Raw genomic sequence first — 57671 nt, 5'->3', positions numbered from 1 at the left:
TTAGGGGTTAACAATAAGATAATAACTGTTCCGGCCTCTAAGATTTCATTAGATATATTAGGCAAAAATATTCCAAACACTGTAATGCTCGGAGCGCTTGTTAAAGCTTTAGATTTAGAATTTAAAGAACTTCAAAAAGGATTAAAGACAAGGCTTTTGATAAAATTTAGAAAAAAGTCCGAATATATTAAAAAAAATTTAAAAGCAATTGAGCAAGCATATAAATTAAGTTAAAAATATGACAATCAAAAAACAAAAAAATAATATTCCAGGCTGGAAAGAATTAAAAATAGGCGGGGTTTCAGAAGGCGGTTCTGCAAAAGATTTTTTAACCGGCGACTGGAGACAAGAAAGGCCAGTAATTAATTCTAAAAAATGTAAACAGTGTTTTACTTGTTGGGGCTATTGTCCGGAAGCGGCCTTTATCACAAAAAATAACAAAATCATCGGGATTAATTATCTGCATTGCAAAGGCTGTGGCATTTGTGCTAAAGAATGTCCCAATAAAGCCATTGATATGGTTAAAGAAATAAAATAATGAGTATTATAAAAGATAAAAATTTAAAAGCATTAACAGCCAATGAAGCTCAGGCTTTAGCAATGAAACAAATCGAGCCTGATGTTGTTGCGGCCTATCCTATTACTCCGGCAACCCAAGTTGTTGAGATTTTTTCTCAATATGTTGCAGACGGAGAGGTTAAAACAGAATTTATTCCAGTAGAGAGTGAGCATTCAGCAATGAGTGCCTGCATTGGCGCATCGGCAGCAGGTGCTAGGGTTATGACTGCAACATCTTCACAAGGTTTAGTTTTGATGCAAGAGATTTTGAATATTGCTTCGGGGTTAAGATTCCCCATTGTGATGGCAGAAGTAAATCGTGCTTTATCTGCTCCGTTAAATATACATGGCGACCAGTCAGATACAATGGGCGCAAGAGACACAGGCTGGATTCAAATTTTTACATCAACTGTTCAGGAAGCTTATGATTCTATGTTTATAGCCCTTAAGCTAGCAGAAAAAGTAAACTTACCTGCAATGGTAACTACGGATGGTTTTATTCTAAGTCACTGTATGGAGGCATTTTATTCTATTTCAGATGATAGAATAAAAAAATTTATTGGCCAGCGCAAACCGGAATATTCTCTTTTCGATTTTGAAAATCCTAAAACTATTGGCTCTCTTGATTTGCCAGATTTCTTTTATGAGCATAAAAGACAGCAAATAGAGGCTATGAGAGAAGCTAATTTTGAGCTTAAAAAAGTTCAAAAGGAATTTTTTAATTTATCCGGTAGGAAATATGATCTTGTTGAGGAATATAAATTAAAAGATGCAGATTATGGAATTGTAGTTTTAGGCTCCACAGCAGAAACTGCTAAAACAGCCATAGATAACTTAAGAAAAAAAGGCTATAAAATTGGTCTTTTAAGAATTAGGCTTTTTAGACCATTTCCAGACAAAGAAATAATGAATGCCATAAAGCATCTTAAAGTCGTCGCTGTTTTTGATAAAGCTGATGCGGTTTCCGGCATAGGCGGACCAGTGTATTCTGAAGTTAAGGCCGCATTATACGGAAATTGTCGAGGAAAGGTTTTAAATTATATTTACGGATTGGGTGGCAGGGATACAAGAATTGAACAATTAGAGCAAGCGTTCAGTCAATTAAAAAATAATGAAAATGAAATAAATTATTTAGGAGTTAGGGAATAAATATTATTTATAATGAAAACAATTGAAAAGAAAAAACTAAAAAAATTCAGTTTTAAAGAATACGCAAAAAGAGATTCGTTATTTATAGGTGGACATAGGCTTTGTGCTGGATGCGGGGCAGCTATTGTTGCACGGCAAGTCATGATGGCTGCTTCAAAATATAAGGTAATAATTGCTAACGCTACGGGATGTTTAGAAGTTGCTACTTCTATATTTCCTTATTCTTCTTGGAAGACTCCATGGATTCATAATGCCTTTGAAAATGCAGCAGCTACGATTTCCGGCGTTGAAGCAGCTTATAAGACAATGCTTAAAAATGGGAAGATCAGCAAAAAAGATAAAATAAAATTTATTGTATTTGCAGGAGATGGCGGGACTTATGATATCGGTCTTCAGTCTCTTTCCGGTGCAGCAGAACGAGGACATGACTTTCTATATGTTTGTTATAATAATGAAGCTTATATGAATACCGGCATTCAAAGATCCAGCGCCACACCTTATGGCGGTGCTACTACAACTAGTCCGGCCGGTAAAAAAATATTAGGCAAGAAGCAATTTCCAAAAGATTTGACTGAGATAATGGTAGCGCATAACATACCATATGTTGCTCAATCATCTGTTGGATTTCCGGAGGATTTAATCTCTAAAGTTGAAAAAGCTTCAGAGATTTCCGGTCCGAAATTTTTGAATGTTTTAATGCCATGCCAACTTGGTTGGGGTTTTCCTGCGGATTTAGCACCAGAAATGGGTAGGTTAGCAGTAGAGACAAATTTTTGGCCTTTATACGAAGTTGAGAACGGTAAATATAAAGTAAATTATAAACCGCAAAATAGAAAACCAATAAGCGATTGGCTTAAACTTCAAAAAAGGTTTTCCCATCTTTCAAATAAAGATGCTCAAAGCACTATAGATAATATTCAGAAGGATATAGATATAAGATGGAAAAATCTTCTCAATAAAGGTAAAAAATAATCTAGCTAACTATGGATCCTAAGCAAAAATTTCAAGAATTATTTAAAAAATTGCTGATTATAATGAGTATCGGTTTTTTTATTTTTGGCATTATAGCTATTAGTTTTTTTGCTATATTACTAGGTAGTAATATGAATTTTTATGGTAAAGTTTTTGAGTATGGAATATTTGTGATGTATTATTTGGTTGGATTTGGAAGTGTTGCTATGTTTGGTTTTATTATCTATTTTATTAGAATGAGAAGGAAAAATAATTTATTGAAAGAAAATAATAATATATCAAAAAAGTAATAAGACAAAGAAGTAAAAAATGAAAAAATATATCATTGCAATCGATATGGGCGGCACACATATAAGAACTGCGATTTTTGATAAAGATAGCAGGATATTATCTTTGGAGAGTTTTCATAATTCCCATAGTATTGTCGATATAAAAAAGATAAAAGATAGTATTAGAGCTCAATCAAACAATCTAGCTATTGATATAAATAGAGATGTTGATGGTATCGGTATAGCTATTGCATCTCCAGGCGTAAATCCAGCTACGGGTAAAGTTAACTGGAATAAGTTAACTTTTACTTTTCCAAAAAACTTCAATATTTTGAATGAATTTAGAAAAGAATTTAAAAAGCCTGTATTTATCGAGAATGATTTGAATTCCGCTGCTCTAGCCGAGCTTTACGTAGGTAATTTGCAAGGAAAGAAAAATGGACTTGTTATAACAGTTAGTACCGGTATAGGCGCCGGTATTATATCAAACGGCTTTTTATTGAGGGGTAGTAATTATACAGCAGGAGAAATCGGTCATATGTTTATCAATGACAATGATAAAGAGTTGGTTTGCAATAGGGGTGACTTTGGGTGTTGGGAGGCTTTTGCTTCTGCAAAATCGACCGAACAAAGATATTACAAAAAATATAAAAAACAGATTAGTGCTAAAGAAATTATTAAATTAGCCCAAAAAGGCAATAAAAAAGCTCTATCTGTTTTAAAAGATATATCATTTTGGTTTGGTTTAGGTTTATCTAATATTATAAATATTTTAGATCCAGAAGTTATAGTAATGTATGGCAACTTTTTTCTAAATAGCTGGCCTTTATTTAAAAAAGATGTACTTAAAATAATTCAAAAAAGATCATTTAATCCTAGTATAAAATTTAAAAGGACCAAATTTGGCGATAACGGAAGTTTAATAGGTGCAGCCAATTTGGTTATTCATAAACCTTATGAGACTATCGTCTAATCTTTGGCTAGAAAAAGAGTTTTATATAGATGTAGATCACATGGGTCAAATTAGAGTGGTTGGCCCCGGTGATCATTTATATTTTGGGATGATCAATGGGGAAAGCCGTGATTATGAAATAACAAAAGTTTATTACAGAAATAATGAACTTTTTATCAAAGGCTATTTTTATGATTCTAAGGTTCAGTTTTTTTATCCTGTTATGGGAGATATAAGGACTTTAAGAACATATGTTTATAAAAAAGATGAAAAAGCCAAGACCTTTTTTGAGATTAGAGAAGCATTTCCCGATGTTCTTATTCCAAATAAATTTCATGAAAGTGTTATTGATGGTACAAAACGTTTAAACTTTGAAAGACATTTCGGAAAAGAGTTTTATGGAAGCGAGCTTCGTTTAAGTGCAACAGTAAAAGTAGAAAGAAAAGATAATTATTTCATACTATCTAGCAGCGAACCTGTGATACCTTTTGAAATAAAAGTTTATGACAGCAGATTTTTTAAACAGGAATTTTTCGCTGATCCGTTTTTAAGGAAGCAAATATTTTTTGAAAAATTTGGAATAGAGGGAGACATAGCAAGAACAATTTTGCATAGAGCAGAAGCAGAAGTTGATCATTTATTAAAATATAAAAAAACTTCCGGCTATGATTATGGTACGGTTTTTCCAAGGGATTGGACTGAGGCTGCTTTCTTAGGATTAAATGATTTTAGCAAAGAAGCGCTATTTTATATTGCTAAACAATCATTAAAATATGTTTCTGTTGAAGGGGAAGGTTGGCATGAAAGATGCGTTGGTGAGTTTGCTTATAAATGTAATTTAAGTCACGTGCCTAATATCGATAGAGATATGGTAGATATTGAACCTCGGTATATGCTTCTCTTTGGACAAAATCCGGATATTTTTTTGAATAATGAAACCTTGTTTAAGAAAATAAAGAGAGTAGCTTCTTTTATAATTACCCAAGCCAGAGAAAATTATTTAATACAATTTGAAGAAAACCCTCATTTTAGAAATTTTAAAGCAGGCAATTGGCGAGATTCATCAGCTGCTTATCTAGGGGTTTCTAGCCATATTATTCCTTATGACACTAATGCTGTTTTTTATCCGGCTGCTTTGCGTATTATTGAGCAATTTGCTGACAATTTGCATATCAAAGATAAAGATTTGAAAAAGATTGTTTCTGATTGGCAAAATAAAAAAGAATTATTCAAGTTTAAAAATAAAGACGGAAAGCCGGCTTATGCCTTAGCTATCTATGATTTTAAAAATAAAAATAATTATAAAAAACTGGAGATTAATCACACTGATGAAGCATATGATTTAATTTTCAACAATTCTAATGAGGAGGATATTAAAAGTTTAGCAGAAAGAATATTAAGCAATGATTATTTTTATACCAAAATCGGGCCTTTAATCGTCGGTAAAAATGAGGGATACAATCATAATCAGTATCATGGAGAGGTAATATGGTTAAAGCAAATGGGTTTATGCAGTATGGGGTTTAAAAATCAATATAGAAAAGAAGGCTTTTCAGAAGAAACAAATGAATTAATCAAAAAGACTATTAAATATCTTTTTGATAGTTTAGTGTATTCATTTGGGTATTTGAATCTTTTCCCTGAACTTTTTGTGGATTATAAAGAATCTCCTGTTTTATATAGTGAGAGACGATTTGTTGTTGAGGGACATATGAATAAAATTCAGCTTTGGTCAGCAGAAGCTGCGAGAAGAATTGTCTTTGATTATTATGATGTTTTCTTTAAGTCTTGAAAATTAATTTTATTCTGCTAAAATAAATAGGTATATTTTGGGGCTATCGTCTAGTGGTTAGGACACCAGGTTTTCATCCTGGCAACCGGGGTTCGACTCCCCGTAGCCCTACCAATTTGTGAGATTGTGAAATGTCTGTACAAAGGCATTTTTTATATTTTGAACAAGAACTGCTAGTAGGAGTCGAATTATAAATATTGGTTATATCTGATTATTTTCCAAGCCTAAGGAATCGGGCATTAATGGCCACAATAATAGTACTTGCTGACATAAAAACCGCGCCTAAAGCCGGGCTTAAGAGAATTCCATAACCATATAAAACACCGGCAGCTAAGGGAATTGCAAAAGTATTGTAGCCGGTAGCCCAAATTAGGTTTTGAACCATCTTAGAATAAGTAGACCTTGCAAGCTTAATGATATTCACCACATCTTGAGGATTACTTCTGACCAAAATAATATCGGCTGTTTCAACAGCCACATCCGTGCCTGAGCCAATAGCTATGCCAACATCAGCTTGGGCTAGAGCCGGAGCATCATTTACACCATCGCCGGTCATGGCAACGGTTATATCGCGTGATTGGACTTCTTTTACCTTGTCTGCTTTTTCCCCGGGTAAAACTTCCGCGAAATAATCATCTAACCCCAATTCTTTGGAAACCCACTCAGCAACTTGTTTGTTGTCACCAGTTAGCATAATGCTTTTAATGCCCATGCTTTTTAGTTCTTTGATGGCTTTTTTAGATTCAGGCCTTACAATATCAGCCAGAGCAATAGCGCCAACTACTTTATTTTCGATTATTAAAGCAACCACAGTTTTTCCTTGGCTAGCAAGTTCTTCAATTTCATCAGCTGAAAAAGAAAAATTTTGTTTTTTGGCATAAGCCGGGCTTACAATTTTAACTTCTTTGTTTTCCACTACACTCTCGGCACCTTCACCCGGGATGTTTTTAAAGTTTTTTACTTTCCAAACTTCTTTTGCGGATAATGTTATTCCTTTAGCGATTGGATGTTCAGAATGGGTTTCAACTGAGGCAGCATATTTTAATATCTCATCTTTACTAAAGTTTTCATTAAAGGCCAAAATATCGGTAATGCCAAACTTACCTTGAGTAAGCGTACCTGTTTTGTCAAAAATAATCGCGTTGATATTGCGGGCATTCTCAAAAGCCACTCTATCTCTGATTAAAAGTCCGTTTCTTGCCGCAATAGTAGTTGAAATAGCTACTACTAAAGGTACAGCTAAGCCCAAAGCATGAGGGCAGGCGATAACCATGACAGTAACAGCTCTCTCTAAGGAAAAGGCAATATTTTGTCCTAAAATTAAACTCCAAATTATGAAAGTTAAAGCACCAACTGAAAGAGCAATGATTGTTAGCCAAAAAGCCACTTTATTAGAAATATCTTGGGTTTTGGATTTACTTTCTTGAGCTTGACGTACTAAATTTATTACTTGGGATAAAAATGAGTCTTTGCCCATTTTTTTGACCTCAACCTTTAAAGAGCCTTCGTTGTTAATGGAACCGCCAATAACTTTGTTTCCTGAAATTTTAAAGACTGGTTTTGACTCTCCTGTAAGCATGGCTTCGTTTATTGAAGACTTACCTTCAATGATAATGCCGTCAGTCGGGATCTTTTCTCCTGGTTTGATCAAAACCATATTTCCGACAATTAATTGGTCTAAAGGGATATCTGTAATATTTCCGTTAGGTTGGATTCTATGAGCTTCGGAAGGCATAAGCCTTGCTAATTCTTCTAAAGCTTTCGAGGCACCAAGAATGGATTTCATTTCTAGCCAATGGCCAAGTAGCATAATATCAATTAAGGTAGCCAGTTCCTAAAAGAAAGGCATGCCTGAAAGGCCAAAAACGGTAGCAGTGCTATAAATATAGGCGGTGGTAATGGCTACACCAATAAGGGTCATCATTCCAGGAAGTTTTTCTTTTAGTTCTCGATAAAGACCATGGAGGAATGGATAACCGCCGTAAAAGTAGATGATCGATGAAAAAACAAAAGCTATAAGATTTTGACTCGGGAAAATAATAAAATCTTTAACGCCTAAAAAATTCTGAATTTCTGGCGTTAAGATAAGAACAGGTAAAGTGATAATTAACGAAATCACAAAGCGTTTTTTGAAAGCTTCTACGGTATGTCCGGTATGTCTACCGTGCGAAGGAGCAGAAGAGTTGTTAATGTGTTGACCATGGTTTAAGTGTGCATGGGAGTTTGCTTCTTCTGCTGTTTTAGATTTATGGTCGAGTTTATGTTCTTGCTGGGCTGTTGTTTCATGTGTTTGATGATGTTGATGTTCTTCTTCTGACATTTTATTATTATCCATCATTTTTCCATTTGGCATCATGTGCTGGTTAGACTTTTGCGAGTGGTTATGGTTTTTACCATGTTCTTTGTGATTCATTTCGCTTTCCATTTTATAATTCAATTATAAAACAGGCCTAAAAAAGTTAAAGACAAATAAAATATAGACTTGTTTTATTCCCTAGGGTTATTTTAAAAGCTCTTTTTTGCGTTCCTCATATTCTTTTCGATCAATTTCGCCTTTTGCAAATCTTTCATTAAGAATTTGTATTGCTCTATCCTTGCTTTTTTCTTCTGGCCGTTGAAGCCAACCAGCGCGTCTTATTAACCAGTAAACAAAATAAATGAGGGCAATCCAAAAAAGAATACTAAGGATAGTTCCAATCCAGAAGGTTGTTGAACCAAATCCAAAACCAAAATTGTGAGGACAAAAAGGGCACATATTCTTATTATAGGGGATTCATTTACAAAGATAAGTTCAATACTTACAAATATTTAAGTATTAAGTGTTAATTTTTCCAGGTTTCGAATAAATCCTGAATTTCAGTCCTTCATTATTTGCTTATTATTTTTTAACTGCTCAAGCATTTTGACGACATTGTTTAAAGAGTGGCGCATTGTGGCTACCAGAAATTATTTTAAAAGAAATCTATAAAGAATTTTTTCATTATTGCTGATTTTTATTTTATGCTATAATTTAATAACTAAGTAATTAATGAGGCGAAATGAGAAAAACACTATTTTTTGCTATTAGTGTTTTTTTTTGTGTTCTTTTTCCTTCAAATATAACCAGTGTACGCGAAGGAGGTTAATAATCAGGCACCTCAAAGCGCTAATGAATTAAAAGCTAAACTTAATCCGGCAACAAATCCATATGGCGCAACAGGCTGGAATTATTGGTGGGATCAAGAAGTGCCTAATAATCCAACTTATCAAGCCTGGTTCTGGGAAAATATTGTTACCAGCGATAATGCTGTTTATTCAATGCTTTGGGATAAGGCAGTACCGGAATTATGGTCAAATCAGTACTATTATAATTATTTCTTTACAACGGCAGTACCAACAGGGATGGCAATCAGTTATTCTTTTTCCTTTAGTGCCAGCAGCAGCTTCAGATAAAAACGTAAAAATTTTTACAGATATAAGTACAGCTCAGTTACCCGATTGGACGCAACATTATAAAAATTATTTATGGAATAAAGCTATCCCGGAATTATGGGCAAATCAGCATTATTATCAATATTTTTTCAATACAGCTGTTCCTGAGCAGACGGCTCAAAGTTATTATTATAATAAGTTTTGGAATAACTTAGTCCCAGAATTTACAGCTAATAGTTTTTATTATAAAAAACTTTGGGATAAGGCAATTCAGGAGAACTGGATGGCTAATTCATCGAATCCTTATAGGACTGTTTTTTGGGAAACTATGGTACCGGCCGGATTTGGGCCGCAGTCAGCTTCTCCTAAAGATATATTTACTGAAAGCAAAGACAAGGTGAACAAACAATATACTTGGGCAAATCATTACGAGTATTATTTGTGGAATAAGGCAGTGCCTGAAGACTGGTCTGGAGAAGCTGGTCCTCCTATAGGTAATTCATACTTATATAAATGGACGTTTTGGACTTATATGATTCCATTAGGTGTTGCCGATAATTTTTACACAGACAGATTCTGGAGTAAGGCTGTAACTGAGGGCTGGGCAAATAATTATTACTATAATACTCTTATTACGGCAGGAAACGAGAGTTGGGCAGGTGGATATTATATTCCGAATTAGTCAATTATAAGATTAACAAATAAAGGCTCCTTAAGGAGCCTTTATTTGTTTTATTTTCTAATTAAGACATTGTTTAAGGTATTAATAACCTATACAATAAATTTATATTTATTGTAAAAAATATGAATGTAATTTTACCGACAGTAATAACCGCTGGACTGTTTGATAGTCTTAATCCATGTGCTATTTCAGTCGCATTATTATTTATTGCTTTATTATTTATTCTTAAAAAAGACCGCCCCTTTATATTAAAAATTGGTTTTTTTTATATTATTTCTGTTTATCTCATCTACTATCTTATTGGATTGGGGTTACTTAAGGCATTTAGCCTTTTTGGCGCCACACATTTTATAACCAAAATTGCCGCTATAGTTACAATTATTTTCGGATTATTGAATATTAAAGAATATTATTTTCCCCATGCTCCCATAAAACTTAGAATGACTCATGATGCCAGGTTTAAAATATCTGAATGGGCGTATAAAGCATCTATTCCAGCAACGGTTGTGATGGGTATTCTGGTTGGTATATTTGAATTCCCGTGTTCGGGGTCTGTGTATTTTGCAATAGTTAGTCTTCTTGCCTCAAAAGTTACTTATCTTACAGGGGCATTATATCTTCTTTTATATAATATTATGTTTGTACTGCCTTTGGTTCTAATCTTTGTGTTTGCAACAAATCGAGTTGTAACTGAAAAAATGATTAATTGGCAGGAAAGACAGGGTAGAAAAATGCATCTTATCCTTGCAGGTTTAATGATTAGCCTAGGTACAATCATGCTGTTATTATATTTTTAATTTTAAGTACTCATTTTTTATTTTAGGTTCTTTTATGGATCTTTTTTATAGTTAGCATCAATTTTTCTGTAAAATAATTGATACTTTGATACTTACTGCTAATTACATAAAAGCGTTACTAGTTTATAATTATTTATACATTTTAAAAAGGTTAAAATGCGATCTCAGCAGGATATTACAATAAGTGACGGAAGATCATTCTTAATTTCTTCTTATGGGGGCAATATCAGCGCCGGTACTCATCAAGGTTATTATGATTTTGATACGCGCTTTATTAGCAGCCTTCAGCTTAGAGTCGGCGGTAAAAAGATAATTGCATTAACTTCAAAACAAATTGATAATTATTCAGCCATTCATTTTCTTACTAACTCATCTATTAATAATATAAAGGAAGCATCTCTTGGTATATATCGTGCCAGATTCGTTGGTAATGGTTTTCATGAAGATATAAAGATAACTAATTTTACAAATCAAGATGTATCATTTCCAGTTACAATTAAGTTTGAGACTGATTTTGCCGATATTTTTTCCGTAAGAAGTATGGATCCTAAAAAAAGAGGGAAAACAGTTTGTGCTGTAGATAAAAAAAATAACTTCATCCTCTATGACTATTCTTACTTAGAAAACAGAACAGGTATTAAAATAAGTACTAATAAGAAACCTGAGATTTTAGATAAAGATAAATTTACTTTCAGGGTTAATCTTAAGCCTCACGAAGAATGGTCTGCCTGCCTTACTTGCAGGCTTGTTCATAACAATCATGAGCTGGCTCTTAAGTATGATTGCGGCTCTTTTGGTCTAAGAACAGAGAAATCATCAAAAGCTTTTAAGGAATGGCACCAAAGTCTCGCTGAAATAAAGACTGATAATGGGTTTATCAATAAGTTAATAAATCAATCAATAAGTGATCTTTCAGCTCTCCATCTTGATGTATGGGATGGTATTATTCCAGGCGCTGGAATCCCTTGGTACTTGGCAATATTCGGAAGAGATAGTATCATAGCTTCTTTGCAAACCTTGATATTAAGTCCTTTATATGCTAAATCGGTTTTAAAATACTTATCCTTGTTTCAAGGAAGGGAGGTTGAAGAAATAAAGGACGAAGAGCCTGGTAAAATAATCCATGAGGTTAGATCAGAAGAAACAGCCGCTTTTTTAAAAGAGCCATTTGCCAGTTATTACGGAACTATTGATGCAACGCTTCTTTATTTAATATTAGCCTCTCAATATTTCCATTTCACTAACGACCGCAACTTTTTATTGGAAATTAAAGAAAATATTTATAAAGTCATCGCTTGGTTGTATGAGTACGGGGATATTGATAGCGATACGTTTATTGAGTACAAAAGCAACCAGCATGGTTTGCGAAATAAGGGATGGAAAGATTCCTATAATGCAATTAATTTTAAAAATGGTAAATTGGCAAAAGCACCTGTTGCTTTAGTTGAAGTACAGGGTTATTTATATAGGGCATTAAAGGAGATTGCGCCAATAGTAAAAGAAATATATAAGGATTTGAAATTAAGTTTAGAATTAGAAAAAAAGGCTCAGGATCTAAAAATTAAATTTAATGAAGTATTTTGGCTCAAAAATCTTCAATATTATGCAATGGCTTTAGATAAAGATAAAAATCTTGTTGATTCTTTAACTTCTAATGTTGGTCATACTCTTTGGTCTGGTATAGCCTACGATAATTATGCGGACATCATAGTAAAAAAACTTATGGATAATTCCATGTATAGCGGTTGGGGCATTAGAACTCTTTCAAGTGATTCTAGTCTTTATAATCCCATAAGTTATCACAATGGCAGTATTTGGCCATTTGATAACTCTTTAATTATAAATGGTTTTGTAAAATACGGATTTTACAATGAAGCTATGAAAGTCTCCGAGGACTTAATAGAGGCATCAAAATATTTTCTTTTGAACCGCTTGCCTGAACTATTTGTTGGTTTAAGTAAAAAAGATTACCCTTTCCCGATTGAATATCCTGTTAGCAATACTCCTCAAGCTTGGTCGTCTGGCGCCCTATTTTTAATTATTCAGAGCCTGATAGACCTTGAAGTAAATGCCATAGAAAAGAAAGTATATTTATTCAAGAGGCTACCAACGTGGATTAATAATTTAGAAATTGAAAATCTGCACATTGGTAATGGCATTTTGAATTTTACTCTTTTAAGAGTCGGAGAGGGTTATGATTTTAAAGTTAATAAAAATACTAGCGGTTATAAGGTGAAAGTTTTAGAAAATACATAATATTTTTTAAATAAACTACAAAGACTTACAAAATTTTTTAATTTAATATTTATTTAAGGGGGAATTTATGTCACGTGGAGGTTTTACTTTAGGTAAGATTTTAGGTATTGAGATTACGGTTGATTATTCTTGGTTTATAATCTTTTTTATCGTTACATGGTCTTTGTCTTTTGGCTATTTTCCGTCTGTGTACAGTGAATTTAGCAATAATACAAATATTATTCTAGGTATTTTTACATCTGTTTTATTTTTTGCCTCCGCATTAATCCATGAATTAAGCCATTCCGTTATTGCAAAAAGAAACGGTTTAGATGTTAAGAAAATTTCTTTTTTTATTTTTGGAGGTGTCGCACATATTTCCGAAGAACCAAAGACAGCAGGTATTGAGTTTAAGATGGCTATCGCTGGTCCCCTCTCTAGTCTAATTTTAGCAGTTACATTCTATTTGCTTTATTATTTTTTTATAACATATACTGCTATTCTAGAACTTATGCCTATATTTCAAACATTGGCTTTTCTGAATTTTACTTTAGCAATTTTTAATCTATTGCCTGGCTTTCCTTTAGACGGAGGAAGAGTTTTAAGATCCGTTATTTGGGCTATTAATCATTCATTGAAAAAGGCAACTTATTATGCTTCTATCGGAGGTAAATTTATAGCTTCTTTACTTATTGTGGGCGGAATATTGGAAACGTTTATAATCCGTAGCCTCGGTGGTATTTGGCTTGTGTTAGTTGGATTTTTTTCTATCAGGCTGCCGGCATAAGCTATAGGCAAATGATTTTTAGAGAGTTGCTTTCAAAAATAAAAGTAAGGGACTTAATGAATCATGAAGAAGATTTTATACCTTTGCATTTAAAGATATCTGATTTGTTTTTAAGGTTTTTGCAGCATCACAAAAGTAATTTCTTGGTTATTGATAACGGTAATAATATTATAGGCAGTATAAACTCAAATCAGCTAAGCGGAATAAATGAGGAGCGCATTAAGGATTTAGAAGTGAAAGATGTTATGACCAAGATAGATCTTATAAAATCCTCAGTAGATCCGCAAGACTCGATGACTAAAGTATTTGATATCATGAATGAAAATAGCCTGTCAAAGTTGCCAGTATTAAAAGAACGGAGATTTATGGGAACAATAAGTATTAATGATATTGATGAATATCTCAAAATGAAATTAAAAATACCTAATAATACTTAAGATAAATATTCAAAAAGAAAAAATTAAGTCTTATAAATCGATGTCGCTGGATAATCCCGGCGATTTTTAATTTCAGCTCGGTTTTTTATTTGTAAATCATCAAGTAGATAATATTTACTCTATAGAGCTAATCTTAAGAATACTTGACAACGTTTTGGAGGTCTGTATAATGCTTTTCTATAATTTCAAATAAAACAAAAAACATAAATTTTAAAAACAAAAACAAAACCAAAGGGCGAAAACAAAAGTCTTGATAATCAAAAATTCTACATCGATTTAACCCGGAGGTTTTTATAGAAACGCACCAGTTAGGGCCAAAAGTTAATTCTTTTGGCAAAAAAGTAAGAAATTTAAAAAACAGAATATCTTCAAAAATAAAGGCAGTTATATTAGTTTTTAGCATTTTGTCTTTTGCATCAAATGCATATATTCTACCGAATATTACTGCATTTGCATCTGGTTCTTTAGAGCCAGTCAAAGTCATAAGTTTAACTACAGAAAACGATCAAGCCAAATTTACTACCACCAAAAATACTTTAAAAGAGGCATTGGAATCTCAGGGTATTTCTTTTGAAAAGAATGATTTAGTAGATCCTGGCCTAGATACTAATCTTAATGAAGGTACAACCGAGGTTTTTATCTATAAAGCAAGACCAGTGACTATTATTGATGGCGATAAAATAATAATTGGCAGAAGTGCTTACTTATCGGTTTTTGAAATTTTAAAAGATCTATCTATTAATTTATACGCTAATGATGAGGTTTCAATCGCTGATCCTTTGGATGATGTTGTGCCTGGGTTAAAAATATATATAAATAGAGCTAATACGATAAATATTCAAGTAGACGGTAAATTAAGAGAGATTCATACAAGACTTAAAAAAGTTTCGGATTTAATTTATTCGGAAAATATTGCCTTAGGAGAGTTTGATAGAGTTGAGCCGGCTCTTAATACGCCGCTTACAGAAGGTTTAGAGATAAATATTATAAGAATTTCAAAAGATGAATCTTCGGAAACTTACGAAATTCCTTTTGCTATACAGTATAAAGATGACGCTAATTTTTTAGAGGGCGAATCAAAGATAGAGAGAAGAGGCGAGGTTGGTAAAAAGAAAATCACTTTTAAGAAAGTAATTGAAAACGGAACTGAAAAAAGCAAAGAAATACTTTCAACAGAAATTATAAAGGAACCTGTATCACAAATTGTCATTAAGGGCAGAAAACCGAAATTCACTTATGCCGATGGCGCATTTGGTGAATGGATAAATGATGCCGCATTAAAATACGGAGTTGATGCGGGTAAAATGCAAAGAATGATGACTTGTGAAAGTGGAGGCAATCCAAATTCTGTTGGAGGCGGTGGAAGATTCTATGGTTTATTTCAATACCTTCCCTCTACTTGGGCAGGCGCATCTGCCGGCGCAGGTTATGCCGGTGCAAGTATTTATGATGCAAAAGCTCAGATTTATACAACAGCTTGGAAAATTTCTATACAAGGATATGGCGCTTGGCCGGTTTGCGGTAGAAAATAGAAGCAGGTAACAGTTAACAAAACATGACAGCTCTTTCTAGTTTTCCTGTTTACTGCTTACTGCTAACTGTTTACTATGGAGTTGTGGATCTTACTAATATTCCAACAATAAAAAATCTGCTTTCGAATAATAAGCTTTGGTTAAGCAAGAAGCTTGGTCAGCATTTTTTAGTATCAAGGCATGTACTTAATGAAATCATCAATGCTTCAAATATAAGTAAGGACGATAAGGTTTTAGAAATCGGGTCTGGTATAGGCATTTTGACTATAGAGCTTTTGAAGAAAGCCGATAAGGTTATTGCTGTTGAAAAAGATGCTGCTCTATTAAACATTCTTAAAAAGACAACAAAGGATTTTGATAATCTGATTATCCAAAATAAAGATATTCTAAGTTTTGATATAGACAAAGAGATACAGGGTCATTATCAAGTTGTTTCTAATATTCCTTACTATATTACTTCCCCTGTAATTAGAAAATTCTTAGAAGTCAAGAACCGTCCTTCTAGCTTAATTATAATGGTGCAAAAGGAAGTGGCAGAAAGAATTATTGCCAAACCCCCGAATATGAACATTTTAGCTGTTTCTGTTCAATTTTTTGCAAAACCAGAAATTATATCTTTTGTGCCAAAAGATTCATTTTGGCCAAAACCAAAAGTAGATTCAGCCATTATCAAGATAACAGTAAACCCTTCGACTTTACTTAGGGTAGGCAGTAAACAGACCCCAGAAAAAAGAATAGCTGAAAAATTATTTTTCAGACTTATAAAAATAGGATTTTCCAGCCCGAGAAAAAAATTGGTTAATAACTTAGCTGCTGGCTTTTTGCTGAATAAAGAAGAAACAGCAAAATTAATCATTAAATCAGGGGTTGATTCGAATAAAAGACCACAGGATCTCTTCTTAGAAGATTGGAAAAGAATGTATAATGTTTTTAGGGATAATAAATTATTAAAATAGGAGAAAATTATGGTTAGCAAAAATAAAAAAGAAGAATTTATACTAGATGGTTCCGAGGTATTAAAGAAAGTTAAGCAGCTTGTTAAAGAAGGAAATGTCAGAAGAATAATTATAAAGAATGAAAAGGATCAAACATTAATGGAAGTTCCTTTAACGTGGGCTGCAGTGGGAGCGGTTTTAGCTCCGCCGTTAGCAGCTATTGGCGCAGCAACAGCCTTGCTTACGAAATGTAAGATAGTTGTTGAAAAGAGAAAATAATTAAGTAATAAATAAGTTTTATATTATGGGTAATGTATACATAGTTGCAACGCCAATTGGCAATTTGGAAGATATAACCTTAAGAGCAATCAGAATTCTTAAGGAAGTTGATTTAATTGCTTGTGAAGATACTAGGAAGACTAGAATATTAACTGATTATTATAAGATTAAAACACCCTTAACCTCTTACCATCAGCATACAAAAAGAGAAAAGATTGAAGCGTTAATTAGAGAAATTGAGAACGGCAAGAATGTAGCTATTGTAACTGATGCAGGCACCCCAGGAGTTGCAGATCCCGGCGGGGTGTTTATTGAAGAAGCAGTAAAAAATAATATAAATATAATACCTATTCCTGGACCGTCTTCTTTAACTGCTGCGATATCTATATCAGGCTTTAAAACGGATGAATCTGCCTTTTACGGATTTTTACCAACCAAGAAGGGCAGACAAACAAAGCTTAAGCAAATGAGTCAAGAAAATAGAGCTATTATTTTATTTGAATCCCCTTTTCGAATTAAAAAGCTCCTTAGAGAAATATTAGAATTTTTAGGGGATAGAGAAGTTGTAGTGACTCGAGAATTAACTAAGAAATTTGAAGACATATATAGAGGCAAGGTATCAGAGATAATAGATGCAATTAAAGAAAAGGGCGAATTTACGGTTATCATCAAGAGTAATTATTAGATTTTCATGTATAATAATTCTATGAAAAGGTTTTATATTACGAATGCTATTCCTTATGTTAATGCCAGACCGCATATTGGTTTTGCGTTAGAAATTTGCCAAAGTGACGCTATTGCAAGATATCATCGTCTTAGTGGTGATGATACTTATTTTTTAATGGGTGCTGATGAGAATAGTTTAAAAAATGTTTTAGGTGCTAAGAAAGCAGGCATGGATATTCAGGATTTCGTCGCTTTCAATACCGATGCTTTTATTGATTTAAATAAAGATTTGAATATATCAAATGATGATTTTATAAAAACTTCAAGCCCCGAACATTTTAAAGGAGCAGAAAAATTATGGAAAGCTTGCGAAAAGGATATCTACAAGAAATCATATAAAGGTCTTTATTGTGTAGGGTGCGAAGAATTTAAAAAAGAAAGTGATTTGGTGGATGGTTGTTGTTCAGAGCATTCTAATTCTAAACTTGAAACTATTGAAGAAGAAAATTATTTTTTCAAACTATCAAATCACCAGAAACAGTTAGAAGAAATGGTTGCAAACGATGTCATAGAAATAATTCCAAAATCACGAAAGAACGAAGCTTTAAGTTTTATAAAATCCGGATTGCAGGATTTTAGCATTTCAAGAACTAAAGAAAGAGCAAAAGGATGGGGCGTGCCAGTTCCAGGAGATTCAAGCCAGGTTATGTATGTTTGGTTTGATGCTTTAGCTAATTACATAACAGCCTTAGGTTATGGAGAGAACGGAGAACTCTTTAAAAAATATTGGCTAGATAATAAAAATATTCTGCATGTTATTGGTAAAGGCATTCTTAAATTCCATGCGGTTTATTGGCCAGCCATGCTTTTATCTGCAAAACTACCTCTTCCAAAACAAATTTTTGTTCACGGTTATGTCACTGTTGCCGGCCAGAAAATTTCCAAATCTTTAGGCAATGTTATTGATCCTTTTGAGATTATTAAAAGATATGGTCAAGATGCAACTCGTTACTATCTTTTAAAAGAAATACCTTCTACGGGGGACGGCGATTTTACTTTCGAACATTTTAAAGAAGTATACAATGCAGATCTAGCTGGCGGATTAGGTAATTTGGTCTCACGAGTTTTAGCAATGGTAGAAAAATATTTTGATGGAATTATACCGGAGCTGAAAAAAGATCCGGAAACCCATCCTTTAAGAATAGATAAAAATATATATACATGGAAAGATGCTTATCAAGATATAAATAGCTCCTTCAAAAAATTTAAATTAAACGAAGCTTTGCTGGCTGTTAATAAATTTGTAAAGACAGCAGATAAATATATAGACGATACCAAGCCATGGGTTGTTGCTAAGGAAGGGAAGACTGAAGAATTAGCATGGATATTGTATGGCTTGCTTGATAGTATCCACCAATTAGCTTGGCAGATTTATCCGTTTATGCCAGAAACTTCTTTAAAGATTGCTAAAGCTTTAAGTATTGAGAGGTTGTTAAAAAGTCATCCTTTAGACAAAGATTCTTTTACTAATATTAAATATGGTAATAAAATTAAAAACAAGGAATCGCTTTTCCCAAGAATTGAAGAAAAATAAGAGATAGTATATGAAAGTTAGTTTAGACTTTTTGCACAAGCATCAATTTTTTAGAATGAAGCACACTGAGCTTAATGAAATATTTTGGTCAATGTGTCTTAGGTCTTTTTTTCTTTCTCTAACAGTCATTTTTATACCGATATATCTTTACAAGCTAGGCTACTCAGCTAATAATATAATGTTTTTTTACCTCATTCTTTATATTTCTGAGTCTTTATTTGAATATATCGCGCTTAATCTGTTAGTTAAGTTTGGTCCCAAACATAATATACTTTTCAGTTTGCCAGTCTTGGTTTTATATTTTATATTGCTTCTATCACTACCATTATATCAATGGTCGTTATGGATTATTGCGGTCGTTGGGGCTTCTTCAATGTCATTATTTTGGCAAGGCTACCACTTTGATTTTTCTAAAGCAAAGCACTCCCACGAGGTTGCTGAGGAAATTAGCAAGTTATACATTTTTGCTTCTTTACTTGGAGCGGCAGCGCCGTTTATCGGTGGTTTAGTAGCTTCATATTTAGGTATGAATATCTTATATATTATAACCGTGATGGGACTTATAGTATCCGCTATGCCGCTTTTTGAAACAGGTGAGCCTTACGTAAGAGGCAACATCGATTTTAGCCGTATTAATTTTAAAAAACTTACAAGGCAATTGATTTCTTACGGAGGTTATGGTGTAGAAAATGTAGCAAGTATTGTTATATGGCCTTTTTTTATCTTTCTTATTTTAGAAAGTTATAAAAATGTTGGGTTTGTAACTTCTCTTTCTTTAATTGTCGCAGTAGTTGCCTTATATTATGTTGGTAAAAAAGCGGATCATGAGGAAAAAATAAGATACATAAAAAGCGGTAGTATAATGGCTGGAATTACTCACACAGCAAAAGCTTTAGCAAGTTCCGGTTTTCACATAGTGTTTTTGAATATTATTACAAGTGTTGCTCATTCTATGTTTGTATCGACCTGGATTGCTGAATATTATCTGCATGCCGACGAGGATGGCCTGACCGAGTACATTTTTATTATGGAACTAAGCACTGATATAGCTCGAGTTTTATTTTTTGCTATTTTATATTTCTTAAGTTTCTTTTTAGAGCTTAAACAATTGTTAGCAGTTGGGTTGGTTATTTGCGGTTTGTCTATATTTTTTATTGCCTTAATGCCTCCTGCGTCGATAGAAATTATCGGTAAAAGCAAAAGTGCTTGACAGCAGTAGAAAATGAAAATTACTGTGGATAAAGTGGATAACAAAAATCTGTCTTTTTTTACTAAATAATTTATATTAAGAATATGAACGATGAAGATCTAAAAAAAAATAGAAAAAAACTGGATAGGCAAGCTGAAGATATTCATAGAAGCACTAAAACATCAATAAAGAGATTAGAGCCCCTTCACTTTAAATATCGAGAAAAATATAAATGGTATTATTATTGGCATATGTTGCCAGTTGCTTCTATCATGCATTGGATAATTTTGATAGGTTTATTGTTTTTTCTATCCTATTCTTCATTTTTGATTTACAAAGCTTCAAAAGATATTGATAGAATCCTAAAAAATGAATTAACAATAATAGGTAATGATGTAGAAGGTAACACAAAATCTAATCTAGACAGTATATCTAATATAAAAATTTCTAATAAAGGTAGTTTGGAAATAGAAGATAAAGAAAGGCCGATTGGATTGATTGGTAAAAAGGCGTTCTTAGGAGGTTTGGTATCCTGGAAAAATGTTGAATGGCGGGCTAAAGTTCCAAAGGGAGCATCGATTGTATATAGAATTAAAGTTTCTAATGATGATAATCCAAAATCATGGGAGGAAATACCTTGGTCTGAATATTATCCCATAAGATGCGATCAGGTAGATAATTCAGGGATTCCCAAAATAAAAAGTAAATATATGATGGTAGAAATTATTTTTCAAAGTAATGACAAAAACGAAAGCCCTGTATTAAGCGATATGCGCTTTGGCTACACTCCTTTTAATGAAAATGAAATTCTCGCCTTTATAAGAGACAAGTCGCTGTCTATTTTATATAGAATATTCGAATATCTAGAGAAACGGAATCAATCCGAGTATAGTTATTAAATATGAAATTTATCGACACACATGCGCATCTTAATTTTGAGGCATTCAAGAAAGATTATTCGGATGTAATAGAAAAGAGCTTTCAAAACGAGATCGAAGCAATAATTAATATTGGTTCTAGATTTGATAATTCTAAAGAAGCTTTAAATATTGCAGAAAAATTTAAGGGGGTTTATGCGGCAATTGGTTTTCATCCGGATCATTTAACTGAGATAGAAAACATTCAAGAAGAAGTCAAAAAATTTGAAACCTTAGCCGATAATCCAAAGGTAGCAGCTATTGGAGAAATAGGCTTGGACAATTATTATTTTAGAACCGGAATAAATCCTGATACTAAAGAAAACAGAAATAAGGCTCAAGAAATTTTTAAGTCATTTTTGAGTTTTGCTTGTAGCGTTGATTTACCTGTAATAATTCATTCTCGTGAAGCAGACAAAGAGACTGCTGCAATATTAACGGAATACAGTAAAAAATTATCTAAAAAAGGGGTAGTTCACTGTTTTACCGGAAGCTTAAAATTTGCCCAAAAAGTAATTGAGTTAGGATTTTATATAGGGTTTACAGGCATTATTACTTATTCTAAAACTGATGATCTACAAAAAGTAGTAAAAAAAATTCCGTTGGATAAAATTCTGATTGAAACAGATGCACCGTTTTTAGCGCCTCAGGCATGTCGGGGGCAAAGAAATGAGCCGATTTATGTAAAAGAGATAGCAAAAGAAATAGCCAGTATCAAAAATATTTCTTTTGAGGAAGTAGCTAACATAACCACCAAAAACGCTAAAAAACTTTTCAATATATAATTCCACCCCAGGGGTGGTGAACGTGTTCACCCCTGGGGTGTACACGGTATAACGTTTATTCTATTGCTAAGTGTTTTATTTCTTCTAGTTCTCTTTGGTAATCAGCTTGGTCAAAGACAAATTTTCTGTATTTACTCTGCGTCTTGAAGTATCCTAGAATTGTTGCAGAGGCTACGAACTCATATTTTTTATCATTTAAATAATTGCCGAAAGAAGACCATTTGTAATTTTCTAAGTTTTCAATATCTATTATGTAAGAGGATACAGGGTTTAAGTGTATATATCTTGAGACATGGATAAGTTGTTCGTCTGTTTCTATATCTATTGATTTAAAAGCAGATTGGAAAAGAGGTCCTGTTCTTTTATTTTTTATATTAAAATACTTGGCATAGCTATTTTGAAGGTTTCCTAAAAAAATCTGTATACCTTTGTCTTGGAGTTGTTTTAATAAGAGATGAAAGTGATTAGGCATTAGGCTAAAAGCTAAAATATCTATAATAGGTTCGTGTTTCTTTTTTAAATTATCCAAAAATTCGTTTTTTTCTTGTTTATGTAGACGATTATATAGTGAAAATTTTATTTGGGGATTATATCTACATAGATTGACTATATCTAAGAATCTTTGATGGTCATTATTATTCAAAAATATAGGTGCGCTATTTACGCCTTTATTTAGAACATGATAAATCCCGTTATTTATAAAGATGGTTTTTCTACGCGGCATATTCTTAGAATAGTGCAAGTAGCGTGTTTCGTCAATCCCACCCCAGGGGTGGTAAACGTGTCCACCCCTGGGGTGGGATTGAGTGGGGGTGGGTTTATTGGATTATTATTATTGCTTGTAAAGCAATAATCGTGGTATAATAATAAAGATAAAATAGGGCGGCAGGTGGTAACTAAAAATAATCAAAATCAGGGTTTAAATAACCAAGACAAGGCTTTTTCTATTAACAAAAAAGTGCTGATAATTTATACGGTTGCCATTGTTTTCTTGGGCATTACTTCCGGATTATTAGCCGGTTATAGTTTCGGTTTGCAAAAAGGCCAAGGTGACGTAAAAAAAATATTTGATATCTCGGATACTCTTTTAACGGCCAATGAAGCTTATAAAGTAGCCATGGTAAAGGCAAAGGCTTGGCAGGATGATGCCGGCTTAGCTTCAATTAGGCTTATTGCCCCAAGTGTTGATAATGACGGTAAATCCTCAAGCTGGGAAATGGCTTTTTATTCAGTAAAATCAAAAAGCGGATATAAGGTTTTGATTAAAGACGGCAATATTGCAAGTTCGCAAGGTATCGCTCTAGCGGTTACTGACACTTTAAAGGGAGCATGGCTAGATTCTCCCATAGTTTTAGAAAGAGTTTTAAATTCTTCAGGGGATGAATCACCTGATATAAAAGATCTGAATCTTAGTTATTTCAAAAACGAACATAAATGGATTTGGTCTGTAAATTATAAAAAAGGAAATATAACCGTAATAGCGGAGAAATAAGATGGAAGATATTAAAATTAGAAGAAGTAAAAAAATAGACTTAGTACAAAAAGATTCTGGTATGGTAAAAACGGACTATATACAGATTATTACTTCAAAATTTAATATATTTTCAATTTTTGCATTAATTATTGTTTTGATTATTTCTTGTACTATTGGTTTTTATTCGGGTTTTAGATCAGGGAAAAACTCGGTTGAAAACCGTCTCACAAAAATAACCCCAGACTCAACAGCCAAGGAAGCATATGATTTATCCTTTACAAAGGCACGTGTCTGGTCTGCCGATGCAGAACTCCAAAGAATTACATCTAAGGTAAGTGAAGTGAATAAGGAAGGGAAAGCAACCGGCTGGGGCTTAACGTTTTATTCTAAGAATAAAGACAAATCATATGAAATTTATGTAAAAGACGGCGAAATAAGATCAGCTGAAGAAGATAAGCCAATAATAAAAGATATGTTAAAAGGTGAGTGGAAAAACAGTGCGGAAGTATACAAAAGCGTGGAGTCTGTAGTTGGCGAGAAAAAAGATTTTAAAATTGAATCAATGGATTTAAGTTTTGATTCCAACGCAAAAAAATGGCTCTGGACAATTTCCTATAATAAAGGCGGTATGACCGTCAATGCAGAAAAATGATTAATAACAAGTCACGAGTTATTCAACGAAAATATGACAATAATCAATAGTTGGTAACTAAATTATGGTTTTGTTTATAAAGAAAAATAAAAAGCATTTTTTAAGATATTTTACCAAAATATCGATTTTATTAATTATTTTTGGATTTTTAGGTTCTTTTTTTGTACCATTTTTGTTTAGACAATCAGTAACACCTGTTCGTGCAGCAGTTCAAAATTATACGGTTAACTTTGCTACTAGCATCGAAGGTTTTACTTATGTTGATGAATCATGTACGGGTACTTGTACACAAGGCTATTTAGGAACAGACGGTAATCCTTCTGGTTCTCTTTTTGCTAAAGTTACTGCTAGGAATAAAAAGAATTTAGGTTATTTTAAAAAGACTCTTACATGGGAAGATATGGGAGTACCCGCAGGTGCTACTGTAAATAATGTTAATGGAAGCTTTGATGTTAAGCTTTTTCAAGAAACACATGCATCAACTCAATCAGTAGGCCTGAAAATTTATGATGGTGTCGATACAACAGGTGTGTTTGATGGCTTAGTTGACTTAGAAACAGAATTTGATCCGACTTCAAGTTCTTGGGTTACTAGAGATGTTGATGGAGCAAAAACAGTAAGTTCTGCTTATCAGGCTTCTAATATAAACGTAACTATAAGGATGCGCTCTGATGTTAATTCTGGGAATAACAATTCTGCATCAACCGAAGTAAGAATGGATACCCTTGTTTTTGCTATTGATTATACTTTGGCAGTTGCTAATCCAGATGCAACATCTTTTACAAATAATACTGATGGGACAATAACCGACGGAGGTCGTTCCTTACAGCAAATAACAATTACAGGAACTGGTTTTGGTGCTGATCCTGGGGCAGGAAATCGATCAACGGTTACTGATAATATAAAAATCGGAGGTTCTGGTGGGTATCAAATACCGGATGCAGATATAAGTTCTTGGAGTGATACACAAATTGTTTTTACTATACCGGCTGCTTGTATGTCTTATGGTGGTGTAACTAATAATGGTCTTTTAGTAACGGCTGGAGGTGTAGCAGATACCTCGCTTCTGACTTTTTATGTTTATCCAAATATAACAGGGGTTGGTGCTGGTAAAACAGTGGGGGATGTTACAGCCACAATCACAGGAGATCATTTAGGCACAACAAGGACTATGACAATTAATGGAGTATCAGCAACAATTGGAGGAGGCAGCACTGAAACTTCAGTTACCTTTACAGTGCCGGATACAATTTCTGGAACAGTTATCGTCTCAATAACAGCTCCCATAACCAAAACTTCCAATAATAACCAAAACTTCCAAATTTTGCCAAAAGTTACGGCAATTTCAACTACAAGCGGAGATTCAGGGTCAACATATTCAGGTATTTCATTAACCGGATCAGGTTTCCAATCTGTTTCTTCTGTAACCTTAACTTTAGGCACTCAAACAGTTACGGGATCTAGTTTTTCTTTATCTAATAAAAATAGCATTACTGGCGGTTCATTTAATTTAAATAATGCAACGCCTGGTCCAACAGCTGCTTACGGGGGAGTCTGGAATGTTAATTTAACAATTACAGACGCTATATTTGGAGCAACAGCAATTACTTATGCAAGTTCATTTACTGTGCGGCCTAAAATCATTGCGCCAACACCAACAGAGGCTCTTCAGGGAGCAACTATAACAATTTCCGGATATGGTTTTGGAACAGCAGGAACCCTTTACATTAATAATAACGGAACTGCAATTACTGAATCTACCCCTGGTGTTACTTGGACAAACACTTCAATCTCTGGAGTATCGGTTCCTTCTGATGCCACTATAAATACCGGCGGGATGTCTATTACGGTTGGGGCAGTTCAAAATTCGCCGGTTTATGGTTTTACTGTTTTGCCGCAGATCACTTCTCTGTCAGTAACAGAAGCAAGAGTGGGTGATACTATTACAATTAACGGTAATCATTTAGGTGTATCTGCCGGAACAATCTCCATAAACGGCGCGTCAGCCACTGGAACATGGGGCGATACTTCAATAACAGGAGTTGCAATACCTCTTACTGGAACAATAGATGGGTCAGTAACTATAACCACTAATGCGACTTATGGCACTAAAACATCAAACGGTATCACGTTTAAGATATTGCCAAGGATTACTTCAACTAATCCGGTAACAGGCACAGGTGCTAGAATTGGAGATGTTGTTGTTATAAACGGCGATCACTTTGGTCCTGCCGGGGCAATAACACTAGATGGACAGAATTCATCTACGGGGGTTACTTATGCTGATACTTCGATCTCAAACTTTACTATTCCGGCTACCATAAGTTCTGGACAGTCTTTAAATTTTGTTGTAACAAGGTCTTCTGATTCCAAAACTTCAAACAGTTATGCTTTTAAGATTTTGCCAAGAGTTACCACTTCACTATCGCCTACAGAAGGCAGGGTGGGTGATTTGCTTACTATTCAGGGAGATCATTTTGGGGGAGTCCAAGGAACAGGAAGCGTTATGCTCGGCTCAACTTCAGCACCAGTAACCTTATGGGGAGATACTTCAATAACAGTTACAGTACCGAATGATGCTGCTACAACAGTTGCTGTTCAAGTAACTAGAAATGGTGGTGATACCTCAAATAACAATATAACATTTACTATTTTGCCCCAAATCACTTCTATTACTCAGACTGAAGGAAGGGTGGGTGATACTATTACAGTTAACGGAAATCACTTTGGCGCAGTGCGGGGCGCAGGTACGGTTACTTTTGGTTCTATAATTGCTCCATCCGGCGATTATGTATCTTGGAATGCCGGAACTATTCAAGTTAAAATTCAAAATGATTCTTCTTACAATCTAGCTATTAAAGTAACCAGGGATGATACAAAGATATCTAATACAGATAAAACGATACTTATACTTCCCCAGATAACGTCTATTGTTCCAACTGATGTTCTAGTTGGTGATACTGTAACTATTGCAGGTAATCACTTTGGCGCAGCTAAAGGAACTAATGGAAAAGTAACTATGGGGACAACTGATGTTGCAGGAGGCGATTATGTATCTTGGGGAGATAATTCTCTTCAGGTAAAAGTTCCCAATGATTCAGGCGGAACAATAGCTGTTGTAACAACAAGAGATGGAGACTTAAAAACTTCTAATAATGATAAAACCGTAAGTATTATGCCTCAAGTTACCGGCATATCCGTAACAGAAGCTAGAGTTGGTGATACTATAACTATTTCTGGAAATCATTTTGGCGCAGTTCGTGGTGCAGGTTATGTAACTTTTGGTTCAACTAATGCGCCTGCAGGAGATCATGTTTCTTGGGGCGATTCTTCTATACAAGTAAAAGTTCAAAATGACTCTGGTTATACGGTAGCAGTGAAAGTAACCAGAGATGATACTAAATCATCCAACACTGACAAGAGTATTCTCCTTTTGCCTCGAATTGCCAGTGTTACTGCTGAGGCTCGCGTAGGAGGTACTATTACTTTAACCGGAGACCACTTTGGCACTCAGGGTGCTTCAAGCCAGGTAACGGTAGGCTCTACTGTTGCAGGTATAGGTACTTGGAATGAAGGGTCTATAACTGCTACTGTTCCTAATGATCCTAGTTATACCGTAGCTGTTGTTGCAAGACGGCATAGTGATTTAAAAGATTCTAATAATGATAAGACAATGTTAATTTTACCAAGAGTCACTTCTGTTACTTCTGAATCTCGTGTAGGCGGTTCTGTAACAGTATCCGGAGATCATTTTGGCAATCAGGGTGCTAGTAGTAAAATAACTTTCGGTTCTACAGACGGCACTATTGGTACATGGTCAGAAACTTCTATTACTGCCACTGTTCCCAATGATTCAGGAACAACTGTAGCAGTTGTTGCAACAAGACATAGTGATTTAAAAACAAGTAATAATGATGTGACGTTACTTATTCTTCCTCAACTTTCCAGTATAAGTGTAACAGAAGGAAGGGTAGGTGATACGATCACATTAACAGGTAATCACTTTGGTGCCGTTCGTGGTACAGGTAAAGTTACCTTTGGCACAACTGATGTTCCTTCTGGTGATTATGTATCGTGGGGAGCTAATTCTATCCAAGTTAAAATCCAAAATGATGCAGGTTATACGGTTGCTGTTAAAGTAACCAGGGATGATACTAAAACATCAAATACCGATAAAACAATTTTGATTTTACCACAGATTACTTCTGTAAATTCAGAAGCGCGCGTAGGAGATTCTATAACAATTTCAGGAAATCACTTTGGCGCCACCCAGGGGGCAGGTAAAGTTACAATAGGCACAACTGATGTAAGCTCTGGTCTAACGTGGTCTACTACTTCTGTTTCTTTAAATTTACCTAATGATTCGGGTATTACTGTGGCAGTTGTTGTTACTAGAGATGATGCAAAAACAAGTAATAATAATTACACTTTGATAATTCTTCCTAAGGTTACATCCGTAACTTCAGAAGCACGTGTAGGGGATTCTATAACAATTTCCGGTGATCATTTCGGCGCTGTTCAAGGTGGAGGAAAAGTTACTGTAGGCACCACTGATGTTACAGCCGGTTTGACATGGGGAGCCACTTCAATATCATTTGCTTTACCAAATGATTCAGGCATTACAGTCGCGATTGTTGTGACTAGGAATGATACTAAAACATCTAATAATGATAAAACCCTATTAATACTTCCAAGAATAACAAGCTTGAATAATGCCGTAACTCAAAATTCTTCGTATCAAGGCGATATTATTACTATAATAGGAGATCATTTTGGCAGTAATGGAAGTGTAGTAATAAATGGAGAATCGGCAACTATAAACGGATCTTATGGAGCATCCGGCGGAACTCAAATTACAAACGTTGCAGTTCCTGTTATACCTGACGGTAATGAGGCTGGCAACATTGTTGTTACAAGAACAAATCCTGCACCAGATAAAAATACTAATAATTGGTCTTTTACTTGTTTACCTAAAATAACTTCAGTTGATGTTACAGCATCCGGTTATGGTATTACTGTTGAGAATGGAGTAACTGGCGCTAGATATGAGGATACTTTAAGGATTAACGGTAATCATTTTGGTACACAAGGAGCAAACAGCAGAATTATGTTTGGATCAACTGTTGCATCAATAGGAAGTTGGTTAACAACTACCATTGAAACAACAGCGCCAAATGATCCAGGTTATTCAGTTTCTTTGATCGCAAGAAGGCATAGTGATTCAGTCAACAGTAATAATTATTCTTTTGATTATTTACCTAGAGTAACAGGATTTACATGCAGTGGTAGTGGATGTACAACAGGGGTTGCCGGCGGATTCGCTGGAGGCGGAACCTTAGTAGCTATTGATGGTGATCATTTTAGGCCTGATCCAGGAGCTGGGAATAGATCGTCTGCTTCTTATAATATTAAGTTTAATGATTTTAATGGCAATCCATTATTAACCCCAAATGGCGATTTTAATGGTTGGGCAGAAAATCAGATAGGGGTATATATACCAAGCGGTGCTTCTAGTGGTCCTGTGAATTATGCTGCCAGAATTCAGGTAACAGCCAACAGTAAAACAAGCAACTTAGATGCGTCACATACTCGTTTTGATATTAAACCAAAAATAACAGGCATTAATCCTAATACTGCTGAAAATAGCAATCCTGTTACGGTGACTATAACAGGTAAAGGTTTCCAGCCAAAAACAGCTAGTACAGATTCAAGGTTAGTGAAAACCGGTCAGTCAGATATTGTAGCTGCAAATGGCGATATAACTGTTTCATCGGCAACATCAATGTCAGCTGCTTATAATATTGTGTATAAAACAATAGGCTATTGGAAATTAACTGTTACTAATCCAGAAGGTTATGTTGCAGAATGGGGTGACGGTAGCACATCTGGTTTCTTTATAACAGCATCTGTCCCAACCGTAACTGGAGTAGATCCAGCAGAAGGAACACAAAATGACACAGCTTTGCAACTAACTATTACAGGAGATAATTTTGTAAATTTATCTAGTCCAAAGTGTTATTTATCAGGTCCCACCCAGATCAATGCTGATACAGTATATGAGGATAGCGCAATACAGATAAGATGTGTGGTTAATCTTTCTGGTAAGCCAACAGGTCAGTATAGTGTAAATGTTAAGAACCAAGCGGGTGTTGGTACTTTATCAAATGGGTTTACTATTTTAAGCAATGTTCCGGCTGATCCATCTGATCTTATTCAATCTAAAACTCAAGGTGGCGCAGCTTTATCACCTGAATCTGGAATTAACCAGACCAATATTTGGTTTCACACAGATATGTATTCTGCGGTAGCAGGAAATTTAACGCCAGAAGTTGAGCTTAAGCCTAACGGAGTTCCTTTTGATGGTAATGGTCTTATTCTAGGTTCGTCAGTGAGTTATCCTACACCAAAAACTACAGTTGATGGCTGGGTGCAGGCTACGGTAGTCAATGGTAATGAATATCATTGGCGGATTAGAGTTAAAAACGCAAACGGCGATAGCGCATGGGTTAATTTTGGCGGTGATCCTGTAAATTCCAAAGACTTTTATTGTGATACAGTAGCTCCTACTATAACCGGTATTTCTACATCCGGTGTTTCTGATGTTTCCGCAACTATTAATTGGAGTGTTAATGAAGACGCTACAAAACAAGTAGAATACAATACAACAGGTAGTTGGCCTGGAACCTTGCAGCCTAACCCAACTAGTGGTTATAGCGTTGGGGCGCAAGCTGTTACTATAACAGGTTTGTCACCCTCAACAACATATTATTTCAGAGTAAAAGCAATCGATAAGGCAGGAAATGAAGCAATTTGTGGTAACAGCGTTGATAGTCCAACACATTGTGCTGAAAATGGTTCTTTTGTAACTTTGGCAACTAGGCCGTTAAAAACAGTAGAGTTATTTATTGGACAAGATACAGACACTAGAACAAGCGGGAACGGCGTACCGGGCGGGTTTGCATTTAATATCTATATACCAGAAGGCAACCCGACCATTAAATCAGCCTTTTTCGAAATCACTGGCGTTTCAGGAACTGCAAACCCCTTAGTAATAACAACTGATATAGATAGTGCAAATCAAAAAGTATTTAATCTAAGCACTGGAAACAATTCTTATCTTAAGACTTATTATGATGCTACTTCTTATTTTTATGGGATTATAAATGATAGTGGAACATATCCGGCAACAGATGCTTATCATCTTAACATCGTTGGAAATGGTGGTGATGTATCTCTTTGGGGAGCAAAGCTTACATTAACATATACTTATTCGCCATAAAGATTAGTTATTAAAAGGTATATATTGTTTAAGAAAATATTTAATAATTTTATTATTGTAGTGCTTATTGTTACTACATTTTTCCCATTTCAGGTTAACGCTTCATCTGTTAATCTTCTTAAAACTACCAAGTTTTTTGTTGGGCAGAGGGAAAATGTTACTAATTCAGTGGATAGCGGTTCTTTTGAATTTGAGGTTTTTATTTCCGAAAGAGATCCGGAGATGAAAAGTGCTTTTATTGAATTCTCGGGTGTTAGTAGGGAGACAAACGAAAATCAATTATCTATCACTTTAACCGCCTATCAAATCAATCCTACTGTTGATCCTAATTCTGCAAGTTATGTCAAAAGTTTTAATGTTAAAACCAACTCTAACTCTTCCCATTTTTCTATTCTTTATGATGCCAAAACCGCATTTTCACCACCAATGCTTACAAATCCCGGTCAATATAGATATAAGCTTGATTATAATCTCAACGGAGCCAGTGTTTCTTTGATTGGCGCCAAATGCATATTAACTTATAAATATTCATTACCTAGCGGTAATTATGCAGAAAATGGAGAGATTTTCTCCTCTGTTTATGATACAGGGGTAAGCGTTGCTTATAATTCAATATGGTGGGAAGTTATTTCAAAACCTGAAAATACTAATATAAGATTACAGCTTGCTTCTTCTGATAACTCTTCGGGTCCATGGAATTTTGTCGGTTCAGACGGAACTGCTTCTACCTATTATACTGTGCCAGGAGAAGCAATTAGCGTTACTCATAATAATGAAAGGTATATAAAATATAAAGTGCTTTTAAGTACTTCTGACCCTAACAGCACTCCAGTTGTTGGAAAAGTAATAATAAATTATTCACCATGAATCAATTATTAGATTGATACAGTGCCCCATAGTCATTTCTGTCTTCCTTCTGTCATTCCTGAACTTTCGTCATTCCTGCGAAGGCAGGAATCCAGCAAAATAACATTATGAAAAAGTCTTACATTTATATAATGGCAAATAAAAGAAATGGGACTTTATATACCGGAGTAACTTCCGATTTAATAGGAAGAGTTTATCAACATAAAAATAATTTAGTTGAAGGGTTTTCCAAAAAGTATCAAACACATATATTGGTTTATTTTGAAGAACATGGGAATATTGAACAAGCTATTATAAGAGAAAAGCAAATTAAGAAGTGGAGAAGGAATTGGAAGTTAAGGCTTATTGAAAAGAAAAATCTAGCCTGGGAAGATTTATACGAAGAAATAACAAAGTAAGATCTGGATTCCCGCTTGCGCGGGAATGACGGGTAGAGATAACAATTTAACAATATAATGATGTAATAATGAGTTAGGGAACAATGAAACAATGGAACAATGAAACAATGGAACGAGGGGTAACTTTAATTGAGCTTGTAATATACGTAGCTATTTTGGGTTTTGTTACAATCGCTGTTGTGAGTATGGTTTATCCGGTTCTAAAGGCATCTAATAGAAGCTCTGCTTCTACTGAAATTCAGCAGAATGGCCGTTTTATTCTGGAAAAATTAAATCAGGACATAGGTAAGGCAGAAAGCGTTAATCAGCCCACCGAAGGTTCTCCTACATCAGATTCTTTATCGCTTCATATGAGCGATGGCAAAGATACTGTTTATGAGATAAATTCGGGTGTTCTCACTATTAAGATTTATGAAGGCGCCAATTTATTAGAGACTACTGAGCTAACAACAAAAGCGGTATCTTTTAAAAAAAGAAACACAGGTAGTGATTTTCCTTACTTTAGATTGGTAAAAAATACCGGTTCAAAGCCCACAGTTCAAATCAATTTTCGTATAGAGTATAAAAAAGGAACAGAAATTATTCTTTTTCAGGATTACCAAACAACAGTTTCTCTTAAATAGGAATAGATTTATGGATAATAAAGGGTCAGCATTGCTTATAACAACGATAGTGGTTACTAGTATATTATTAGTTATAGGTTTAACCTTGGGTGCAGTTTCTTTTGGTGAGCTGAATATAAGCAATAATGATAGAAAGGCCAGACAAGCTCTTTCTATGGCAGAAGCAGGGGCGAGAGATGGTTTAGTAATGGTAACCAGAAATAAGAACTTTCAGAGCTCTGGTTATGTTTTGCAGCTTTCTGGAGGTTCTGCTACAATTACAGTTGAGCGCAATCAGCCAATATCAGGGAAAACAACCATAATTTCTTCAAGCCAAGTTGATGACGTAAAAAAAAGAATAAAAGTTATAGTTTCAGTTGATAATGATGGAAAGGTAGTTCAAGACAGTTGGCAAGAAGAGGAGGTTCCATAATTTGAAGTACGCTACTGGTATACAAATAACCGGCGAAAATATTTACGTACAAAATATTAAAGAAAATAGAAAAAAATCTATTATTTTTTCTAATGTTTTAAAATATCCATGCAAAATAAATGATTTTAATAACGATGAAGACATAAGCAATTTAGAGAAAAACCTTAATATTATATATAAGAAAAATAGATCATTTTTTAAAAAATCAGAAATTATTGTAACTTTTCCTGATAATTTATCTTATATCAGCAGTGAATATGTGCCTATAAACACTCCGCAGGAAGAACTTTCATCAGCTATTGAATTAAACGTGGAGTTAGATGTTCCTTTTGATAAGTCGGATAGCCTCATCCATTGGCAAGAGATACCGAATGTTAGAGGAGAAAGAAATAAAAAAGAATATTTAATATCCACTTCTTCCAAATTTTTAATAAACAAATTAGTTGGGATATTTACAAAAGCAAAAGTCATTTCCTATGCTTTTGAGACTTACACTTCTTCTCATTTAAGAACAGCCCTTGATAAGCAGGAGACTTTTGTAGGAGTGATATACCGTGACTGCGAGCTTGCTTTGTATGTTTATGAAAAGAAAGGCTTAAGATTTGTAGAAAGCAGTAAGATTATTAAATCTAATAACTATTTGCAAGATATAGTTTTGGAAATTATTAAAGTATTAAATTTTTATACATCCGATAAAAAGGGGTTAATATTGGATTCTTTTCATTTTGATATTGATAGTAGTTCCGAAGCTAAAAAAATTATTAGTTTATTAGAAAATAAGTTGTCTGCAAAGATCAAGATAGTTGAAAGAAAACCAGAACTTAAGGATATTGATAATCTCAGCTTATCAGGAGCTTCTCTTAGGGGGATTAAGGCCAGGCAAGATGATACGGAGATTAGTCTTTTGCCCTTAGGTGTTAAAGAGGAGTATGAGAAAGAAAAAAGCTTCCTTATTTATAACGCCATTGGTAATATTTTTAGCGTTTTAGTAATTATTATTTTATTGCTTTTTTTAGGTTTTGCATTTTTTCTCAATCAATTCAGGGCAGATTTAGATAATAGAATTTCAATAAACGCAACAAAGACAAACCCTGCCTATAAGGGCCTAGAAGAAAAATCAAAGGATTTTAATAATCAAGTAAAAAGAATGAAAGAATTAGAATCTTCAAAGCAGGAGATTGAAAAAAAATTCTCAGTGGCTTTAGGAAATTTACCAGGCAGTGTTAGACTAACCAAGATTTCATTTGATGCAGCAAAAAGCAATCTGATTATTGAAGGAATATCAGCCAAAAGAGAGGGTGTTTTAGAATATAAGGATAATCTTGAAAAAGCTTCTTATTTTTCTGAGATTGATTTGCCTCTATCATCTATTTCACAGAAAGAGAATACAATTTTTAAGATTACCTTGAAGACAGGAAAAAATGAGAAAAAATAAATCTTTAAATTTTGCTTTAATCAAGATAATATTTGCAATAACAGTTTCTTTGTTAGTTGTGTTTTATTTTAATTCAGCTGTAAAGAGAGATATAAATGAAATAAAACAAAAACAGGCGCTTAAAGAGGCATTAAATCATCAATCAACAACTCAAAGTGCTTTAGAGAAAGAATACAAGCAGTTGGAACCGGGTTGGATATCTTTTTCCGAAATATTCCCATTAAAAGATAAGCTTAGTCCGTTTTTGGATTCTTTAGAGTCTTTAGCTTCCCAAACCAATAATACCCAGACAATTAGTTTTACAGAAGGTAAGGAAGCTTCTAAGAGTAAAATAGTAAGCGACACAAATAATGTAGCGTTAGAGGTTAATTTAAAGGGAAAGCTTAACGCTATAAATCAGTATTTATCCGGTTTAGAAAATCTTAAATATTATACAACCATAGAATCAATAAATATTACAGCTTCTTCGGAGGGGTCATTAGATTTATCAGCTATTGCAATAATTAAGTTTAGAGTTTATACGAGGGATTAATGAATCGTTTAGGAAATCGAAAATTTAGAATTATATTTTTATCAACAACAATATTTTTTATGATAGGTCTTGTTTCTTTTTCGATATTTTTCGTTGCTAAAGAATTAAGATTAATTACTAGCAATAAAACAGATTATCAATCTCAGCCGGCACACTTTGATATTGAAGGTTATGAGTCTTTGCAAAAGAAATAAGATTTAGCTCATTGGTCATACTTAAAATATTGTTTATAATATAAGGAGTAAAAAGGACGGTTACATGTTTGTAAAATCCTCTTCTTTAAAGAAAATAAGTATTGATTCGTATATACATGAACTGTTTGAAAATTTTCAGGATATAGTTGTTGTTTTGGATTTTCAAGGGAAAATTGTCTACTTAAGTAAAGTAACCCTGAAGAAACTTGGTTATAAGGAAGAAGAGGTTATTGGGAAAAATTTCTTTGATTTATTTATCAGAAAAGAAATAAGAAAAAGGTTAAAGATAATTTTTAGTAGTTTAATATCCAAGAAAAAAACCTTTCAAATCTACGAGAACGATATCTTGAAGAAAAATGGATCAAGACTTTTTGTTTCTTGGAGAAATATTTATTTTAAGGCCGCTGGGGCTGATTTGATTCTTTCTATAGGTGTTGATAAAACTAGTGATAATAAGACAAAGGAAGATCTAGAAAGAAAAGAAGAAAAATTTAAAAAAACTACAGATGATTGGGAGCAGACATTCAACTCTATAAATGATCTTGTCGCTATACTTGATAAAGATCTTAATGTCATCCGTGCGAACAAGAAAGCAGCTGAGCTCTCAGGAAAAAAATTTGATCCTAATAAGTCGATAAAATGTTTTAATTTTTTTCAAGGCAATAAGGGTATTTGTGAAGGGTGCGTTGTTCGCAATGTTTTAAGGGATAAAAAACCTCGTGATATTTTAATAGATATTTTTGGCAACAGAAAATATCATTTATGGTTTTATCCGATTCTTGATGAAGACGGAAAAATACAACAGGTGATTGAATACGGTAAAGATGTTACATTAGAAGAAAGAGTAAAGAAAGAAAATAGTGTTTTAGTAGATGCTATGGACAAAGCCATAGACCCCATTCTGATAGTTAGCTTGAATGGTTCTATAGTAAATTGGAATAAGGGTGCCGAAAAGGTGTTTGGTTACAAAGTTAATGAGATTGTAGGGGAATCATTTATAAGGATTATTCCAGAAGATAAACACGTTGAAACAAAGCGTATATTCGAAAAAATATTAAAAGATAAAAATCATGTATACGAAAGCGTAAGACTAAAAAAGGATAAAACATTAATACCTATTTTATGTAGCTCTTTTGTATTAGAGGATGATAAGGGTAATCCAAGCGGAGTCGCTTCTTTTATGAGGGATATATCCGATCTTAAAGAAAAAGAAGTGCAGCTGATAAAAGAGAAAAATCATTACGAAAAATCAAAGCAAGAATGGGAATTGATTTTTGATTCCTTGTCTGATTATATTATTTTATTAGATAAGGATCTTCATATTATTAATGCTAACAAAAAAGCTAGGGAAGATTTGAAGATTAAAAATTTTAACAGTATAAAGACTCAAAAGTGTTTCGAGATAACACAAAAACTTACGGATCGTTGCCCGGGATGTCAGGTAAAGGAGCTAATTAAGACAAAAAAACCTATAAATTTTTCTATGAAATATGGCGCAAGAATTTTTGATGTTTGGCAATACCCCGTGTTAGATAATGCAGGGAATATCGATAATATTATAGAATATTCCAGAGATGTTACCGAGGAGCAGTTATTTAAAGAGAAAAATCTCTTTTTGGCAAATATAATTCGTGATTCCTTAGAGACAATCATAGTAATTGATTTTAATATGAAAATATTAGAGTGGAATCATGGCGCAGAAGAGCTGCTTGGTTATAAGAGAGAAGAGATGATAGGGAAATCTGTATTTACAATTATTCCCCAAAGCAGAGTAGAAGAAACTAAATCTTGTTTTAATCAGATTATGGCTAACGAATTTCATGTATTTGAAAGCGAACGAATAACCAAAAACAAAAAAAGAATACCCGTGTCAGTATTTGCATATTTGATTGAAGATTCAAGCGATAAACCTATAGCAGTATCAACATTTGTTAGAGATATTTCTGACATTAAAAAACAGGAGCATAGCTTAAATGAGCATCTAGAGATATTGGAGCAAAAAAATAAAGAGTTGAATACTCTGGAGAAAATTGTTGTATCGAGGGAATTGAAAATGATTGAGCTAAAAAAAGAAATTAATAAATTTAAACAAGGCAAATAATAGTTTTATTTTAAAATTGTATGTTAGGATTTTTTCTTTTATTTTTCGGAATTTTGATGATTATCTATTCGGCACTTAGGTGTCTGAAGGTTTTTAAATATGTAAGACTAAGCAGTTATAAAAATCTTTGGCGCTTGATGTTTGTATTAATTATCGCTTTTTTCTTCGGCTATGTTGCATTTACATTCATCCATTTTAAAGAAATAAAAGTAAATACTGATTTTCTTACTATAATCATTTTTGCCGCCGGATCTATTTATGTATTGATGACGGTTGATTTAATTTACAAAACCTTAGAAGAGGATGCAATACTTCAAAGAACTACCCAGGAATATGCGGAAAAATTGGAAGAAATGTTTCAGAAAAAAGCTGTTGATTTACAGTTTAAAAACACAGATTTAGAGAAGATGATTGCAGAATTAACTGATTCAAAAAAGGCTATGCTTAATATTCTTGAGGATATGAATATATCCGAGGAAGAACTTGAAGTTGCTCTTGTTCAATCTGAATCTTTAACAAAAGTTTCTCAGTCTGTGGTATGGGCAAAAGAATTTTCTAAGTTGGTAGCTGTGGTTACAAGAATAGTTGTTCAAAGCATGGAGGCCAGAAGAGTCATACTTTTTATATACAATAAAGAAACGAATAGATTAGAAGCACAGAATGGAAGTTCTGGCTTAAATAATAAGCAAACAGATACACTGAAAATTGATATAAATAAATCACTTAATGGCATAGCATTTTCAGAAAAAAAGATTATGATATCTGATCATGCACAGTCTGATCAGAGGATTTATCGGACTCCGGTATTAAGTGCAGATACTGTAATAATTAGTCCTATTATTGACGGTAAGAATGTCATGGGTACTGTTTGCTGCTTAGATTCTAAGAAAGATATCAATAATGAAAAAACTATAAATTTTTATGAAAAGCTTTGTAAGGTTATAAGTGTTGTAATAAGTAATGCCACTCTTCTTAATAAGATTCAGGTTAAAGAGAACGAAGAACAGGCAATATTGAAAAGCATTGGTAGCGGTCTTTTAGTGGTTGATGATAAAGGTTTCGTTTTAGAAATGAATAAAACTGCCGAAGAAAATTTTGGTGTAAAAAGAGAAAATATTTTGCATAAAAGTGTTCAGGGTATATTAGGTTTTGAAAATCTAGAAAAAACTCTTACTAATTTTGTAGCGCCAGTAAATCATAAAGATTTCATACTCAAGGGAGAAAGGATAAGCTGTCTTTTCAAGGATGGGAAATATTTATGTATGAAAGATAGTAAGGCAAAAATAAAATTTCCTAATGATAAATTATTAAGAACAGCTATCCAAAAGGTAATGAATTTAACTTTCGAGAAGACCACCGGGCTTACTTATTCGGCTATAATTTCTCCTATTATTAGTGATAAGGATAACGATAATGATAATGGAATTATAATAGGGCAAGTATTAATAATAACTGATATAACAAAAGAAATCACAATGAATAAAGCTAAGGATGTATTTTTATCGGTAACCTCTCATGAACTTAGAACTCCAATGACAGCTATTTCCGGCAATTTAAGAATGGTTTTAGATGGAGAGGCCGGTAAAATAGATAATTATACAAGAGAGTTTCTTGAGGATGCTTATTCAGGAAGTCAGCGATTGTTAATCTTAGTAGAAGATATGCTTAATGTCTCAAGGATTGAACAGGGTAGAATGGTATATCATATGTCCAATTTCAATATTGTCGAATCTGCTCATAGAGTAATAGAGTATTTAAAAAATATTGCCAAAGGAAAAGGTCTTTATATCAAATATTCTCCCAAAAAGCAGAGTATGCTCCTATTAGGCGATGAAGGGAAGGTATCGGAAGTCCTTACTAATTTAATGGGAAACTCATTGAAATTTACAGAGAAAGGCGGGATTACTATCAACCAAAAAGTTAAGGGTAAATATCTGGTTACTTATATAAGTGACACCGGAGCAGGTTTAAAGAAAGAAGACAGATCAAAACTCTTCCAGAAATTTTTTCAGGTTAATCTTACTCTTACTAACCAAAAGGGCGGAACAGGTTTAGGATTATATATATGCAGACAATATATGAAAGCCATGGGTGGGGATATTTGGATAGAGAAATCTGTTTTTGGCAAAGGAACAACTTTTGCTTTTTCTCTGCCAATCGCAAAAAAGAAAACAAAAGAACAAGAAGATTCATCGACCCGTAAAAAAATCATGATTTAGGTGATAGCGGAGCGTATAAATGATTGCAATTGAACCGTATTTCTGGTAAAATATAATAAAAGTATAATGTTTGAGGCAAGAGTGCGCATTTTGTTGGTAGATGACGACCAATTAATGACAAGAATGTACGAACGAAAATTCAAATTCGAAGGTCTTGATATTGTTATAAAATATAACGGTAAAGAAGCTTTGGATTTATTAAAAAAAGATAACAAATTTGACGTTATCTTATTGGACATTATGATGCCTGAAATGAATGGTTTTGAATTCTTAGAAGCTCGTGGTAAAATTAAGAATATTGCTAATATACCTGTGTTGCTACTTACCAATCTTAGTATGAGTAATGGTAATGATGAACAGAAAGCCTATAAATTAGGAGCTGTCGGATTTATGGTTAAATCTCGGCTTCAGCCTAATGATGTGGTAGAGGCTGTTCGAAAATGCAAAAAAGAGCATTCTAAATAATTTTTATAACAAATTTTTCTAGGAGGATAAATACAAAGAAAAATTGGAAAGAAAGGGTTTACATTAATTGAGCTTTTGGTTGTTATCGCAATCATCGGTATTTTAGCCGCGGTTATTGTGTTAGTTATTAATCCTGTTGAAATGATGAAAAAAAGCCGTGATTCGCAAAGAATATCGGATATGGGCACTATCCAAACAGCCATAAATTTAGCCTTAACCGACGGGAAATCCTTTACTGCATTTACTGAGAATGAAACTTACGCTACAGCGGCAACAACTACTGTTTATGCTACAACTGCTACCCCGGCAACTACGGGTACGGCTGTACAGAGTAATACAGGTACCGGTTGGGTACCGTTAGATTTCTCAACGGTATCATCCGGCGCGCCTATTTCCGCCCTGCCATTAGACCCACAGAATAGCGTCACCAGCTTTTACAGATTTATACATGATGGTGCCGGGCATTACAAAATTGACTGTGCTTTTGAATCGACCGAATACACAACAACTCAAGATAAAGACGGTAAAGACGGCGGTAATAACGCAAATCGTTACGAAGTAGGTAATGACTTAGCTGTTGCCACGGGTTAATCTACATTATAGCTTAAACTGAATTTAAACCCCGATATTGATCGGGGTTTTCATAATGCTGATTATTTATATAAAAATTATTGTTTCTGATTGAATAAATTAAACTTTTGGCTTAAAATTATAATATGAGTTTAGAAAAAATCGTTGGTATTCTTTCTTATTTATCACCTGTTTTTATTTGGTGGAAACCCGTACTGGTGTTATCTATTATTCTGTCATTAGGTTATCATTTTTTCTTTAGAAGAGAAGTTGTTGATGCCCGGGTGATTAGACGATTAGCTTATGGTTCGTTAATTATATCTTTTTGCTTTGTGATATATTGGACAACTTTACAAATCATGATTTATAAATTACCTGGTAGTTTTATGGCTAAAGCTATAGATTCAAAGTACACAGCATCACTTTTTTTATTTAACCTCGGAGAATATTTTATCTGGTCATTTATTTCAGCAACTGTTTTTTCTTTAGTTTTATACAAACTTTATAAAAGAAATTCACAAATTATTTCTATTTATGAAATTTGGTTTTATTTCGTACTTGCTTTTTTGATGGGATGGGATAGAGGTATAGTATTGATAGTGATAGCTCTTTTTATGATGGTTATAACACATATATTTTATAAAATTAAAGGTAAAGCCATAGAAAGATTATCCGTATATCCATATCTTTTGATTTCTTCATTACCTATTTTTATATACAATATTTATTTTTTGGTTCCGGCATAATTTCTAATTTTTAGGAGGATAAATGCTACATATTCCAGAAAAAGAACTTAAAGATACCTTAGTATCTTCAGGGTTTATTAGTGAAAAAGAATTCGATTCTGTAATAGAAGAGGCAAAAAGAACAGCGCAGGATATTGAGTCTCTTTTAATTGAGCAGGGTTTAATTTCTGAGGAATATTTTACTAAAATACTCGCTGATTATTTTAAAGTTCCTTTCTTTGATTTTTCGGGCTTTGAAATGACACCAGAATTGCTTTCTTTAGTTCCTGAGAATATAGCCAAGACTCATAAAGTGATAGCGGTAGGAGCAAGCAAAAAGGATATTACTTTAGCAATGGAAGATCCCGGGGATTTAAAAACAATTCAGTTTATGGAAAGAAAAATTGGTAAAAAGATAAATCCTGTTTTAGTTACTCATAAAAATCTTAAGGAAGCGCTCTCTGGTTATAAAAAATCGATTACGCAGGAGTTTGACAAGATAATTAATGAAAATGTTGATAAGGCAATGTCAACCGGAGTCAATGATGCTGAAAAAATGGCCCAAGATATTCCTGTTACTAAAATACTGGATACCTTAATTGAATATGCAGCTGCTCAGGAATCTTCTGATATTCACATAGAACCTTTAGACGATGAAGTGCTGGTTAGATTTAGAATTGATGGCATATTGCAGGATGTTATTAATCTGCCATATATAGTGCATTCTGCTTTAGCCGCAAGAGTGAAGCTTATTTCGGATTTAAAAATAGATGAGCATAGGCTTCCGCAGGATGGAAGATTTAGATATAAACTGGATGAAACATCAATGGCTATTCGTGTTTCGGTTATACCAACCATATATGGTGAGAAAATAGTTTTAAGACTTCTTATGGAATCTGCAAGGCCGATGAATTTAGAAAGCCTTGGCCTAGAACAGCAAGACATGGCAGTAATAAGGGATGCGATAAAAAAAACACATGGCATGGTTCTTTCAACTGGACCTACCGGTTCTGGTAAAACAACAAGTCTTTATACTATTCTTCATTTAATCAATAAACCGGAAGTTAATATATCTACGATAGAAGATCCCGTTGAATATGACATCCGAAGAGTTAATCAAATTCAGGTTAACGTTAAAACCGGGTTAACGTTTGCCGATGGATTAAGGAGCTTACTAAGACAAGACCCAGATATAATTATGGTAGGTGAAATTAGAGATAGCGATACTGCCGAACTAGCTGTGCATGCAGCTTTAACTGGTCATTTGGTTCTTTCAACTCTACATACAAATAATGCTGCCGGCGCTATTCCTAGGTTAGTTGATATAGGTGTTCAGCCTTTCCTTTTGGCATCAACTGTTAATTTAATTATTGCTCAGCGTCTTGTAAGAAGAGTTTGCCCAGGTTGTATTACACCAAAACCTATTACAAAGGAAGAAGCATCGCGTATATTTTATCAATTAGGGATATCTGGTAAGGATATAAAAAAATATAAATTGCCCAAAACAGTTTTTGCAGGCAAGGGTTGTAAGGAATGTCATAATTCTGGTTACAGAGGTATGGTAGGTATTTTTGAAATATTAAGAGTCAATAATGAAATTAGAGAACTGGTACTTCAAAAAGCTCCTGAGTCTAGAATAGAAGCCCAGGCCATTAAAGATGGTATGAGGAGAATGCTAGAAGACGGCTTAGAGAAAGCAGAATCAGGAATAACAACATATGAAGAAATAATGAGAGTTATAAGGGATTAAAATGTTATTTAAGTGGCAAGCCATCGATAGCCGCGGTAAATTAGCTCAGGGGGAGATGGAAGCAAGTGGAAAAGATCAGGTAGTCTCCTTTCTTAAAAGGCAAAATTTTTTTGTAGTTTCTGTAAATGAACCTAAGCCTACTTCTAAATTCAAAAGGTTAACTGCTGGATTATTGGGCAGGGTTCCAATAATAGATAAGATAATTTTTACTGAGCACTTAGCTACAATGATAAAAGCCGGTATTTCTTTAAATGATGCTTTTGATGTCTTGGCTGATGATACAAAAAATAAGATTTTAAAGAAAGTGGTTGCTGATTTAAAAACTGGGCTTGAAAATGGGCAATCTATTTCGAGCGTATTAAAAAGATACCGAATGATTTTCTCTCAGTATTATATAAATATGGTGAAATCTGGAGAGGAGACCGGCGAATTAGGAGAATCTTTAAAAAAACTCACTGATTTTTTAAGAAGAGACTATAGTTTGGTCAGTAAAGTGAAGGGGGCGCTAACTTATCCGGCCGTACTTTTAATATCCACTTTCGCAGTAATAGCATTAATGGTAGTTTTTGTTTTGCCCAGGTTAGTTAATCTTTTTACGCAATCAGGCGTTAAGTTGCCGCTTTTTACTAAAATTATAATTGCGGTCAGCTTAATCATAAGTAAGAATTTAATTCTTTTTATAGTGCTTGGAATTTTTTCTATCTTTGCTTTTATTGTCGCACTTCGCCAGGAAAGTGTTCGTAATTTTATAGCTTCTGTATCCTTAAAAATTCCAAAAGTTAATAAATTAGTGCAGGATGTCCAATTAGCTAGATTTGCCAGGACTTTGGGCAGTACAGTGTCAGCCGGTATTCCTATAATGGACGCCATAGAACTTACGGCGGATACTTTAAATAGTGTTTATAAAAAATCTCTACTTAATTCTCTAAGTGATGTGAGCAAAGGTATATCACTTTCTCGCGTACTTAAAAATAGGAATGATCTTTTTCCTAATATCGTAATAGGTATGATCAATGTAGGAGAGAAAACCGGTAATTTAAGCGAACTATTATCTGAAATGGCAGGTTTTTATGAAGAAGAAGTTGATAATACCCTAAAAGAGCTGACAACACTTATTGAGCCTATAATGATGGTTATTATGGGAGTTGGTATAGGAGGTATCGCACTCGCTATTATTACTCCTATATATCAGCTTATATCAAAAGTAAGTTAGTTTTATTATTATGTCTATAAAGGAAATAATTAGTAATATTCACGGTAATAAATCAGGGTTCACGCTGATTGAGGTTTTGATAGTTGTTGCAGTAATGGGTATATTATCCGTTATTATGATAAATGGTTATGTATCTTTTCAAAAGAGTAATGAACTAAGTGAAAATTCTAAAATAGTTATTTCATTTATGCGTGAGGTCCAGAAAAATTCAATTAGTCAGAAATTAGGAAAAAAATGGGGTATTAAAATTGAGGGCAATGATACTTTTACAATTTTTGAGGACCCGTGGGAAACTTCAGTTTCTAAAAAATCTTATAATTTACCGCCTAGCTTACAATTCGATAACTTTTCAATAAATGGTGGAGGATCATTCATAATTTTCAATAAGATAACTGGAGAAACGGATAATTATGGAACAGCAAGTCAGGATGGTGCTAACAGTATTGCTTTTAGGATTTCCAGAAAGCAGGAAACCGGTTTTGTAAAAATAGTTGTTACCAAATCAGGGAGAATAGAGGCTATGCAATGAAATATTTGAAAGAAGCTCAAGGCTCACTTTTGGCAGAAGCTCTTATCGCAATATCTATTACGTCTATTTTTGCTATCACCATAGCTTCGCTTATTATGGCATCGCTTCAATCAACAAAAGTGGGCGGTGCTCAAACCCAGGCATCTGCTCTTGCTAAGGAAGGGCTTGAAGCTACAAGATCAATGGTGGCTAGTAATTGGAATATGATTTATCGCCCTCTTGGAACTCAAAATAAAGGTGACAGTAATCCGTATCATATCGTTATTTCTTCAAACCAATGGAATTTAGCTAGCGGCTCAGAAGCAATTAATCTTAACGATACAAATCTTACGAGAGAATTGCTTATTTATGATGTTAAAAGAGAGCAGCCTAACGGTAATGGTATTATAAAAACTGATGGTAGCGGTTACAATGATCCTTCTACGCAACTTGTTAAAGTAAGAATAAGTAGTTCGGGTATGCATGCACTTGAATATAGTGAATATTTTAGTCGTTGGAGCAACAAGATTTTAAAACAAAACAATTGGTCTGGTGGAGCGGATCCTGCGGTACAATCCGCGGAGGATCCTAATAATAGTAAATACCAAAATGCTAATAATATAGATACTAGCAATGGATTACGTTTAAGTAAATAAATTATTATTTTTTATTGACTAATCTATTGATAGAAGTTACCATACATTTGAGGTAACTTTTTTATTATGTCAAAAGAGAAATTTATAAACATAAACGAATTACAAAATAAAACTTCCAAGATAGTAAAAGATCTTGGTAAGGGAAGCAACTATGTTTTGCTTAGGTATTCAGATCCGGTTGGCGTTCTAGCATCCTATGAAAGCTACAAGAAATTACAGAATCTTGAGAGTGAATTTGTCAACGAATGTAAGGCGTGTCTAAATACTATCAAGAGAGGCAAAAGTGGTAAGTAATGATCAGTTGCACATCGTGGCTGTTACTGGATTCTTATATAGAAAAGATGGCAAATTTTTGATATTAAAGAGAAGCGAAAAAGAGATAGCACAACCATGTATGTGGACAGTACCGGGTGGAAAAGTTGAAAAAGGATGTTCTATTTTGAAAACACTAGAAAGAGAAATCAAGGAAGAAACCGACTTAGAGACAACGGGTATTTTTAAGTTTATCGGCGATTCAGAGTTTACCAGACCTGATGGTTATCATGTAGTCATTCCCAGATTTCTTTGTGAGGCAAAAGATGGAGAAGTGAATATTCAAAAGGAAGATTTTACAGATTACGCTTGGATAATACTAGATGAATTAGATAATTACGATTTAATCCCTGGAGTAAAAAAAGAATTGCAGGAAATAAAAAACAATAATTTTATTAATCAAAAAGAAAGGCAGTAATTAATAATTTTTGTCAGTCGTTATCTTTACTGATAATTAGTTACTGATAACTGATATCTAAAATATGAAAGAATACTATTTTGATTATGCGGCTACAACGCCGGTAGACAGCCAAGTTTTTAAGGAAATGGAACCATATCTTAGGGATAAATATGGTAATCCTTCAAGCATCTATAACAAGGGGCAAGAAGCACGGTTAGCAATCGAGGGAGCACGGGAGAAAATAGCTAATATCTTAGGTTCAGATACATCTGAAATAATTTTTACCTCCTGTGCTACCGAATCTAACAATCTAGCGATTAAAGGCGTTTATTTTTCACGGTATTTAAAAAATCAAGGTAATCATATAATTACTTCTCCTATAGAGCATCATTCAGTTTTAGATACAATTAAATATCTAAAAGATAATTTTAATGCTGATGTGACTGAATTGCCTGTTTCTACTGCAGGAATTATTGATCCGGAGGATGTGAAAAAATCTATAAAAGATTCTACTGTTTTGGTATCAATCATGTATGCAAATAATGAAATAGGTACAATAGAGCCGATTGAAGAGATAGCTTATATAATAAAAGATATAAACAAGATTCGTGAAGCTAAAAATTTACCCCCGGTTTATTTCCATACCGATGCGGTTCAGGGTGTGCAGTATTTAGATTCCAGAGTTGATAAACTTGGCATTAATTTTTTAAGTATTACTGGACATAAATTTTATGCTCCCAAAGGTGTTGGGGTATTATATGTAAAAAGAGGTTCAATTTTTTTACCTCAGCAGAATGGCGGGGGGCAAGAAAAACATAGAAGGGCCGGCACTGAAAATGTTGCAAACATAGTTGGCATGGCAAAGGCTTTAGAATTAGCTATTGGAAAGAAGACTAAGGAAGTTGAAAGATTGCGTTTACTTAGAGACAAATTGATAGAGCAGGTTTTGAATATCCCGGGTTCGGTATTAACAGGAGATAACGAAAAACGTCTTCCTCATATTGCCAGTTTTGTTTTTAAGAATGTTGAGGGAGAATCATTGCTTCTAAAACTTAATACAAAAGGATTCTATGTTTCTACTGGATCCGCTTGCGCTTCAGGTTCATTACAACCTTCTCATGTATTAACGGCTGTTGGGTTAAAGCCAGAAATGACTCATAGTTCTATAAGGATATCGATGGGTCAGTATACTACCGAAGATGATGTTAATGCTTTTGTTAAAATTTTGCCGGATATTATTGATGATCTTCGAGGTATTAGTTCAGGAGTTTTAGAAAACGACTAAAAAAGGAGTTTATATGTCAGAATTTTCACCATATTCAGAAAAAGTAATGGATCATTTCCAAAATCCTCGCAACATCGGAGAAATTAAAAATCCCGATGGCTTAGGAAGAGTAGGCAATCCGACTTGTGGGGACATCATGCTTCTTACAATTAAGGTAGGCGAAAGAGACAGCGACGAATACATTGAGGATATAAAATTTAAAACTTTTGGCTGTGCTGCCGCCATTGCTACAAGCTCAATGATAACTGAAATGGCGAAAGGTAAAAGCTTAAAAGAAGCTTATAATATTGAAAGAAAAGATGTTTCTGGAGAGCTCGGTGGTTTACCGCCCGTAAAAGAACATTGCTCAAATTTATCCGCAGATGCTTTAAAAAAAGCAATAGATGATTATAAAAATAAGAAAAATTAAGAAATGATAAATTTAATAAGTAAAACCGATTTGAATATATTAATAGCAGTTATGGTTATTTTAGTTATTTCTGCAGCAATGATGTTATATTTTTTAGCTAATAGGTATAATTGGGGTTATTTAACTAGAAGTATTTTTTCAGATAGTTTATTTAGATGGATTGTTGCCGGAATATTATTATTTTTTGCTATTATTCTTATCCTTTCCTCAAAATTTATAGTTATTGATGATACAAAATTAGTAGCAATATCCGTTTTGATCATACCTCTATTTAGTATTATTATTGCCGCAATTTTTGCTTATTATTTCAAAAAAGATAAATAATTAAGTATCTAAATTTCTAGATTAGTTCTTTATTTCCTGTATAATATATTTGTTAAATAATATTCACATTATGCACTATTATCAAAGAACTGCAAAAGATATTGCAGATGAACTTAGAACATCTATCACTTACGGTTTAGGCGGCAACGAAGCAAAAAGAAGACAGGAAAAATATGGTGAGAATGCTATAAGTAAAGAGAAAAAAGCGCCTGTTATTATAAAGTTCTTATCTTATTTTTTTGATATTTTTGCGATGCTATTGTTAGGTGCTGCGTTGGTATCTTTTGTTTTTGGTGGAGATACTGGTCCTCGTGACGCCTTAGTAATTTTAGGTATTATTTTTCTTAACTCAACTATTGGTTTTATCCAGGAGTATCGAGCTGAGAAAATTATTGAGACATTGCAAAAAGTGCTTCCTAAAAAGGCAGTTGTTCTAAGGGAAGGTAAGGAAAGCGAAGTTTTGGCCAGTGAAATCATACCAGGGGATGTATTAATTTTGGATGAAGGAGACGATATTCCGGCCGATGCTCGTATTGTTGAAGAAAATGAACTAAATACTAATGACTTTACTTTAACAGGAGAATCAGTCCCTCAAGAGAAGTTTTCTCAAATTATTAAGAAAGAAGTCGGTCTTACTGATATAGATAATATGGTTTTTGCGGGTACTTCAGTGGCAAGCGGTAACGCAAAAGCTATTGTGATAGCCACTGGTATGAATACTGAATTTGGTAAGATTGCTTGTGTCACGCAACAGATTGAAGATGAAAAAAGTCCTCTACAAAAAGAACTGTCAAAATCAGCAACAAAAGTGGCGAGAATTACGATTATTATTGGAATAATTATTTTCTTGATCAATATTTTTCTTCAGAAATCTTTTTCATTTAGCTTGGTGTTTGCTTTAAGTTTAGCAGTTGCTATGGTACCAGAAGGATTGCCGGCAACAGTATCTGTTGCTTTAGCCTTAGCTGTAAAAAGAATGGCAAAAAGAAAAGCTCTTGTAAAAAAATTATCCGCCGTTGAGACGTTGGGATCTGCAACTGTAATTTGCTCTGATAAGACCGGAACAATAACTAAGAACGAAATGACAGTCAAAGAAGTTCTAGCTGACTTTAGACATTTTCATATAAAGGGGATTGGTTATGAGCCGGTCGGCGATTTTATTGAGGGAGAAGCTAAAATTAGAATTCTACCCGAAACATTGATCACATTATTGGAAGCTGGCATTCTTTGTACTAACGCTAAACTTATTCCACCGTTAGATAAAGAAGAACAATGGAAAATACTAGGTGATCCTACCGAAGGATCAATCATTGTTTTAGCAGAGAAAGCAGGTATTTCAAAAAAGGGCTTAGAGATAAAGAATAAAGAGATATTCGAAATACCTTTTACTTCAGAAAGAAAAATAATGACAGTAGTTGTCGAAAATAAAAAAGGATTGTTCGCCTATTGTAAGGGAGCGCCTAATGAAGTTTTAGATTGTTGCCCCTCTATACAAATTGGAAAAGAAGTAAAATCTATTGATGAATATAAGCGTAAAATAATGGATCATGTTGATGAATATGCTAAGAAAGGATTAAGAGTTTTAGCAATAGCATATAAATCAGTTAATGATCGAAATAATCTTTGTGAATCGAACATAGAAAATAATCTTACATTTTTAGGTCTTATTGCTATGATTGATCCTCCAAAAGAAGGAGTGGCTGAAGCAGTCTCTATTGCTCAAAAGGCAGGAATAAAAGTAATAATGATTACCGGCGATTATGGTTTAACGGCAAGCGCTGTAGCTAGCAGGGTGGGTATTGTAAAAGATAATTACTCAGTTATTTCTGGAACTGAGCTTTTGAAAATGGAAGATACAGAACTATCTACAATATTAAAAAGTAAAGACGTAGTTTTTGCTAGAACAGCTCCTGAGCAAAAAATTAGAATAGTTAATGTTTTGCAGGAGCAAGGCCAAATTGTGGCCGTTACTGGTGATGGTGTTAATGATGCTCCAGCACTGAAAAAAGCGGATATCGGGGTAGCTATGGGGATTGCGGGAACCGATGTGTCAAAAGAAGCTTCTGAGGTTATTCTATTGGATGATAATTTTAAAACAATTGTAGCGGCAGTAGAGGAAGGAAGAATTGTTTATGATAATTTAAAGAAATTTGTTCATTATATTTTTTCTTCTAATGTTGGAGAGCTTTTTTCTGTCGTTGCTGGCATTATTCTAGGAGTACCTATGCCAATTTTGGCCATTCAAATATTAGCAGTAGATTTAGGCACAGATGTTTTACCTTCTCTTGCCTTAGCCGTTGACCAGAAAGATGAAGATGTTATGAATAGACCTCCCAGAAATCAGAAAGAAAGGCTGTTAAATAAAAAAATGATTCTTGGCTTTTTCTATATAGGTATAGTTATGGGCGTTGGTGCAGCCGTAGCTTTTACGATTACTGTTTTAAGAGACGGTTGGGTTTGGGGACAAGATTGGACAGGATCTTTGTATTTTAAAGCAACGAGTGTAACATATGCATCTTTGGTATTTTCTCAGATAGTTAATGTATTTGATACCCATTCTGGACGTCAATCAATATTAAAATCATTATTTACTAATTGGTACTTAATAGGGGCTTGTTTTTGTTCAATGGTGATGCTTAGTTCTTTTTTATATATACCTTTTTTCCAAAACTTTTTAGAAACTCGTTCATTAGGCATTATAGAAATAATTTCTGCCCTATCTGTTGGATTAGCGGCTTTAATATCTGTTAAGATAAAACATTTTTTTACTAACCGTGTAAAAATAATACCACAATTAAAAAGGGAAAATATTTCTTAATATGAATTACATAGATATTTTTATAATATTAATTTTAATTGCTTTCGGAGTACTTGGATATTTTGGGGGATTTATAAAAATATTTAGTGAGTTTTTTTTCTTATCTTTTTCTTTATTATTTTCCTTTTTACTAAATTCAAGATTTTCGCAATTGTTGCAATCTATTATTTCTTTACCGCCAAATCTTTTAAAAGTAATGTCTTTTTTGATATTGCTCATGCTTTTCAAGATAATTTTTTCCGTTTTCGAATATTTGATTAATCTTAAAGTGCCGGATAAAATTAAAAGATTTAATATTAATAAATATTTTGGTATTTTTCCTGGTTTGATAAAAGGTATTTTCTGGATAGCTATGATTTTAACAATTTTGATTGCTTTACCCACCTCAGGTAATATCAAAGAAAAGATTTTTCAATCTAGCATAGGTAAGCCACTAGTAGCTGTTGTTTCTGATGTCGAGAGAAGATTAGAGCCATCGTTAGGTAGTGCCATAAACGAAACATTTACTCTTTTAACTATAAAACCGGACACCGAAGAATCAGTTGATCTTAAATTTAAGACAAATGAAGTTAGTATTGACACGCAAAGCGAGGAACAAATGTTGGAATTTGTAAATAATGAAAGAGCAAGACATGGTTTTAAACCATTAATTATGGATGAACAACTTAGGAAAGTTGCAAGAGAACATTCTAAGGATATGTTTGCAAGGGGATATTTTGCCCATAATAATGTAGAAGGTAAAACTCCTTTTGATAGAATATCTTCTGTTGGTATAAAATATATAATAGCAGGAGAAAATTTAGCTTTAGCTGCAAACGTAGAAATAGCGCATAAAGGATTGATGAATAGCCCAGGGCATAAAGCTAACATATTAAATCCTGAGTTTGGAAAAGTCGGCATTGGGGTGCTAGACGGAGGAGTATATGGTAAAATGTTTACTCAGAACTTTACCGATTAATTTGAATATAGAAATGAAAGCAAAAACTAAAAAAAGACTTTTTTACATAACAGCTATTTTTTTCTTTGTCTTTTTTATGTTAGCAATTTTCACAATGGCTTTCCTTGGAAAGTTTTTATCGCCCCAGGATAATTTAGATAAATCTGATGTAATAATTGTAATTTCAGGAGGAGAAACAATAGAGAGAACTGCTGAAGGCGTAAAGTTGTTTAAACAAGGCTATGCTTCTTATTTACTTTTTTCTGGAGCAGCAAAAAGTGGAACCGTATCCAACGCAAAGGGCATGAAAAATTATGCTATCAAACAAGGAGTTTCTTCAAATAATATTTTACTTGAGGAGAAATCAACATCTACTTATGAAAACGCATTATTCTCAAAAAATATTCTAGAAAAAAACAATTTTAAAAAAATCATTCTTGTTACCTCGCCCTATCATCAAAAAAGAGCTTATATGAATTTTTCATTTATTTTGGGAAGAGATTATAACATTATTAACCATTCTTCTTCTGATTCTAATTGGAATAGTGATAAATGGTGGGATAATAAAAAAAGTGTTAATATTACTATGTCTGAATTTGTAAGGGTAATGTATCTAGCAATTACTAAAAATTATGCTTTGAAAAATGATTAGAAAAGAGGTCTAATGAAAATTATAACGACGAGATTAAAATTTAAAACCGAGAAACAACTTCATATAAAAGATATTACTTCAGATGCGGAAAATTTTGTGGAAGAAGGAAATATTCAAAACGGTGTCCTAGTTGTTTTTTCTCTTCATACATCTGCTACTTTGACTATCAATGAGAAAGAATCTTGTTTTTTTAAGGACTTTGAGGATTTTGTAGAAAAATTTGCACCAAGCAAGGATTATTATAGACATAATGATTTAAAGATTAGGACTGAAAATCTTGTTTGTAGTCCGGATACGGAAGAATGTATGAATGGGCACTCTCATATTCAGCATATGTTTATCGGTTATCCATCGGTTACCTTAATTATTGAAAATGGAAAAATCGTTTTGGGACAATGGCAGAGAATATTTTTCTTAGAACTCGATCAGCCAAGAAATAGAGAAGTTTTATTTCAGATAATGGGAGAGTAGGGATGAGCGCCCTTCGGGCACTTTTTAAAATCAGTTAGAAAGAGTAAAATATCCTTAATGGATATTAGTAAAACAAAAAACATCAGACTATCAATTATCAAAGAAATAGAACTCCTAGCTTCTAAAGTGCCGAATGCTATTTCATTAGCTCAAGGCATACCATCGTTCGAAACACCGGAAGTGATCAAAAATTTTGCTAAGAGGGCTATAGACAATAATCTTGTTTCTAAATACTCGCTTTGCCCGGGGTTGCCAGAGCTTAGAGAGATAATCTCTGAGAAGCTTAAAAAAGATAATATGATTTATGGCCCTAGCACTGAATAATTATAACGGCTGGAGCTATCGAAGGAATAACTGCCACCCTCCTTACTATATTAGAAAGAGATGACGAAGTTTTAATTCCTTCTCCAACTTATGTATCGTATTCTGAGGCTATAAAAGTTGCTGGAGGGATACCAATATCTGTTCCTTTGGATGAAGAAAAGTCTTGGAGTATAAATACAAATTATTTTAAAGAAAAGATAACTCCTAGAACAAAAGCAATATTTTTTTGTAATCCAAACAATCCAACATCCACAATTTACAGCAAACAAGAAGTTCAAGAATTAGAAGAATTAGCTAAAGAGTTTAATTTATTTATCATTACCGACGAAGTTTATAAAGATTTTATATATGAAGATATAGAGTATTATTCACCAGCACAGAATCCTGAGATTAAAGATAGGGTTGTTCGAATTTTTAGTTTTTCTAAGGCTTTTGCTATGACTGGTTGGAGAATCGGGTTTGTTCATTCGTCAAAAGAAAATATAGCCGAAATCATTAAAGTTCATGATGCTATTGTCACTTGCGCTCCAGTAGTTTCTCAATACGCTGCAATAGCTGCTTTTGAGTTAGCAGAGGAAGAGGTCTTGAGGTTTAAAAGAGAATTTATAAAAAGAAGGGACTTGATTTTAAGGCGTCTTGATAAATTATCAAATTATTTTTCATATAAAAGACCAAATTCGGCTTATTTTGTTTTTCCAAAAATCCTAAAGGAATGTTCTTCAAGGGATATTGCTTTGGATTTGTTGTATAAAGCCAAGGTAGCAACAGTTTCTGGAATCGCTTTTGGTCCGATAGGTGAAAATCATATACGAATATCTTTTGGGGTAACTGAAGAAAAAATAAATGAGGCGTTCGATAGAATAGAACAATACTTTAAGGAGCAGCAATGAAAAAAGTATTTAAGAAAATCGTAACTTGGATTCTAAGAATATTAACAAGGATAACCATCTGGAGACATAAGCCGCAGATTATTGGTATAGTTGGCAATTTAGGAAAAACGGAAACCAAGGAAGCAATCAAAGAAAAATTATCTAAAAAATTTGATTGTCGAGCTAATCCCAGAAGTTATAATACTGAAATTGGCCTTCCGCTTGCCGTACTATATCTACCATCAGGCAATTCTTCCTTTTGGGCATGGTTTAAAATCTTATCAAGAGGAATATCTATTGCTTTATTTAGTAAAAAATTTCCTAAAATATTAATCTTGGAGCTGGGAGCAATTTTCCCGGGTGAAATGGATTATCTTTTAACTATTGTTCAACCTAAATACCTTATTTGTACGAATATAAGTTTAGATTTCGAAGCATCGTCCGATGAACTAGAGATAAGAGCAAAAGAAATAGAAAAAGCAATTAAAGCGGTACCTAAAAATGGTCTGGTGATCATTAATGCTGATGATCCTTGGCTAATAAATATTAGAGATAAAGCATCGGCAAAAATTGTAAGCTATACTAAAGAGAATGAATCAAAAGATTATCCAATATTAATTTCGGAAGTACTTAATAAAGAATTAGAACTAAGAGTAAACAATAATGATTTATAGGGATTATGTGTATGGGAAGGTTAATATTTCAGACCCTATTATTATCGAAATAATTAATTCTAACCCAGTTCAAAGATTAAAAAATATAAGCCAGCATGGTCCAAGTGTTTATAATAAGTATTATACAAAAAGAATTATTACTAGATTTGAACATAGTGTAGGTGTTTATCTTTTGCTTAAGCGTTTTTCAGTTTCTGTAGAAGAACAGGTTGCAGGATTGTTGTACGATGTAGGACATACGGTTTTTTCTCATGCAATTGATTTTTTGTTTCCAGAGGAAAATAGCGAGTATGATAAAAAGTATCATAGAGAATTAATTAACAAATCAGATATTCCTCTAATACTGAAAAAGTATCATATAGATTTAAAAAAAGTTCTTAATGACAACAATTTTCCTATCATGGAAAAGCCGTTACCAGATTTATGTGCAGATCGGATTGATTATTTTTTAAGAGACCCTTATTTAGCAAAAAATTTTAATACCAAAGATTTATTAAATAATTTAATAGTTTTGAATAGAAATATTGTTTTTAAAAATAGGAAGATTGCACTGTCTTTTGCTGATAATTATATGAAAATCAATGAGCTATTTTGGGCAAATCCTTTTGAGGAATTACTATATTTTATTATGGTTGATGTAATAAAGATAGCGTTTGAAAAAAAGATTATTCAACATGAAGATTTATTTTTGAACGAAAAGAAATTTTTAGAAAAATTGAAAAAATCAAATAATAAAGATATTTTTAAGAAATTAAAATTGTTAAAGAATATGAAAAGAGAAAAATTAATAGTTTCAGGAAATGAAATTGCTAATAGTTATTTAGTTAAAAGCAAAATTAGAATTGTTGATCCTTTAGTGTTGGATGGTAAAAAATTAAAAAGATTATCTTTCTTGGAAACAAACTATAAAAAATCATCTGATGATTTTTACAATAAGCAATCAAAGGAAAGATGGGTTGGGTATGAAAAGTAAAAGACAAAAGGTGGTTGTAGCTATGAGCGGTGGAGTTGATTCATCTGTGGCCGCATTTTTACTCAAAGAGCAAGGGTATGATGTTATCGGTGTTTTTATGCGCTTTTGGTCTTCGGATCAGCCGAAGAATGTACCTTTTTGCGCTTTTGAAAATCTTTGTTGTTCTGCAGAGGCAATGCAGGTTGCTCTTGAAACTGCTAATAAACTAAAAATTCTTTTTCATGTGTTGGATTTAAGGGATTTTTTCAAAAAGAATATTGTTGATTATTTTATAGATGAATATTTATCTGGTAGAACACCTAATCCATGTATTGTATGTGGGCAAAAAATAAAATTCAGTGCTTTATTCCATAAAGCCATTGATATATTTGAAGCAGATTATTTTGCAACTGGTCATTATGCAAGAGTGGACAGTTATGAAAGATTAATAAATGGTAAAAAAGAAAAAATGTTTAGGCTTTTAAAAGGTACTGATAGTAATAAAGATCAGAGTTACTTTTTATATACAGCTATACAGAAAGTATTAAAGCATTTTTTACTTCCTATAGGTGGTTATAGAAAAGAAGAAGTAAGAAGGATCGCTAAAGAAAGTAATCTTCCTTCATATAATAGGAAGGAGAGCCAGGAAATTTGTTTTGTTCCCTTCGGTGATTATCGTCAGTTTTTAGAGAGCCAGGTTGAACCGGAAAAATTCAAAGCAGGAAAAATCATTAATGCTAAAGGCGAAATCTTAGGACAGCATAATGGAATAGCTTTTTATACGGTAGGTCAAAGAAAGGGTATTGGTATTGCGGCGAAAGAGCCATTGTATGTTATAGATATCAATTCGAAAGATAATATATTGGTTGTAGGGAAAGAAAAAGATTTATATAGAAAATCTTTATTGGCAGAAAATATAAATTGGATTTCTGGAAAAGCACCAACAAAAGTTACGGATATTAAATCAAAGATACGTTATGCAATGAAAGAACAGAAAGCAGATATTCATCCAGAAAAAGATAAGTTCAAATTAACTTTTAAAACACCACAAAGAGCTATAACGTCAGGACAGTCAGCTGTTTTCTATGATGGTGAAGAAGTGCTTGGCGGCGGGATTATTGATCATGTTTTGTAAATGAAATGAATAAGTTACGAAACATTTGAGACTCCTGCAAATAACTAAGGAGTTTCCAATATGCATATCAAAGCCTTGTGGTATAAGACTAATTTGCA

57 protein-coding genes, 1 tRNA gene and 1 pseudogene (1 of these 59 running past the window's edge) are annotated in these 57671 nt (G+C 33.5%); 55 read left to right on the top strand and 4 right to left on the bottom strand.

Features of this window, described 5'->3' with window-relative positions:
• From COX95_03575 to COX95_03540, 8 genes are all read left to right on the top strand, one after another.
• Nucleotides 1-234: the end of a pyruvate synthase gene (locus COX95_03575; protein PIZ85643.1), read on the top strand. It extends 330 nt beyond the left edge of the window; the window shows 234 of its 564 coding nt (coding positions 331-564); its start codon lies off the left edge, out of view; its stop codon occupies nucleotides 232-234.
• 4 nt (nucleotides 235-238) lie between these two features.
• The gene (locus COX95_03570) at nucleotides 239-538 is read left to right on the top strand and encodes a ferredoxin (GenBank protein PIZ85642.1); all 300 of its coding nucleotides are present in this window, start codon (nucleotides 239-241) and stop codon (nucleotides 536-538) included.
• Nucleotides 538-1707: a pyruvate ferredoxin oxidoreductase gene (gene porA, locus COX95_03565; protein ID PIZ85641.1), complete on the top strand. Its 1170-nt coding sequence runs from the start codon at nucleotides 538-540 to the stop codon at nucleotides 1705-1707. Before COX95_03570 ends, porA begins: the two co-directional genes overlap by 1 nt.
• A 12-nt stretch (nucleotides 1708-1719) precedes the next feature.
• A complete protein-coding gene (locus COX95_03560) occupies nucleotides 1720-2679 on the top strand; it encodes a pyruvate ferredoxin oxidoreductase (GenBank protein PIZ85640.1) in 960 nt (319 codons plus the stop codon).
• 11 nt (nucleotides 2680-2690) lie between these two features.
• Complete coding sequence (locus COX95_03555; protein PIZ85639.1) at nucleotides 2691-2969, top strand: hypothetical protein; 279 nt, start codon at nucleotides 2691-2693, stop codon at nucleotides 2967-2969.
• A gap of 19 nt (nucleotides 2970-2988) precedes the next feature.
• Nucleotides 2989-3921 (top strand): hypothetical protein, encoded by a 933-nt coding sequence (locus COX95_03550; GenBank protein ID PIZ85638.1) that lies wholly within the window; start codon nucleotides 2989-2991, stop codon nucleotides 3919-3921.
• Nucleotides 3905-5692, top strand: a complete 1788-nt coding sequence (locus tag COX95_03545) for a hypothetical protein (protein ID PIZ85637.1) — start codon at nucleotides 3905-3907, stop codon at nucleotides 5690-5692. The genes COX95_03550 and COX95_03545 overlap by 17 nt, the downstream gene beginning before the upstream one ends.
• 39 nt (nucleotides 5693-5731) lie before the next feature.
• Nucleotides 5732-5806: transfer RNA gene (locus tag COX95_03540), tRNA-Glu, on the top strand.
• A gap of 97 nt (nucleotides 5807-5903) precedes the next feature.
• Here COX95_03540 and COX95_03535 read toward each other — a convergent pair.
• Nucleotides 5904-8027: pseudogene (locus tag COX95_03535) on the bottom strand (copper-translocating P-type ATPase).
• Between the two features lie 165 nt (nucleotides 8028-8192).
• On the bottom strand, nucleotides 8193-8447 hold the full coding sequence (locus tag COX95_03530; GenBank protein PIZ85636.1) for a hypothetical protein: 255 nt from the start codon (nucleotides 8445-8447) through the stop codon (nucleotides 8193-8195).
• A 350-nt stretch (nucleotides 8448-8797) separates the two neighbouring features.
• On the opposite strand from COX95_03530, the gene COX95_03525 reads away from it, so the two are divergent.
• From COX95_03525 to COX95_03500, 6 genes are all read left to right on the top strand, one after another.
• Nucleotides 8798-9124 (top strand): hypothetical protein, encoded by a 327-nt coding sequence (locus COX95_03525; protein PIZ85635.1) that lies wholly within the window; start codon nucleotides 8798-8800, stop codon nucleotides 9122-9124.
• A complete protein-coding gene (locus COX95_03520; GenBank protein ID PIZ85634.1) occupies nucleotides 9102-9785 on the top strand; it encodes a hypothetical protein in 684 nt (227 codons plus the stop codon). The genes COX95_03525 and COX95_03520 overlap by 23 nt, the downstream gene beginning before the upstream one ends.
• A 122-nt stretch (nucleotides 9786-9907) precedes the next feature.
• The gene (locus COX95_03515) at nucleotides 9908-10582 is read left to right on the top strand and encodes a hypothetical protein (GenBank protein ID PIZ85633.1); all 675 of its coding nucleotides are present in this window, start codon (nucleotides 9908-9910) and stop codon (nucleotides 10580-10582) included.
• Between the two features lie 156 nt (nucleotides 10583-10738).
• Entirely contained in the window at nucleotides 10739-12838 is a 2100-nt protein-coding gene (locus COX95_03510) for a hypothetical protein (GenBank protein ID PIZ85632.1), read from the top strand.
• Nucleotides 12839-12905: 67 nt separating this feature from the next.
• Nucleotides 12906-13604: a hypothetical protein gene (locus COX95_03505; GenBank protein PIZ85631.1), complete on the top strand. Its 699-nt coding sequence runs from the start codon at nucleotides 12906-12908 to the stop codon at nucleotides 13602-13604.
• Between the two features lie 11 nt (nucleotides 13605-13615).
• Nucleotides 13616-14041, top strand: a complete 426-nt coding sequence (locus tag COX95_03500; GenBank protein ID PIZ85630.1) for a hypothetical protein — start codon at nucleotides 13616-13618, stop codon at nucleotides 14039-14041.
• 133 nt (nucleotides 14042-14174) lie between these two features.
• Here COX95_03500 and COX95_03495 read toward each other — a convergent pair whose 3' ends face one another.
• Entirely contained in the window at nucleotides 14175-14444 is a 270-nt protein-coding gene (locus COX95_03495) for a hypothetical protein (GenBank protein ID PIZ85629.1), read from the bottom strand.
• Between the two features lies 1 nt (nucleotide 14445).
• Here COX95_03495 and COX95_03490 point away from each other — a divergent pair, with 1 nt between their 5' ends.
• From COX95_03490 to COX95_03455, 8 genes are all read left to right on the top strand, one after another.
• A complete protein-coding gene (locus COX95_03490; protein ID PIZ85628.1) occupies nucleotides 14446-15573 on the top strand; it encodes a hypothetical protein in 1128 nt (375 codons plus the stop codon).
• A gap of 23 nt (nucleotides 15574-15596) precedes the next feature.
• A complete protein-coding gene (gene rsmA / locus COX95_03485; GenBank protein PIZ85627.1) occupies nucleotides 15597-16529 on the top strand; it encodes a ribosomal RNA small subunit methyltransferase A in 933 nt (310 codons plus the stop codon).
• A 9-nt stretch (nucleotides 16530-16538) separates the two neighbouring features.
• Nucleotides 16539-16787 (top strand): hypothetical protein, encoded by a 249-nt coding sequence (locus COX95_03480; GenBank protein PIZ85626.1) that lies wholly within the window; start codon nucleotides 16539-16541, stop codon nucleotides 16785-16787.
• Between the two features lie 25 nt (nucleotides 16788-16812).
• Nucleotides 16813-17472 (top strand): 16S rRNA (cytidine(1402)-2'-O)-methyltransferase, encoded by a 660-nt coding sequence (rsmI, locus tag COX95_03475; GenBank protein ID PIZ85625.1) that lies wholly within the window; start codon nucleotides 16813-16815, stop codon nucleotides 17470-17472.
• A 21-nt stretch (nucleotides 17473-17493) separates the two neighbouring features.
• The gene (locus tag COX95_03470; protein PIZ85650.1) at nucleotides 17494-19047 is read left to right on the top strand and encodes a methionine--tRNA ligase; all 1554 of its coding nucleotides are present in this window, start codon (nucleotides 17494-17496) and stop codon (nucleotides 19045-19047) included.
• Between the two features lie 10 nt (nucleotides 19048-19057).
• Nucleotides 19058-20257 carry a hypothetical protein gene (locus tag COX95_03465; protein PIZ85624.1) on the top strand — a complete coding sequence of 400 codons (1200 nt, stop codon included), beginning with the start codon at nucleotides 19058-19060 and terminating at the stop codon, nucleotides 20255-20257.
• Nucleotides 20258-20340: 83 nt separating this feature from the next.
• The gene (locus COX95_03460; protein ID PIZ85623.1) at nucleotides 20341-21135 is read left to right on the top strand and encodes a hypothetical protein; all 795 of its coding nucleotides are present in this window, start codon (nucleotides 20341-20343) and stop codon (nucleotides 21133-21135) included.
• Nucleotides 21136-21137: 2 nt separating this feature from the next.
• Nucleotides 21138-21938 carry a hydrolase TatD gene (locus COX95_03455; protein ID PIZ85622.1) on the top strand — a complete coding sequence of 267 codons (801 nt, stop codon included), beginning with the start codon at nucleotides 21138-21140 and terminating at the stop codon, nucleotides 21936-21938.
• 55 nt (nucleotides 21939-21993) lie between these two features.
• On the opposite strand, the gene COX95_03450 is transcribed toward COX95_03455, so the two are convergent.
• On the bottom strand, nucleotides 21994-22662 hold the full coding sequence (locus COX95_03450; GenBank protein PIZ85621.1) for a hypothetical protein: 669 nt from the start codon (nucleotides 22660-22662) through the stop codon (nucleotides 21994-21996).
• Between the two features lie 165 nt (nucleotides 22663-22827).
• On the opposite strand from COX95_03450, the gene COX95_03445 reads away from it, so the two are divergent.
• From COX95_03445 to COX95_03285, 33 genes are all read left to right on the top strand, one after another.
• Nucleotides 22828-23430 (top strand): hypothetical protein, encoded by a 603-nt coding sequence (locus COX95_03445; GenBank protein ID PIZ85620.1) that lies wholly within the window; start codon nucleotides 22828-22830, stop codon nucleotides 23428-23430.
• A 1-nt stretch (nucleotide 23431) separates the two neighbouring features.
• Nucleotides 23432-24064 carry a hypothetical protein gene (locus COX95_03440; GenBank protein ID PIZ85619.1) on the top strand — a complete coding sequence of 211 codons (633 nt, stop codon included), beginning with the start codon at nucleotides 23432-23434 and terminating at the stop codon, nucleotides 24062-24064.
• 64 nt (nucleotides 24065-24128) lie between these two features.
• Nucleotides 24129-31343 (top strand): hypothetical protein, encoded by a 7215-nt coding sequence (locus COX95_03435; protein ID PIZ85618.1) that lies wholly within the window; start codon nucleotides 24129-24131, stop codon nucleotides 31341-31343.
• A gap of 24 nt (nucleotides 31344-31367) precedes the next feature.
• Nucleotides 31368-32210 carry a hypothetical protein gene (locus tag COX95_03430; protein PIZ85617.1) on the top strand — a complete coding sequence of 281 codons (843 nt, stop codon included), beginning with the start codon at nucleotides 31368-31370 and terminating at the stop codon, nucleotides 32208-32210.
• 107 nt (nucleotides 32211-32317) lie between these two features.
• Entirely contained in the window at nucleotides 32318-32608 is a 291-nt protein-coding gene (locus COX95_03425) for an endonuclease (protein ID PIZ85616.1), read from the top strand.
• Nucleotides 32609-32691: 83 nt separating this feature from the next.
• Complete coding sequence (locus tag COX95_03420) at nucleotides 32692-33231, top strand: hypothetical protein (GenBank protein PIZ85615.1); 540 nt, start codon at nucleotides 32692-32694, stop codon at nucleotides 33229-33231.
• 10 nt (nucleotides 33232-33241) lie between these two features.
• Complete coding sequence (locus COX95_03415) at nucleotides 33242-33643, top strand: hypothetical protein (protein PIZ85614.1); 402 nt, start codon at nucleotides 33242-33244, stop codon at nucleotides 33641-33643.
• A gap of 1 nt (nucleotide 33644) precedes the next feature.
• Nucleotides 33645-35078 (top strand): hypothetical protein, encoded by a 1434-nt coding sequence (locus tag COX95_03410; protein PIZ85613.1) that lies wholly within the window; start codon nucleotides 33645-33647, stop codon nucleotides 35076-35078.
• Nucleotides 35065-35610, top strand: a complete 546-nt coding sequence (locus tag COX95_03405; GenBank protein ID PIZ85612.1) for a hypothetical protein — start codon at nucleotides 35065-35067, stop codon at nucleotides 35608-35610. The genes COX95_03410 and COX95_03405 overlap by 14 nt, the downstream gene beginning before the upstream one ends.
• Complete coding sequence (locus COX95_03400; GenBank protein ID PIZ85611.1) at nucleotides 35610-35804, top strand: hypothetical protein; 195 nt, start codon at nucleotides 35610-35612, stop codon at nucleotides 35802-35804. The genes COX95_03405 and COX95_03400 overlap by 1 nt, the downstream gene beginning before the upstream one ends.
• 64 nt (nucleotides 35805-35868) lie before the next feature.
• Nucleotides 35869-37905 carry a hypothetical protein gene (locus tag COX95_03395; GenBank protein ID PIZ85610.1) on the top strand — a complete coding sequence of 679 codons (2037 nt, stop codon included), beginning with the start codon at nucleotides 35869-35871 and terminating at the stop codon, nucleotides 37903-37905.
• Between the two features lie 20 nt (nucleotides 37906-37925).
• Nucleotides 37926-40124, top strand: coding sequence for a hypothetical protein (locus COX95_03390; protein ID PIZ85609.1), 2199 nt, complete (start codon nucleotides 37926-37928; stop codon nucleotides 40122-40124).
• Between the two features lie 66 nt (nucleotides 40125-40190).
• Nucleotides 40191-40589, top strand: coding sequence for a hypothetical protein (locus COX95_03385; protein PIZ85608.1), 399 nt, complete (start codon nucleotides 40191-40193; stop codon nucleotides 40587-40589).
• 30 nt (nucleotides 40590-40619) lie between these two features.
• Entirely contained in the window at nucleotides 40620-41180 is a 561-nt protein-coding gene (locus tag COX95_03380) for a hypothetical protein (protein PIZ85607.1), read from the top strand.
• Nucleotides 41181-41305: 125 nt separating this feature from the next.
• On the top strand, nucleotides 41306-41905 hold the full coding sequence (locus COX95_03375; protein ID PIZ85606.1) for a hypothetical protein: 600 nt from the start codon (nucleotides 41306-41308) through the stop codon (nucleotides 41903-41905).
• A gap of 22 nt (nucleotides 41906-41927) precedes the next feature.
• Nucleotides 41928-43634, top strand: a complete 1707-nt coding sequence (locus COX95_03370) for a hypothetical protein (GenBank protein ID PIZ85605.1) — start codon at nucleotides 41928-41930, stop codon at nucleotides 43632-43634.
• Nucleotide 43635: 1 nt separating this feature from the next.
• Nucleotides 43636-44847, top strand: a complete 1212-nt coding sequence (locus tag COX95_03365) for a hypothetical protein (protein ID PIZ85604.1) — start codon at nucleotides 43636-43638, stop codon at nucleotides 44845-44847.
• A 10-nt stretch (nucleotides 44848-44857) separates the two neighbouring features.
• Entirely contained in the window at nucleotides 44858-45376 is a 519-nt protein-coding gene (locus COX95_03360; protein PIZ85603.1) for a hypothetical protein, read from the top strand.
• Nucleotides 45373-46011, top strand: a complete 639-nt coding sequence (locus tag COX95_03355) for a hypothetical protein (protein ID PIZ85602.1) — start codon at nucleotides 45373-45375, stop codon at nucleotides 46009-46011. The genes COX95_03360 and COX95_03355 overlap by 4 nt, the downstream gene beginning before the upstream one ends.
• A 66-nt stretch (nucleotides 46012-46077) precedes the next feature.
• On the top strand, nucleotides 46078-46305 hold the full coding sequence (locus tag COX95_03350; protein PIZ85601.1) for a hypothetical protein: 228 nt from the start codon (nucleotides 46078-46080) through the stop codon (nucleotides 46303-46305).
• Nucleotides 46274-46741: a hypothetical protein gene (locus tag COX95_03345; protein PIZ85600.1), complete on the top strand. Its 468-nt coding sequence runs from the start codon at nucleotides 46274-46276 to the stop codon at nucleotides 46739-46741. Before COX95_03350 ends, COX95_03345 begins: the two co-directional genes overlap by 32 nt.
• A 64-nt stretch (nucleotides 46742-46805) precedes the next feature.
• Complete coding sequence (locus COX95_03340) at nucleotides 46806-48008, top strand: cysteine desulfurase NifS (GenBank protein PIZ85599.1); 1203 nt, start codon at nucleotides 46806-46808, stop codon at nucleotides 48006-48008.
• Between the two features lie 13 nt (nucleotides 48009-48021).
• Nucleotides 48022-48417, top strand: coding sequence for an iron-sulfur cluster assembly scaffold protein (locus COX95_03335; protein ID PIZ85598.1), 396 nt, complete (start codon nucleotides 48022-48024; stop codon nucleotides 48415-48417).
• A 3-nt stretch (nucleotides 48418-48420) separates the two neighbouring features.
• Nucleotides 48421-48741 (top strand): hypothetical protein, encoded by a 321-nt coding sequence (locus COX95_03330; GenBank protein PIZ85597.1) that lies wholly within the window; start codon nucleotides 48421-48423, stop codon nucleotides 48739-48741.
• Nucleotides 48742-48811: 70 nt separating this feature from the next.
• Nucleotides 48812-51559 carry an ATPase gene (locus COX95_03325; GenBank protein ID PIZ85596.1) on the top strand — a complete coding sequence of 916 codons (2748 nt, stop codon included), beginning with the start codon at nucleotides 48812-48814 and terminating at the stop codon, nucleotides 51557-51559.
• A 1-nt stretch (nucleotide 51560) separates the two neighbouring features.
• Nucleotides 51561-52517, top strand: a complete 957-nt coding sequence (locus COX95_03320; protein PIZ85595.1) for a hypothetical protein — start codon at nucleotides 51561-51563, stop codon at nucleotides 52515-52517.
• Nucleotides 52483-53148: a hypothetical protein gene (locus COX95_03315; protein PIZ85594.1), complete on the top strand. Its 666-nt coding sequence runs from the start codon at nucleotides 52483-52485 to the stop codon at nucleotides 53146-53148. The genes COX95_03320 and COX95_03315 overlap by 35 nt, the downstream gene beginning before the upstream one ends.
• A 12-nt stretch (nucleotides 53149-53160) precedes the next feature.
• Complete coding sequence (locus COX95_03310) at nucleotides 53161-53619, top strand: secondary thiamine-phosphate synthase enzyme (GenBank protein PIZ85593.1); 459 nt, start codon at nucleotides 53161-53163, stop codon at nucleotides 53617-53619.
• Between the two features lie 57 nt (nucleotides 53620-53676).
• Entirely contained in the window at nucleotides 53677-53943 is a 267-nt protein-coding gene (locus COX95_03305; GenBank protein ID PIZ85592.1) for a hypothetical protein, read from the top strand.
• Nucleotides 53940-54833: an aminotransferase gene (locus tag COX95_03300; GenBank protein ID PIZ85591.1), complete on the top strand. Its 894-nt coding sequence runs from the start codon at nucleotides 53940-53942 to the stop codon at nucleotides 54831-54833. Before COX95_03305 ends, COX95_03300 begins: the two co-directional genes overlap by 4 nt.
• Nucleotides 54830-55486, top strand: coding sequence for a hypothetical protein (locus COX95_03295; GenBank protein ID PIZ85590.1), 657 nt, complete (start codon nucleotides 54830-54832; stop codon nucleotides 55484-55486). Before COX95_03300 ends, COX95_03295 begins: the two co-directional genes overlap by 4 nt.
• Nucleotides 55476-56459 carry a hypothetical protein gene (locus COX95_03290; protein PIZ85589.1) on the top strand — a complete coding sequence of 328 codons (984 nt, stop codon included), beginning with the start codon at nucleotides 55476-55478 and terminating at the stop codon, nucleotides 56457-56459. The genes COX95_03295 and COX95_03290 overlap by 11 nt, the downstream gene beginning before the upstream one ends.
• Nucleotides 56407-57573 (top strand): tRNA 2-thiouridine(34) synthase MnmA, encoded by a 1167-nt coding sequence (locus tag COX95_03285; GenBank protein ID PIZ85588.1) that lies wholly within the window; start codon nucleotides 56407-56409, stop codon nucleotides 57571-57573. The genes COX95_03290 and COX95_03285 overlap by 53 nt, the downstream gene beginning before the upstream one ends.
• The last annotated feature ends 98 nt before the right edge of the window (nucleotides 57574-57671 follow it).

Source organism: bacterium CG_4_10_14_0_2_um_filter_33_32 (genome assembly GCA_002792735.1).
Classification (GTDB): Bacteria; Patescibacteriota; CPR2_A; order CG2-30-33-46; family CG2-30-33-46; genus CG2-30-33-46.
Note: the sequence above shows the minus strand (reverse complement) of the source record. Positions and strands in the feature narration are given on the sequence as shown.

What these genes read in the sequence shown, in the direction of transcription:
- COX95_03570 (PIZ85642.1), top strand. Translation starts at nt 239, where the DNA reads ATGACAATCAAAAAACAAAAAAATAATATTCCAGGCTGGAAAGAATTA.
- porA (PIZ85641.1), top strand. Translation starts at nt 538, where the DNA reads ATGAGTATTATAAAAGATAAAAATTTAAAAGCATTAACAGCCAATGAA.
- COX95_03560 (PIZ85640.1), top strand. Translation starts at nt 1,720, where the DNA reads ATGAAAACAATTGAAAAGAAAAAACTAAAAAAATTCAGTTTTAAAGAA.
- COX95_03555 (PIZ85639.1), top strand. Translation starts at nt 2,691, where the DNA reads ATGGATCCTAAGCAAAAATTTCAAGAATTATTTAAAAAATTGCTGATT.
- COX95_03550 (PIZ85638.1), top strand. Translation starts at nt 2,989, where the DNA reads ATGAAAAAATATATCATTGCAATCGATATGGGCGGCACACATATAAGA.
- COX95_03545 (PIZ85637.1), top strand. Translation starts at nt 3,905, where the DNA reads ATGAGACTATCGTCTAATCTTTGGCTAGAAAAAGAGTTTTATATAGAT.
- COX95_03530 (PIZ85636.1), bottom strand. Translation starts at nt 8,447, where the DNA reads ATGTGCCCTTTTTGTCCTCACAATTTTGGTTTTGGATTTGGTTCAACA.
- COX95_03515 (PIZ85633.1), top strand. Translation starts at nt 9,908, where the DNA reads ATGAATGTAATTTTACCGACAGTAATAACCGCTGGACTGTTTGATAGT.
- COX95_03510 (PIZ85632.1), top strand. Translation starts at nt 10,739, where the DNA reads ATGCGATCTCAGCAGGATATTACAATAAGTGACGGAAGATCATTCTTA.
- COX95_03505 (PIZ85631.1), top strand. Translation starts at nt 12,906, where the DNA reads ATGTCACGTGGAGGTTTTACTTTAGGTAAGATTTTAGGTATTGAGATT.
- COX95_03500 (PIZ85630.1), top strand. Translation starts at nt 13,616, where the DNA reads ATGATTTTTAGAGAGTTGCTTTCAAAAATAAAAGTAAGGGACTTAATG.
- COX95_03495 (PIZ85629.1), bottom strand. Translation starts at nt 14,444, where the DNA reads ATGCTAAAAACTAATATAACTGCCTTTATTTTTGAAGATATTCTGTTT.
- rsmA (PIZ85627.1), top strand. Translation starts at nt 15,597, where the DNA reads ATGACAGCTCTTTCTAGTTTTCCTGTTTACTGCTTACTGCTAACTGTT.
- COX95_03480 (PIZ85626.1), top strand. Translation starts at nt 16,539, where the DNA reads ATGGTTAGCAAAAATAAAAAAGAAGAATTTATACTAGATGGTTCCGAG.
- rsmI (PIZ85625.1), top strand. Translation starts at nt 16,813, where the DNA reads ATGGGTAATGTATACATAGTTGCAACGCCAATTGGCAATTTGGAAGAT.
- COX95_03470 (PIZ85650.1), top strand. Translation starts at nt 17,494, where the DNA reads ATGAAAAGGTTTTATATTACGAATGCTATTCCTTATGTTAATGCCAGA.
- COX95_03465 (PIZ85624.1), top strand. Translation starts at nt 19,058, where the DNA reads ATGAAAGTTAGTTTAGACTTTTTGCACAAGCATCAATTTTTTAGAATG.
- COX95_03460 (PIZ85623.1), top strand. Translation starts at nt 20,341, where the DNA reads ATGAACGATGAAGATCTAAAAAAAAATAGAAAAAAACTGGATAGGCAA.
- COX95_03455 (PIZ85622.1), top strand. Translation starts at nt 21,138, where the DNA reads ATGAAATTTATCGACACACATGCGCATCTTAATTTTGAGGCATTCAAG.
- COX95_03450 (PIZ85621.1), bottom strand. Translation starts at nt 22,662, where the DNA reads ATGCCGCGTAGAAAAACCATCTTTATAAATAACGGGATTTATCATGTT.
- COX95_03440 (PIZ85619.1), top strand. Translation starts at nt 23,432, where the DNA reads ATGGAAGATATTAAAATTAGAAGAAGTAAAAAAATAGACTTAGTACAA.
- COX95_03435 (PIZ85618.1), top strand. Translation starts at nt 24,129, where the DNA reads ATGGTTTTGTTTATAAAGAAAAATAAAAAGCATTTTTTAAGATATTTT.
- COX95_03425 (PIZ85616.1), top strand. Translation starts at nt 32,318, where the DNA reads ATGAAAAAGTCTTACATTTATATAATGGCAAATAAAAGAAATGGGACT.
- COX95_03420 (PIZ85615.1), top strand. Translation starts at nt 32,692, where the DNA reads ATGAAACAATGGAACAATGAAACAATGGAACGAGGGGTAACTTTAATT.
- COX95_03415 (PIZ85614.1), top strand. Translation starts at nt 33,242, where the DNA reads ATGGATAATAAAGGGTCAGCATTGCTTATAACAACGATAGTGGTTACT.
- COX95_03405 (PIZ85612.1), top strand. Translation starts at nt 35,065, where the DNA reads ATGAGAAAAAATAAATCTTTAAATTTTGCTTTAATCAAGATAATATTT.
- COX95_03400 (PIZ85611.1), top strand. Translation starts at nt 35,610, where the DNA reads ATGAATCGTTTAGGAAATCGAAAATTTAGAATTATATTTTTATCAACA.
- COX95_03395 (PIZ85610.1), top strand. Translation starts at nt 35,869, where the DNA reads ATGTTTGTAAAATCCTCTTCTTTAAAGAAAATAAGTATTGATTCGTAT.
- COX95_03390 (PIZ85609.1), top strand. Translation starts at nt 37,926, where the DNA reads ATGTTAGGATTTTTTCTTTTATTTTTCGGAATTTTGATGATTATCTAT.
- COX95_03385 (PIZ85608.1), top strand. Translation starts at nt 40,191, where the DNA reads ATGTTTGAGGCAAGAGTGCGCATTTTGTTGGTAGATGACGACCAATTA.
- COX95_03375 (PIZ85606.1), top strand. Translation starts at nt 41,306, where the DNA reads ATGAGTTTAGAAAAAATCGTTGGTATTCTTTCTTATTTATCACCTGTT.
- COX95_03370 (PIZ85605.1), top strand. Translation starts at nt 41,928, where the DNA reads ATGCTACATATTCCAGAAAAAGAACTTAAAGATACCTTAGTATCTTCA.
- COX95_03365 (PIZ85604.1), top strand. Translation starts at nt 43,636, where the DNA reads ATGTTATTTAAGTGGCAAGCCATCGATAGCCGCGGTAAATTAGCTCAG.
- COX95_03360 (PIZ85603.1), top strand. Translation starts at nt 44,858, where the DNA reads ATGTCTATAAAGGAAATAATTAGTAATATTCACGGTAATAAATCAGGG.
- COX95_03355 (PIZ85602.1), top strand. Translation starts at nt 45,373, where the DNA reads ATGAAATATTTGAAAGAAGCTCAAGGCTCACTTTTGGCAGAAGCTCTT.
- COX95_03350 (PIZ85601.1), top strand. Translation starts at nt 46,078, where the DNA reads ATGTCAAAAGAGAAATTTATAAACATAAACGAATTACAAAATAAAACT.
- COX95_03340 (PIZ85599.1), top strand. Translation starts at nt 46,806, where the DNA reads ATGAAAGAATACTATTTTGATTATGCGGCTACAACGCCGGTAGACAGC.
- COX95_03335 (PIZ85598.1), top strand. Translation starts at nt 48,022, where the DNA reads ATGTCAGAATTTTCACCATATTCAGAAAAAGTAATGGATCATTTCCAA.
- COX95_03330 (PIZ85597.1), top strand. Translation starts at nt 48,421, where the DNA reads ATGATAAATTTAATAAGTAAAACCGATTTGAATATATTAATAGCAGTT.
- COX95_03325 (PIZ85596.1), top strand. Translation starts at nt 48,812, where the DNA reads ATGCACTATTATCAAAGAACTGCAAAAGATATTGCAGATGAACTTAGA.
- COX95_03320 (PIZ85595.1), top strand. Translation starts at nt 51,561, where the DNA reads ATGAATTACATAGATATTTTTATAATATTAATTTTAATTGCTTTCGGA.
- COX95_03315 (PIZ85594.1), top strand. Translation starts at nt 52,483, where the DNA reads ATGGTAAAATGTTTACTCAGAACTTTACCGATTAATTTGAATATAGAA.
- COX95_03310 (PIZ85593.1), top strand. Translation starts at nt 53,161, where the DNA reads ATGAAAATTATAACGACGAGATTAAAATTTAAAACCGAGAAACAACTT.
- COX95_03305 (PIZ85592.1), top strand. Translation starts at nt 53,677, where the DNA reads ATGGATATTAGTAAAACAAAAAACATCAGACTATCAATTATCAAAGAA.
- COX95_03295 (PIZ85590.1), top strand. Translation starts at nt 54,830, where the DNA reads ATGAAAAAAGTATTTAAGAAAATCGTAACTTGGATTCTAAGAATATTA.
- COX95_03290 (PIZ85589.1), top strand. Translation starts at nt 55,476, where the DNA reads ATGATTTATAGGGATTATGTGTATGGGAAGGTTAATATTTCAGACCCT.
- COX95_03285 (PIZ85588.1), top strand. Translation starts at nt 56,407, where the DNA reads ATGATTTTTACAATAAGCAATCAAAGGAAAGATGGGTTGGGTATGAAA.